Below are 57,671 nucleotides of genomic sequence, written 5' to 3' on the forward strand. Positions count from 1 at the left end.
TCCATCGTCGGGAAGCGGTGCGTCGGGTCGATGCTGAGGCCGCGGACCAGCGCGGCGTGGACCCAACCCGGGACCCCGATGTCGCGCGGCGCTTCGAGGCGCCTGTCCTCGAGGACAGCCTTCGAGATCTCCGCCGTCGTCGCGCCCTTGAACGGGCGATAGCCGTACAGCGCCTCGAACAGGGCGACGCAGAAGCTGAACTGGTCGCTGAGCGCGTCGGCCGGCTCGCGCAGCAGCTGCTCGGGGGCCATGTACGCGGGGGTGCCGATGAACGTGCCGATCTGCGTCAGCTCGACGCTGCTCGCGCTCGGCGGCGGGCCGCCGGTGAGCGTCATCGCGTTCTCGTCGTGACGGGCGAGGCCGAAGTCGACGACGCACACGCGGCCGTCGTCGCCGACGAGCACGTTGTCGGGCTTGAAGTCGCGGTGGACCAGGCCGGCGCCGTGGGCCGCGGCGAGGCCGTGGCCGGCTTGCAGGTACACGCCGACGATCGTGCGCCACGACCGGTCCTCGCGCTTGAGCCAGTCCTTGAGGTTGTCGCCGCTGACGAACTCCATGGCGATGAACACGGCGTCGCCGAACGGCCCGACGTCGTAGACCTGGGCCACGTTCGGGTGCGACAGCTTGGCCATCGCCTGCGCCTCGCGCAAAAGCCGGGCCTGGCCGACGCTCTGCTGCTGGCCGCGGAATTCGCCGCGCAACAGCTTGAGCGCGACCTTGCGCTCGAGCTGCTCGTCATACGCCGAGTAGACGACGCCCATGCCGCCCTCGCCGAGCTTGCGCAGCACGATGAACCGGCCGATCTTCGCCGGGCCCGCGTCATCGTCCGGCTCGACCCGCCGGCCGCGCTCGGGCGCCGACGCGGCCGCGTCGACGCGGGTGACGAACTGGCTCGTGCGTGTGGTGTCGACGGGCATCGGCGCCTGTTCCAGGGTCACGGATGCCGACGAAGCGTGCAAGCAGGAGCCGGGCGTTCTCGAACTTCGGTGCGCAATCGTGCGACAACCGTGTCGCCGTTGCGCTGCGCACCGCCCCGACCCGCAGGCGGCCGCGGCGCAGCCAACGGCCGGGGGGCGCCACCGGCCGATGTCCCCCGGGACATGTCCGATCGTGCTGGGCGCGCCGCGCACCGAGGCTCGGCGCAGGCAGGGCTCGGGGGTCGGGGCGCCCCGGGACGGCGGCGGGGTCACGCCGACGGCCGCGCCGCCCGAAGATCATGACCTGTCCCGAAGAGTGCGTGCGACGATTCAGACATGTCACTCCAATTGCTCGAAGCACCCGATGGTTGCAGTCTGGCAGTTCACTCCGCATGGAGAACCCAACGGTCCCCGGGGCGAGCAACGAGTCTCACCCTATCCATGAGTGGTATGATTCCCCGACATTTCCAGCATCGCTGAAGCCCACGTCTCCCGAGGTCGAGCCCCGAGGTCGTCGCGTCGGCCGGCTGCCCGGCGGCACAGGCGAGGGCGCGGCGCGAGACACGCCCGCCACGGCGTCCCCGCGGCCGAGGCGCGCAGATGCGCACGATCTCGGGATATTTCGTACATTCAGGGCCGCAGTTTCTGGCGGAGCATTCGCCGGCGATCCGTTCGCCTTTGAGTGACGCAACCACCAGCAGATGACAACTTTGCGCCGCACCTTCCGCGTCGCCGCCTCGCCGGAACAGCTCCTCCCTTTCGTCCAGTTCAAGATCGCCGGTCCGGACAGCCGCGTGGCGCGGGTCCGCTTCGACCTCGTCCATGCGCGGGGCTTTCACCTCCTGCGCGCCGCGGAGAATGTCCCGGCCCTCTCCGAATGGGTCGTGGGGGCGCGCGTACGCCTCGAGCGCACACAGGGTGGGACGGTCGTCACGGTCGCACACGCCGGGACCCTCCTGCGCCGCAATGGCCACCTGTCGGCAGCGCGGCCCCTCGTGATGGCGGTGACGTCCTTCATGATGACGGTGGCGACGTTGTGGGCAGGGCTCACTCGGAGCGACGACCCCGGCGCGCTGCTGTTCTGCCTCATGTTCCTGGTGTTGTTCGTGGCGACTTCTCGGCCGCTCGTCGCCAACTATCGCCGCCGCGACGCACACTTCGCTGAGCTCGCCGACGCGCTGCAGGAGGTCCTGGCCCCGCTCTCCGATCCCGAGCTCGCCCCGATCGCCCTGCGCATCGCGGCCGAGTTTCAAGCGCGCACCGGGGGCTGACGAGCGGCGCGTCCAGCCCCGTCCCGTACGGGGCCGCGCTCGAGCCTCGGCACCGAGTGCGTGCATTGGCGCCACGCGCGCCCGTTCGGGGTTCGTTTCGCATGAACAGTGTTGTCGCTCCGCGGGCCGCGAGGGCGGGCCGCGATGCTTGCACCTGACCGCGACGACGGCATCTTCGCCGGCTGTGTCCGACACATCCAAGCCACCAGAATGGTCCGAGCCCGCGGCGATGGCGATCCCGGAGGGCGGCTTCTTCCCCGACGACGTCGAGTACGGCCGTTACGGGCCCATCTTCCCCAAAACGCCCGCGTGCTACGGCTTCACCATCGTCGCCAAGATCATCCCCGGGCGCGAAGAGGCCTTTCGCGAGCACGGGCGCACCCTGGAAAAGGCAGTGAAGGATCAGCCCGACATCCTCGCCCCGCTCGAGCTGCACTACCTGCGCTGGGTGCTGTTCGAGATCAAAGGCGAGACGTACTTCATGTACCAGGGCATCTTCGACACCGACTTCGACAAATACACCGAGGACGCCGTCGCCCTGTTCTCGCAGTCCGGGATCAGCACCGTGTTCGAGAACCTCGAGGGCTTCCCGGCCGACTGGAAGACCAACCCGGAGGCCTTCGTCGAATTCGTGCGAGCGCACCACCGCCCCAGCTTCCTCGAGTACGGCGAATATCCGTACGTCAGCGCCGACGAGATCAAGAAGGCGCTGCGCGTGAAGCACTTGTTCTCCCAGATGCTCGATCAGATGCAGTGAGGCCCACGCCCCGATGCTCGACCTCGACGACATTCAGTACATCCTGCTGAACCGCGCGCCGGCCCGCGCCGGGCGGTACGAGTTCCTCTCGTTCGCCAGCGCGGAGGCCGGGCGGGCGTGGCTGTCCGCGCTCGTGGATCAGGTGCATTCGGTCGAGACGATGCGGGCGTCGATCGCCGACGAAAAACGGTGGGTGACGCTCGCGTTCACGTGGAACGGGCTGCGCGCCCTCGGCGTCGACGAGGCCGCGCTGGCCACCTTCCCGGAGGAGTTTCGCCAGGGCATGGCGGCGCGCGCGGAGATCCTCGGCGACACCGGCGCGAATCACCCGGACCACTGGGTGGACGGCACGACCGACCCGGACCTCCACGCCATCGTCCTCCTCTTCACCCGCACCGTCGAGGACCGAGCGCACTACCAGGAGGAGCTCGCCAGCCTGCTGGCTGCCTCTCCGGGTGCGGAGCTGCTCTCGGCGCTCGACGTCGAGGCCATCCCACCGTTCGGCTACGCCCACGACCACTTCGGCTACCGCGACCAGCTGACGAACCTGGCCATCGAGGGCTCCGGCGACGCGCCGACGCCCGGCTCCGGCGGGCTGCTGAAGCCGGGCGAGTTCATCCTCGGCTATCCCGACGAGCACGGACCGCCGGCGGGCCGACCGCAGCCGGAGGTCCTCTCGCGCAACGGCAGCTTCCTGGCGTATCGCCGGCTGCAGGAGCACGTGGGCAAGTTCCGCGAATTCCTCGCGGAGCACGGCGAGACCCCCGAGGAGCAGGAGCTCCTGGCGGCGAAGCTGATGGGTCGCTGGCGCAGCGGCGCCCCGCTGGTGCTCGCGCCCGACAAGGACGACCCGAAGCTCGCCGACGACCCGCAGCGCAACAACGACTTCAATTACAAGCAGGATGACCCGTTCGGCTACGCCGTACCGCTCGGCGCGCACATCCGCCGCGTGAACCCGCGGGACACCGCGGCCAGCATCAACCGGCACCGCATGATCCGCCGCGGCGCCACCTACGGCCCGCACCTGCCCGACGATGCGCCGGAGGACGATCAGGAGCGCGGCGTCGCGGCCTTCGTGCTCTGCGCCAGCCTGATCCGCCAGTTCGAGTTCGCCCAGAACGTGTGGATCAACGACAAGAACTTCCACGAGCTCGGCAACGAGCGCGATCCGATCATCGGCACCCAGGACGGTACGCTCGAGTTCAAGATCCCGACGCGACCGATCCGGCGAACGATCACCGGCCTGCCCGCCTTCACCACCGTACGCGGCGGCGCCTACTTCTTCATCCCCGGGATCGAGGCGCTGCGCTGGCTCGCCGCCGGCGATTGATCGCACGCGCACGAGCCTGTCCACCCCCTCCCCCGATTCATCGCCATGCCCCCCAAGAACCCCAACCTACCGCCGGCGAGGACCTACAATCAGGCCCATATCCCGCGCAAGTACACACCCGGCAAGCGGCGCATCAGCATCTACTGGGCGTGGAGCTACCCGTGGGAGGCCCAGTGCAGCCTCCTGACGCTGGACAACCGCTACTCGACCTTCACCGAGGTGCGCAGGGTGCTGTGGCCGGCCTACGAGACGCCGGAGTACAGCCCGGCGCAGTTCCTGCAAGGAATCGACGGGACGCTGGAGCTGTTCCACCGCTCCGCGCTGAGCTTTCAGACGGTCGCCGGCGAGGCCACCGGCCACCCCGTGGCGGTGTTCCAGCGCATCGATCAGGCCGGCTTCACGCAGCCGATCGACGAGCGGATCCTCGCCGACACCGACACGCTGCTGGTGTTCGGCCTCGACAGCCTGAGCTCCGACCAGGCGGCCGCGCCGGCGGAGATCGAGGCCATCCAGCACTGGCTGAAGCGGCAGGACACCTGCATCGTGATCGCCCCGCACCACGACGTGGGCGACACCCCGGATTACAAGCAGCGCCAGGAAGAATACGAGCACCACGGCGACCCGCTCGTGCCCCGGCAGCAGCGCTTCAGCGGCTACACCCGGTCGCTGTTGCAGGCGCTGGACATCCCCGTGATCAACCAATGGGGTCTGCACCCCGCGTTCGCACCGGGCACCAAGGAGATCGCTCCCCTGACGTCCTTCCACGATCTGGACAAGAAGGGGCTGCTCAAAGACGTCCCGACATTCAACTTGCATCCCCACCTCCCGCACTACGCGCTGATCGGCGACGACACGAAGTCGGTGCAGGTGCTCGCGCGCCAGCCCATCAATCTCCAACGCCCGCACCCCTTCACCGCGGCGGGCAACACCGAGTTCAACTGCCTGCTCTGGCTCCCGCCCGCCGGGCAGCGCGCCGGCGACATCCTGATGGTCGATTCGACCCACTTCACGACCCTGTTCGGCGGCACCGACAGCTTGCGGCAATTCTGGCGGAACCTCGCGCGGATGCAGTGACGCCGCGAGCCCGGACCCGATCGCGCGCGGCGTCTGCCACGGCTCCGGCCGCCGCCCGCTCGGCATGACGCGCGCCGCCTTGCGAGCGCCACGAATCCAGGGAGCCCGGAGTTCGTGCTTCGTCGCGCAAACTGCTCGGGTCACAGCGGATCGATCGTCACCTGCGCGACGCCGAGGCGGAGGAGGCCGGCGCCGAGGCGGCGCTCGACCACCCGGGCGGGGTCCGGCACGCCGGCCTGGCTGAACTGCAGGCGGATGCGGTGGATGCTCAGGTGCAGGTAGCCGGCGTCGACCTTGAGCATCTGCAGCAGGCGGTCCTGCGGCAGCCAGCCCTGCTCGCCGTCGACGACGCCGGCGGCGCGGTCGGCCAGGCGGGCGCGGGCGAGCACGAGCAGCGGATAGTGGTGCGCCCGCGCCTTGAGATCGATGCGCCGCTCGCCGACCCTGGCGACGAGCTCGACGTGCTCTTCGTCGGCGCTGACGCGGAATTGCAGATGCACGGGCGGGGCGTCGGGCTCGCTCGCGGCCTGCCAGGTCGCCGCGACGCCGTCCGTGAGGTGCACGCGCCACGGCTCGCCGCCGGCGGTCAGGACGGCGCGGTCCTCGACGCGGGTGGCCGGGCCGCCGGCGGGCTCGGCGAACCACACGCCCGCGTCCGACCGGCGCAGCCACAGCGCGGGCTCGTCGGCGTCGGGCAGCGCGAGCTCGTCGACATCGACGAGGACGACCCGACCGTCGACGAGGTTGACGGCCATCGGTCGCGGCGGAGCGTCGTCGACGAGCTGCCACGCGCCGAGCGTCTCGCCGAAGCGGATCTCCGCCCCGCGCGCGAGCGGCAGGCACTCCCGCGCGACGAGCCGGCGGCCCGCGAGCCAGGTGCCGTTGCGGCTGCCGAGGTCTTGCAGCTCCCAGACGGCGCCGGTCCAGTGGATGGCGGCGTGCTCGCGCGAGACGTCGCGGACGTCGAGCACGAGGTCGCAGGCGGGCGAGCGCCCGACCACACACCGCGCCGGGAGGGCGCCCTGCCGCCGGGCGTCGGGTCCGAGGAGCGCCGCCATCGCCTACCAGTACACGGCCTCGTTCGCGCCGATCAACCCCCGCCGCGCCGGGGCAGCGTCAGGGACACGTCAAAAGCCCGCGCGGCGTCGACGCCCTCGGCGAGCCCGGCGAGGACGCGCGCGAGCTCCCGCCCGAGGCAGTCGACGGTGCCGGGGGCCAGTCGATCGTCGGCGATCGCGGCGAGCCCCAAGAGCTTGCCGGCCTCGCCCGGGGTGACGCGCACGGCGATCTCCTCGGCGACGTACGGCGAGCCGCAGGTCGCGAGCTCGCGCTCGAGGCGGCCGCGGAGGGCCGCGCGGGTGAGCGGGCGAACCGATGCGGCTGGTTTGCTGGCGTCGCGCGCAGACCTGGCGGGCGCGGGGCGCGAGGCCGCAGGCGCGGCCTCGGGGCTGGCCGCTGGGACAGGTTCGCCAGGCGCGAGCTCGGGAACGGTCGCGAGCACAGGTTTGACGGGCGAATCATCGAGAATGTCCGAAGGGACAGGTTCGAAAGACACGAGATCGGGGCTGGTCGCAGGGACAGGTACGCCGGCGAACGGGCTGGCCGCGGGGGCGGATGCGGTCGCGGCGCCGGGCGTCGAAGTCGCCGGGGCCAGCGCGGTGGAGACCTCGCCGACAGGCCACACCTGCCAGGCGATCCCGGCGGCGAACAGAGCGACGGCGAGCCCGCCAGCGACGCGTGAGCGCGACGGAGCGGCGGGGCTGCCCGCGGGAACAGGGGGTTCAAGCGGGCGGGGCGCTGGAGGGCCGCCCGCGAGGACAGGCGCGCCCGAGGTGGCGGAAGCGCGGTCCGCAGGGACAGGTGTGGGGGGGGCGGCTGAGCTGTCCACCGGGACAGGTGGGGGGGTGGCGGCTGATATGTCCGCGGAGACAGGTGATGGGGTGACAGATGACATGTCCGCGGGGACAGGTGATGAGGTGACGGGTGACATGTCCGCGGGGACAGGTGATGAGGTGACGGGTGACATGTCCGCGGGGACAGGTGATGAGGTGACGGGTGACATGTCCGCGGGGACAGGTGATGAGGTGACGGATGACCTGTCCATCGGGACATGCGCGACAGTGACGGATGATACCTCCGCCGGGACAGGTTCGTGAGTGACGAATGATATGTCCGTCGGGACAGGTGCTCGGGCGACGGATGACATGTCCTTCAGGACATGTTTTCCAGTGCCGTGGATGTCCGCCGGCGCGTCGGTGACGGCGGCGCCGTCCCCGGACGCATGGACGCCGCCGGCGTACTCCGTGCGGCGCAGGCTCAAGGACAACAGCATGTCCTCGGGGCCAGGTATGGCGGTGACTGGCATGTCCGCGAGGACAGGAGCGCCCCCGGCCGTGGTCTCGCCCTCGGGCCGCGCGAGCGCGGAGGCGAGGCGGTCGAACGCCTGCGGCTCGGCGGTGACGGGGATCTCGGCGATCGCCGCGGCGAACGCGTCGACCGACCCGAAGCGCTCGTCGGGGTCCCGGGCGACCGCGGTGGCGAGCAATCGGTCGATCGCCGGATCGACCGCGCACACGCTGCCGAGCCGCGGCGCCGGGGCGAGCAGCATGCGGGAGAGGATCTCGAACGCGTTGCCGGCGTGGAGCGGGCGGCCGGCGAGCATCTCGAACATCATGGCGCCGAGGGAGTAGACGTCGGCGCGGCGGTCACCCTGACCCTCGAGCTGTTCGGGGGCCATGTAGCCGACCGTGCCGAGCATCTCGCCGGCGCCGGTCAGCTGCGAGGCGCCGCCGGCCTCGCGCGGGACCTTGGCGATGCCGAAGTCGAGCAGCTTGATGTGGAGGGCGCCGTCGGCCGCGTCGACGCAGAAGCAGTTCTCGGGCTTGAGATCGCGGTGGACGACGCCGCGGGCGTGGGTCAGCCGCAGCGCCGCGCACACCTGCAGGGCGATCGCCCGCGTCTGCGGCCAGCCGAGGCCGCCGAGGCGGCGCAGCCGCTGACGCAGGTCCTCGCCCGCGAGCAGCTCCATGACGTAATAAGCGGAGCCGGCGTACTCGCCCATGTCGATCACGCCGACCAGGTTGTCGTGGCGCATCGCCGAGAGGACGCGGGCCTCCTGCAGGAACCGCTGGACGGCGCCGGGCTTGCGGGCGAGGTCGGCGCGCAGGAACTTGATCGCCCGCGGCTGGCCGAGGCCGACGTGCTCGGCGACGTACACGGTGCCCATGCCGCCCTGCCCTCGCCTCGCCTGGATCCGGTAGCGCCCGTCGAGGAGGACGCCCGTATAGTCTGCCTCGACCACGCCGCATGGTACGATACGCCGGTGCTGGCGTGCCCACGTCTGGTCCTCGCCGCGGCGCTCGCGAGCGCGCCGGTGACCCCGACGCGATCGGCCGGGACGTGTGCCAACGAGCGAGCCGACGCCGACGCCGACGCGAACCTCGGCAATTGCCTCGGTGACGCGCGCGAGGCGAGGCAGGAGGGCGAGCCGCGGCTGGCGGCGGCGGCCTACGCCCGGGCGCTGATGTTCGCGCGCGAGGCCTACGCGGCCGGCAAGGTGGGGGCCGCGGCGGACTGGTACGCCGCGGCGGGCGAGCAGATCGTGCACTACGGGACGGAGGGCTGCGCGCCCGCGAACCTGACGGGCGAGGCGTCACCGGCGATGCTGACGGCGTGCGTCGAGTTGCTCGACGAGTTCCTCGCGGACCTCGAGGCGGTCGACGCCGGTGCTTCGCGGTCGGCCGCGGCCGCGCGGCAGCGACGCGCGGAGCTGGAGCCGCTGCTCGCCGGGCTGCCCGCGCCGCCCGAGCCGGAGGTGCCACCGACGGCGACGCCGGCGGAGCCGCGAGGCGACTCCACGCCGGCGCTGCCGCGGGCCGTGCCGGCGCCGCGGCGACCGACCGGGCTCGACGCGGGGCTCGGCGTCGCCGCCACGGTCGCGGGGCTGGCGATCGCGGGGCTCGTGGTCGGCGACCGGCTCGGGCGCAGCGCCCACACAGCGGCGCTGTCCGGGTCCGACGCCGTCGATGCCGCCGCCGGCGTCGACCTGTGCGAGGCGATGGCCTCGGCCGATGGATGCGACGATCTGCGATCGGCGCGGCGGCTGTTCGTCGCGAGCGGCGTCACCCTGGGCGTCGCGCTGGCGGCGACGGCGTTGCTCACCGGACTGCGCGTCCGCCATGCCCGACGCGCCCGCGTCTCTGCTTCGTGGAGCGGACCGCGTGCCGGCGTCGTGGTCCGTTTCTGAGCGCTCCGTCGCATGGGGACCGCGCGTGAAATCCCGTGAAAGTGACGCCCGGCGGCGGGCTGCTATCGTCGACGGCATGCGCATTGGACTGTGGAGCGTGATCCTGACGATGGCCGCGTGTTCGACGAACGCCGGGCTCGGTGACGAGACGGCGACGAAGACGACGGGCGTGTCCGACACCACGAGCGTGTCCGACACGGAGCCGACGGGCGGGGCCGCGCCGCTGACGCTGCACGGCGTGGCGCAGAAGGGGCCCTTCGTGCTCGGGGCCTCGATCTCGGTGTCACCCTTGACGAACACCGGGCAGCCGACGGGCCAGCAATTCGAGGTGCCGACGAGCAGCGACGGCGGCGAGTTCTCGGTCGACGGGGTGCCGCTGGGTCCCGTGGCGCTGCTGGCGAGCGGGTATCACTACGACGAGATCCGCGGCGGGCCGTCGATGGCGCCGCTGACCCTGCGCGCGCTCCACCGGGTCAGCGACGACGCGACGACGGTCAACATCCACGTGCTGAGTCACCTGAGCGAGCAGCGGGCGCGCATGCTGATCGCCGAGCAGGTGACCGTCGAGGACGCGCTGGCGCTGGCCGACGCGGAGGTCGTGGCGGCGCTGGGGATCGGCAAGCCGGGGTTCGCGCTGGCCGGGGCGGCCGCGGAGGCGAGCGTGCTCGGGCCGGACACCGACGACAACGCGTACTTGTTGGCGGTCAGCGCGGTCGTCATGCAGGCGGCGTACATGACCGATCCAGCGGCGGCCGACGCCGCGGTGCAGACGCTGCTCAACCAGCTCGCGGCGGACCTCTCCGGCGACGGCACGCTCGACGACGAGGCGCTGCTGGGCCGGCTCGAGGCGGCCGAGACGGCGCTCGCGGCCGGGCCGGTGCGGGCGGCGCTGGCGGACTACATGGCGGATCTCGGGCTGCCCGGCGCGCCCCCGGACTTCGCGCGGATCCTCGACCAGGACCACGACGGGCTGGCCAACAGCGAGGACAATTGCCCGCTCGTGGCCAACCTCGATCAGGTCGACGGCGACGGTGACGACCGCGGCGACGTGTGCGACGCGTGCCCGGACAGCGGGGTCGACATGGACGGCGACGGCTACGACGACGGCTGTGACAACTGCCCCGCGGTCGCCAACGCGGACCCGCCGCAGGCGGTGATGTCGCTGTTCGATCCGCTCAGCGACATCGACGAGGACGGCCTCGGCAACGCGTGCGACTCCTGCCCGAACTCGAAGGACCGCGGCGCCGGCCCCGACGACGTATGTTGTGACCCGCGGGTCGGCGGCTGTATCGAGGACAACGGGGCCCCGGAGATGGCGTGCCTGCCCAAGGGCGCCTCGTTCGCGTGCAAGGACGCTTTCGGCGGCTGCGGGCCCTACGAGCAGTGCTACTGCGAGGGGCTCCCGTGCATGAAGGCGGGCGCGATCCGGTCGGACCCCGAGTGCTACCATGACGGCTGCAAGTGCGACGAATTCCGCTGCATCGCCGAGTGGTGCACCGTCGGCGAGACCGTGTGCAAATTCGGGAACACGTGCGTCCCGTACTACGGCCCGGGCGAGGCGCCGGAGCCGGCGCTGGTGAACCTCGGCCTGTGCCTCGACGCCGACGCCGGCCCGTGCGTCGGCGAGACCGCGCTCGAATGCCTCGAGTGGTGATGGCAGGACGGTGGGGCACAGGGCTCGTGTTCGCGGTCGTCGTGACGGCGGGCGCGGCGTGCCCGGTGTGGTGGGAGGCGATCCCCGAGGCCGGTCCGCCGGGCTGCGGCGACGGTGAGGTCGCCGGGGGTGAAGCATGCGACGACGGCGACGTGCTCGACCACGACGCGTGCGCGGCGGACTGCTCGCGCGAGACGGTCGTCGTGGACATGTGCGCCGCCCGCTCGCACACCTGCGTGGCGCTCGCCGACGGCGCGGTGCGCTGCTGGGGCGCCGGCGCGGCGGGCCGGCTCGGCAGCGGCGACGCGGCGACGATCGGTGACGCGGCGGGAGAGCTGCCGGCGTCCGACGTGGCGGTCGGCGGCGAGGCGGCGCAGGTGGTGTGCAGCGGTGATCTTACCTGCGCGCGGCTGGTCGACGGCGACGTGCGCTGCTGGGGCGGGAACGCGTGGGGGCAGCTCGGGCGGGGCGACACGCGCGACGTCGGCGACGAGCCCGGGGCGCTGCCGGTCGCCTCGCTCGCGCTCGGCGGTCCGGCGACGCAGATCGCGGCGGGGCACGGGCACGTGTGTGCTGTCGCCGGCGGGCAGCTGCGCTGCTGGGGCTGGAACGTGCTCGGCCAGCTCGGGGTCGGCAGCACCGAGACGATCGGCGACGAGGTCGGCGAGCTGCCGCCGCCGGCCGTCGCGCTCACGGGCGTCGTCGAGGTCGTGGCCGGGGTCAGTCACACTTGCGCCCGCGTGCAGGCCGGCACGGTCCACTGCTGGGGCAGCAGCTCGCGCGGGGAGCTCGGCTACGGCGACACGCTCCGCCGCGGCGACGCGCCCGGGGACCTGCCGACCCCGGCGGTCGCGCTCGGCGGGCCGGCGGTCCAGCTGGCGGCCGGCGGCCACCACACGTGCGCGTTGCTGGCCGATGCGTCGCTGCGCTGCTGGGGAGCCAACGACGCGGGTCAGCTCGGGCAGGCGCGCGCGGGCGACGTCGGTGACCAGCCGGGCGAGATGCCGCCGCCGCCGATCGACGTGGAGGAGGTCGTCCAGGTGGTCGCGGGAGCGAATCACACGTGCACACGTCACGCCGACGGCACGGTGCGCTGCTGGGGCGCGGGCGCGGCGGGCCAGCTCGGCGACGGAGAGACCGCGGACGTCGGGGTCGACCCGCTGACGTTCCCGCCAGGGCCGGTCGACCTCGGCGGCGAGGCCGATCGGCTGGCGGCGAACGGCGGCGACACGACGTGCGCGCGGCTCACCGACGGGTCGCTGCGCTGCTGGGGAGCCAACGAGTCGGGCCAGCTCGGCCTCGGCTTCGCGCGGACCGAGCCGTCGACCGCGACGCCGGCCGTCGCAGGTCGCGTGCTGTTCTGAGTTCGAGGCCGTGCTGCAGGCGCTACGGCCGTTCCCCTGTCGTCGTCACGCCTCAGGTCCACGCGCCGGGGCGCGGTCAAATTTTTCGTCCGCGCGCTGCGACAACGGACCCGGCCGCCTGTCATGCCCGCAGGAGGCCAGAGCTTGCGAGCGTCGTGCTCGTGGCGGCCTCACGCGTGCCGCGCAGCGAATCCGCGCGGCAACAGGAATCGTTCATGTCCATCACGTTCGCGCGTCCCCACGCCTCGCTGTCCCGCTCCTTCCTCGCCGCCTCGCGCCTCGGCCCCGCGCTGCTGCTCGGCGGCTCCGTGCTGGCCCCGCTGGCCTGCGACGACGAACCGGCCGCCCGCGTCGAAGCGGTCGAGCTGCGCGCCGGCGAGTGCCCGTGCGACGGCGGCAAGAACCACCTCGGCCAGACCGTCGACACCGACGAGTGCGGCTACCAGGTCTGCGGCGAGGACTTCAAGAACTACGTCTGCGGCGCGGACGGCTGGGAGTTCCAGGGCGGCACCTGCGGCGGCGACGACGGCTGCGACTGCCCCGGCGGCAAGGACTTCCGCGGCGACACCGTGCACGCGACCGAATGCAACCACCAGGTCTGCGGCGAGAACTTCAAGTTCTACACCTGCCAGCCGAGCGGATGGGTCCAGGAGGGCGGCGCCTGCGACGGCGACGGCGGCGAGGTCGTGTGCGACTGCCCCGACGGCACCAACAACCTCGGCCAGACCGTGCACGCGACCGAATGCGGCCAGACGGTCTGCGGCCAGAATTTCGAGTACTACTCGTGCGAGCTCACCGGCTGGGTCTCGCAGGGCGGCGTCTGCGGCGGCGACGACGGCTGCGACTGCCCCGGCGGTAAGAACCATCTCGGCCAGACCGTGCACGCGACCGAATGCGACGTGCAGGTCTGCGGCGAAAACCTCCAGTACTACGTCTGTGGGCAGGATGGATGGGTCCAGCAGGGCGGCCCCTGCGACGGCTGAGTCCCGGCGAGGCAGGGCCTCCACGGCGATCGCCGCGCGCGTCTTCGCGGGCTCGATCTTCGCTGGCGACGATGGCGGACCGCATCGAGGTCGCCCGCGAACACGGACGGCTCGATCTCACGCGCCGCGCGACTTGGGCGGCTGTCGCGCCTGCAGTACGTTGGCTGCCATGTCGAGCGCGCGTCCCTGGGTCCTGCTCCTCGCCGTCGGATGTGGTCCCGGCGGCTCCGGCTCGACCGGCTCCGGGAGCGATGGCACCACCGGCAGCAGCTCCACCACGGCCGAGACCCCCACGAGCAGCGCTTCGACGGTCTCCCCCGACCTCCCGCCGCCGGTGGCGTGCGCCGGTGGCGGCGACGTCATCGAGCAGCTCACCTTCGAGGCGGCGACCTTCGTCGTCCACGGTCAGGCCGTCGATACCTCGCTCGACGCCGCGATCGCCTCTGTCGTCCATCAGCCGTGCATGGTCGTCACCCAGAGCTCGATCGAGGTGACCGTCGGCTTCGGACCGATCCTCGGCGCCGACACCGAGAGCTTGTTGCAGTTCTCCTTCATCAACCAGTCGGGCGAGGTCGACCTCGCCATGGGTGGCGACATACGGTACTTGTGGGACGATGGCCCGGTCACGCGTGTGTTCGATTTCCTGGACCCGCCGGCCAGCGGTACGGCGAGCGTGACGGCCGCGCCTGCACCCGGCGATCCCTTCAGCGTTCACCTCCAGGGCCAGGTCGGGACGCCGCCCGAGGAGTGGACGTTCGAATTCACGATCGACGCCGTGCGGCCCTGAGCCGGCGTCTGTTCGCCAGGATGAGGCGATGAATGACCTCTGGCCTTCGCTGATCGCCCTCATCGGCGCTCGCCGTCCCGACTTCCTCGCGACGGTGGAGGGTGCCGACAGGGCCGAGCTCGCGCGCTGGGAGGCGCGGTTCGGCCTCACGCTCCCCCGTCTCTACGTCGACCTGATGCGCACGATGGGCCGGAGCAGCGGGGAGTTCAACCCGCTCGGGGCCTATGAGCACAGGCTCGATCCTCTCGCGGAGCAATGGGCGTGGATGGCGGACGAGGAACCTGCCCCCTATCCACGAGACCAGTACTTCCTCGTCGGCTTCGAGCCCGACCCGAGCGCCATCTCGCCCTTCGAGCTGTTCCTCGACCTGAGCCGCGGCGACGGAGTGGACGCGGCCCTCGTCGAGATGGGCAGCAACGGCGTCTACGAGGCCGATGCCCGCCACGACGTCGGCCAGACCCTCGGGGAGCTGCTGGCCGAGCAGGCCTTGACGTGCTTCGAGTTGAGCGCCTGGCCGGAGCGCAGCCGCCTCTTGATCTTCGGAGACGAGCCGAGCCTGCCGTCGATCAAAGCGGAAGTCGTCCAGCAGCTCCGTGACATGGGCGGGAGCCTCGTCCTGCCCGACCTCGCGGGCGTCACGTGCCTCCGGCTCGCGGGCACGAGCGTCCTGGTGAGCCTCGGGGCCAGGCAGGGCCCGGTGGCGGTCGCTATCGCAGGGAACGCGCGCGAGCCCATGGTCGCGCTGCAGGACCGGCTGCGCGCGAGCTGGCCACGATCGACCCCGTGGTCGATGCCGGGGGATGACGCGCGCCGGACGGCGCGGTGAACTCGAGCGGGCCGACGACGCCACCTCTCCATGACGGTCGCGCCGGCCGGCGGCTGCAGCGGCGACCTCGTCGAACGCCAGCAGAGGCGCGACCTGCTACAGTCGATGCATGCTCGATCCTTATCGCTTGTTCCTCGGCTCGATCCTCCTCGCTCTCGGCTCCGGCTGCGGCTCCGAGGGCCAGGCCTGCATGGAGGTCGACCCGTCCGTCGAGCAGTGCCCCGCGCCCAAAGACGTCGACCGCGACGAGCTGCGGGGCAGCTGCGGCTCCAAGGTGCGCAGGATCCTCGGCGAAGGCGAGCGCGTCGAGAACATCTCCGACTGGGCCTGGGAGGAGAAGGACTACGTGCCGGGCTGCTGCTATCCGGTCAAGGAGTCCCGGGCCACTTGTGATTACGGGCGGCCGCTGCGGATCGAAGGCGAGCCGGTGCTCGCGGCCACGGTGACGGACGCGCGGTGGGCCGCGGCGCTGGCGGTGACGGCCTCGGCGCTGGCGCCGGCGGTGCGCGACGAATTGGTGGTGCGATGGACGCGGGCCGCGCTCGACGAGCACGCGTCGGTGGCGGCGTTCAGCCGGGTCGCGCTCGACCTGATGCGTCACGGGGCGCCGCCCGAGCTTATCGAGCAGGCCCACGCCGCGGCGCTCGACGAGGTGAGGCACGCGCGGCACGGCTTCGCCATCGCCTCGGCCCTCGGCGCCACCCCGGTCGGACCCGGCCCCTTCCCGCTCGGTGCGAGCGTGCCGCTGGCCCCGGACCTGGTCGCGGTCGCGGTCGAGGCCGCGCTCGACGGTTGCATCGGCGAGACCGTGGCGTCGCTGCTGGCGTGGGAGGCGGCGGCCGTGTGCGAGGAGCCGGCCATCCGCGAGGTCCTGCGCGGGATCGCCGAGGACGAACAGCGCCACGCGCTGCTCGGCTGGCGCACCGTCGCCTGGGCGCTCCGCCACGGCGGCCCCGCGGTGCGCACGGCCGTGGCCGAGGTGTTCGCCGCCGCCGCCCGCGAGGGCGTGGCGGTGCCGCTGCCGGGCACGCTCGACGATCCGATGGTGCTCGCGCGGGTCGGGCTGCTCGACCGCGCGACCTCGCTGCGGCACGCGGCACGCACGCTGCATCAGGTCATCCTGCCGGCGGCCCGCGACCTGCTCGCCGAGCGGGCGCCGCCGCAGCGGCAGGCGAGCGCGGCGCTGCACTCCGCGTAGGTGTACTTCGGGGCATGTCCTGATCGACATGTCCCTCGGGACATCATAACGTGCCGCCGCCGACCTCGCCGGGTCCCCGCGCGCGTCGAGCCGGCGCCGCGAGCCCGGCGCGCGACCTCGACCGTCGCGGCCGATCCTTTTCTCCGCGCGGTGCTGCGACATCGACCCCGGGCGCCTGTCATGTCCACAGGAGGGCGTTCGCTCGCGCGTGAGGCCCGGGCGCGACCTCCTCCGCGACCCGTCGCGCGCGCGACGACCCGAGGTCTCCCATGCCCAGAACCACCGCCCAGCACTCCCCGCCCCGCCTCCCCCGCCCGGTCTCCCGCTTCGCCGTCCTCGTCGGCGCCCTGTGTCTCTCGGCCTGCGTCGAGGCCGACGAGTTCGAAGATCTCGACGAGCTCGCCGAGGACGAGCTCGCCCTCGCCGCGGACGCCGAGGAGCCCGCCGAAGAGCCCGCTCCGGCCGCGCCCCTGGTCGGTCCCGACGACCTCCAGGTCAGCGAGGATCCGTCTCTCTACTGCATCCCCAAGGTGTGGAGCACCTGCGGCCCCTACCACACGTACGACTGCTGCCCGCCCGACGCGTCTCCCAGCGCGAACTGCCAGTGGCGCTCGTGCCAGCAGCACCTGCAGGACGAGAACTGTGTGATCCACTCGACGGGCTACACCGAGAACGTCGGGTGCGGCGTCGGCTGAGCGACGCCGCGATCACGACCCGACGCGGCCCGCCGCGCGATCACTCCGAGGGTGGGGGCGGCTGGCACACGAAGCAGCCGCCGCACTCCGCGTGCTGGGTCTTGCTGCCCCACGCGATCTTGTTGTTGCAACAATCGCGGCCGTACTGGCCCACGACCGTGGTGTGGCTGGCGTCGCCGTAGTACGTGCAGTTGCTGGCCGCGTCCGACGGGGCGGACAGCAGCGCTCCGAGGCCGAGGCAGGCCAGGAACAGGGCGGTGAGGCTGATCTTGCGCATGAGGTCGCTCCTTTCGCCGATGCCGGACATGGCGCCCGGCACCTGCATCATTTGCCGGATCGGAGAATAGCGCAACTCGCCGGCAGCCGGGGCGACTGTTCCTGGGCTCGCCGAACCCCGATCGTGGTCCCCACATCGGGCCTTTTGTCGACAGTGCGGCGAACCCGAACGGGAATCTCCCATGCGCACCGCGCCGCTCACGGCGAATCGCAGTAGCCCGGCGGCGGTTGCGGCGGGTCGCCCTCCTGGCCGTAGACGAATCGGTGGAACAGCGCCCGCACCGGTCCACCTTCGAACCTGCACTCGAGGGAGCGCTCGAATTGTTCGGTCGTCACCGCCTGGCCCGTGTTCGCCGCAAAAAACTCGCGCAGGTGCGCGCGCAGCTCGGGGAGCCCGACCTCGTTCGCAAGCGTGGTGAGCAGCGACGGCCCGAGCTTGTACGATTCGAGCGGCGTGTCGCGCGACCACAGGTTGTCCGTGGCGAGGGTGAACGGCGGAGCCTCCAGCGCCAGCGGATCGGCCTCGAACGCCTCCTCGATGGCCCACGTCGTCCAGGACTCGTCGAACCACGCGTCGCGCTGGCCCAGCGGGCGAGCCGAGCGACCGATCCAGCTGTGGAACACCTCGTGCGAGACGGCGGCCCACGTCGTCACCGTGCCGCCCGGATACTCCATGGCAGCCTCGCCGGGCGGGGCCACGACCGCGAGGAAGCGATCGCCGTGCGGATAGGGGCCGAGCTCGTCGGCCGCGAATTGCAGCGCCGGCGCCAGCGCGTCAGCCACCGCGCTCGCCTCGTCGGTCGCGCCGGGCCACAGCGTGCAGTGCCAGACCAGCGCCTCGATCGCGCCGACGTCAAGCGCCTCGCGCATGACGCTGGCGGTCGGGCACAGCTGCACCAGCGGGTCCATGCTCGTGATCGCGGGGAAATTCACCGCCCAGCGATCGTCGGCGAGCGCGGTCACCGGCGCGTTGGCGACCACCTCGTGCGGCGTGTCGCTGTCGACGACGATCTCGAGCTCGAGCGCGTGCACGTCGTATATCAGGTTGGCGGGCACCCACTTCTCGCTGAAGCGACCGCCGAAATAATCGGCGAGGTGAGTGCCCCATCCGACGGTGTCGCCCGCCCACACGAACGGCCGCGGATCGGCCTCGAACGCCGCCTCCACGTGGTACTCGAGCTCGAGCCGGTGCTCGCCGCACGGCTCCAGCATGCGGTTGACGACCAGCATCGTCGTCTGCGACGGCGGCATGAACGGGACGATCGCGCCGGCCGGCAGCTCGACCCCGTCGAGCACGGCGCGATCGATCGACTGCCGCAGATCGAAGGTCGGCAGGCCGCGCAGCGGTCCGCTGCGAAACTCGAGCGTCGCCCGCCCGAGCACCTCCTGCGCCGCCGGGTCGAAGCGCAGCTCGGCCGCGACCTTCACGACGTCGATCGGCACGACCCGCACGTCCGCGACCTCGACCGGGGGCGGCGCGCCAGGCAGCGCCTCGCAGCTCGGCGGCGGCTCGCCCGTGGTGTCGCCGTCGCTGCCGGTCGTCGGAGGCTCGCCGGTGGTCGGAGGCTCGCCGGTGGTCGTTCCGGGCTCGGAGGTTGTGGTGGTCCCGCTGGTCCCCGTCGTCGCCGACGCCTCGGTGTCGGTGACCGCGAGCTCGTCCTGGCACGCGCTCGCCAGCAACGCGGTGGCACATGCAACCGCGCGGAGGGCTGGCGGTCGCGGGGCATGGGTCGCGGGGACGATCGGCACGCCGCGATCTTCCCCGATCGCGGACGGCTTGTCGCCGCGCGCTTCGGCGCCGCTCGTGTTCGCGCCGGCCCTCTTTCCATCCGAGGATGTGTCACGAATCATGATTCGCCGCATCGCCATGATTCCCCGTCGGCGGCGAGCGACGTGGTAGGCACGACAGAGTCGCCTGAATCTCGCCGTCGGTGTCCAGGCTGCTGCCGTCATGGCCGCGGGTGCCACCTTGCCAGAAGCCGCGTCGGAGTCTCGTCGTCCTGCGCGGTCATGTCGGCCGCGACGGGTGGAGAGCACGTCGACCGGCCGTGCTTCGCTACATGGCCTTTAGACCATGTGACGGGATTCGTTCAGACGTTGAAGTCGATCGCGGCGCCGCAATCCGGGCAGACGTAATTGATCACCCCGGCGACGACCTGGGCGTCGTTGGCCGCGTCCCAGCACAGCGCGACGTGACCGGCGGGGCTGACCGCATCGTGCTGATCGTGGTGCCCCGCGTGCACCACGTTGGCCGCCGCGCGGGCGCACACGTTGCGTCGCGCGGTCCAGCCCTTGGCCTCGTAGAGCGCGATCGCGGGCGGATGGGCGTGCCCGTAGGACGCGAGGTTGTCCGAGCGATACGCGTGCTTGCCCGTCGCGGTGACCCCGTAGGAGTAGGCGATCCGCGACCCGGCCGGGAGCCCATGGACGGCGGACGCGTGGGCCCCGGTGCCCGCGAGCACCGCATCCACGCCGAGGGTGACCGCCTCGGCGTCGGCGCCCGCGGTCCAGGCGGCGACTCCCTCGGCCGTCCAGCGGGCCGCGTGGACGAGGCAGGTGGCGAGGTTCGGCTGGGCGGCGAAGCCGGCCGCGGGCCTGTGGGTCAGCGCGGTCGTGACCTCTGCGGCCCGCAGCGGGACGCCTGCGGCCGTCGCCTCGGCCCCGACACCGGCCGCCGCACCCACCCCGAGCACCGCCGCACCGGCGATCGCCCCGGCGACCGCCGCATAAGGGAGATACGTGGCCGGCATCCCGTGCGTCACGGCGGCCACGGCGGCGGCGGCGGCGTTGGCTGTGTTGAGCGCGTCGGCGAGCCCCGCCACTTGCATGACGCCGGCCGCGACCGTCGCCGCATAATTGATACCGCCGGCCTGGCCCACGCACCCTCGGGTCTCCTGGGCGACTCGAGGCCCGTTCACGCCGCCCCCGCCGGCCGCGGCCAGCAAGTTCGTCGCGGCGGTGTACACCGCGGCCAGCGGCAACGGCGGCGGGCTGGTCTTGGTCAGCCCGAACACGATCAGCATCGACACCGCGACCGCGCGGGCGCCCGTGCCCGCGGCGACGCCCCGAGCCGCCGCGTACGCCGCGGCCGCGGTCGACAGCGCGATCAGGTCGGCGGTCTGTGCGTCGAAGAGAATGTCTCCGCCGTGACCGGCGGCGTCGGCGGCGACGATCGCAGCGGCAGCCGCGGCGGCGACGTGGTCGGCCAGCGTGACCGTGGCGCCCGGCGGGGCCGCGTTGCCATGGGCGGCCGCGCAGGCGATGGTGATCGTCCGCTCGAGGGCGAGGTTCGCCAAATGGGCGTGGTGCGCGGCCACGGCCGCCGCCGAGCCGGGCGCCCACGGGATCCGGACGCGGTCGAGGTAGACGCCGGTCTCGATGAACGAGCCGTGGTGCATCGCCCCGAGCCCGACGATCACCGGCGGCTGCACGGCGGCGCAGCTCGGGATCACGTCGAAGTTGGCGTCGCCGGTCAGCAAGATGTACCGCTCGCCGAGGTCAATCGGCGCCGCGCCGGCCCGGACCTGGGGGATGTCGCCGGCCCCGGGCGCGGCCCGCAGGCCGCCGACGACCGCCTGCGGCCAGCAGTCCTGGGAGTCCTGGTCGGGCACGAAGCCGCCGGCGACGCAGTGAGCGACGTGATCCTCGGCCAGGCCGAGGTGATCGGCCATGTATCCGGCGAAGGCCGCGACCGTGAGCTCGCGGCGCGCTCGCTGGCGCCCGGTCAGCTGATTGGGCAGGTTGTTCAGCGAGTTGTTGGCGCTCGCCGCCGCCTCCAGCGTCGCCAGGTCCGGCAGCATCGCCGCGCCAGCCAGCGCCACCGCGACGGCCTCGACGGCGAGGCACGCGGCGGAGGCCGCCTGGGCGTCGGTGAGGTGGCTGCCGAACAGCGACGCGCGCAGGGCGGCGGCGACGCGCGCACAGCGAGCGGTCCGGGGCGCAGTGATCGCGTGACCGAGGTTGTTGAGCTCGCGGCGAGCCCCGGAGTGACGGCGAGGACGACGGCCGCGGGATCGGGCACCGGCGCGCCGCCGGCGACCTGCGCCACGGCGTCGGCCTCCGCCTGGGTGGCCACCAGCGTGCAATTGACGGCGGTCAAGCCATTGCCGAAGCGACTGTTGGCCAGCACCGACGCGAGGCAGCGCGCGACGGTCCCGGCGCCCGCGTTGGCGACGGCCGCTCGCGCCCGCACGGCGAAGGCCGAGGCCGCCGCCGCGACCAGCGCCCCCGGGGGTCCCGCGACCGACCACGGCTGGCCCCCCGGCGTGTCGGGGTTGGCGTTGCGATCCTTGCAGCACACGTAGACCGCGAGGCCCGAGGAGTTGCGGTCGGGGCCCGCCGGCGCGCCCTGACAGCGCTCGACGAAGCCCCACGGGAAGGCCATGTGGCTGGGGTGCCCTGCGGCCCACGTGTAGACCTGTCCGCCCGCGCGCTTGACCTTCCCGGTCACGCAGGTGCCGATATTGCCGGTCCCCTGCCGCGGCACGATCCAGGTCGCCCGGTAGCACTCGGGGATCTTGGCGTGGAGCATGTAATGGTCTTGATCCCAGTGCGAGAGGATCACGTAGGGATCGTGGCAGAAGCACAATCGCGGCAGTTCGTCGGGGCCGTCGCCGCGGACCGAGTGGCCGAAATCATAGTAGGCGAGCACCCGCCAATTGGAGTCGACGATCATGTTGCAGTTGCCCTGCCCGACGTCGACGAGGCCGATGAACGCCTGCTGGCCGCCGCCGACCATCGGGTTGGCCTGACCGGCCGCCGCCATCGGGGCCGCCTTCGGGCTGCCGACGTAGGCGCGCAGGCGCATCCGCGGGACCTCGTCGTCGTCGGACCCGCCGCCGAGGATGAAGCCGCCTGCGCCGGCGAACGCCGGCACCGGGTGCAGCCACGGGTGCTCGGCCAGCGACTCGAGCCAGCGGCGCGCCCGCTCGCGCAGGTCGTGGTACGCCTGGCGAAACAAGCCCCAGCCGCCGCCCCCGCCGCCCCCGCCGAACGTGGGCGGCTCCTCGTCGACGGGCTCCTCCTCGAACTCGATCTCGTCGCCCTCGGGCGCCGGAAAATGCAGCGCCTGGATCACCCCCTGCCACGGCTCGGGCAGCACGCGCAGCTGGCGGATCTGCATCGGCTCCGGCGGCGCGATGAACGGCTCGTGGTCGAACAGGCGCACCAGCGTCCCGTAGGCGTCGTCCCAGTCGTTCGCGTCCTCGGGCGGCCAGATCGTCAGCTCCAGCCACTGCCCGACCTCCGGCACGGCCTCGAGCGTGCGGGCGTCGACGCGCGCCTCGAACAGACTGTGGACCGGGAGCGAGCTGGTGCCGTCGATGCTGCGATCGACGAACCACCGGCGCACCGCCCCGAGCGCGTAGCGTTGCTCGACGGTGCCGTGTTCGAACGCGGTCGCGAACGGTCGCCCGGCGAGGAACCCCGCGAGGATCCCCTCCCCGGACAACGTCGGCAGGTTCGCGGTCTCCTCGAGGTCCGACAGGTCGAAGTCCGTGGTCTGCAGCTCGGCGTACACCTCCTCCATCCAGCGCTTGTCCAGGCACTCGACCTTGAGGAACCACGGCCCGCCGGGCGGGCCCTCGAGGTCGCTGACGAACCCGAGCAGGCGCTCCTGGCGGCGGAGGCGATTGATCAGCGCCCCGCGGGCCGCGGCGCGGCGCTCGGCGGCGAGCCGGAAGCGGCGCTCCCGGGCCTCGGCGAGCCAGCCGCGGGGGTCCTTGGGCGATCGGCGGTCTACCATCTTCACGATCCGTGGGCCTCGACGAGCGCGGCGGCGGTGGCGACATCGAGCTCGCCGCTGACGGGCAGGCCGAGCGCGCGCTGGAAGGCGATCAGCGCGTTCGTGAACGCCTCCTCGCGCCGATCGTGGGCGTCGAGCAGCTCGAGGTTGACGAGCCGCGCGCGCGCCCCCGCGAGGCTCGACGAGGGGCCGAGGCGCCCGAGCTCGAGCTCGTAGATCTCGGGCTCCGGCGCGAACAGCTGCTCGCGCCCAGGGTCGACGGTCAGCAGCCCGCGGCGGGCGTCGGCGGGGATCCAGTGCTCCAGATAGCCGTGCTCGTCGGTGGTCCCGCGCAGCTCGACCCCCGCGACCTCGAGCAAGTAGTCGACCTTGGCCCGCGGACCTCGCTCGTCCTCGAGGCAGATCCGGAGGCGCTCGGGCACCCCGCGGCGGCGAAACACGTGCCGGCGGTCGGTCTCGCAGGCGACCTGGCGCTCCCGCTTGAGCGGCAGCGCGACCCGGTCGCCGGGCAGCAGCAAGTACGGGCTCTCGCGCCCGGCCGCGAGCTCGGCGTTGTCGCGGTGGGCCCACAGCGTCTGCCAGAAGAACCCCTCGCGCTCGGCGATCGACGCCAGGCACTCGCCCGGCTCGACGACGCGTCGCCCTGTCCCCAGCGGCGCCCCTGCCGCTCCCTTCCCCCCGCTCACCCGGTCATCGTGCCAAGCACGCCCGCGGGCAACAAGCCGGCTCGCCCCGACTCGAGAACGCGCACGCAGGCGCAGCCTCGGTCGCAGTCGCACCCAGGATTCGCGGTGCTCGGGCCGCGACTCACGACGCGTCGCTGCCGATCACCGGCAGGATGGAAGCACGCGGTCCTCGACCTGCATCGACCTGGGCCTCGACGCGGCGAGCAGGACACCCGCGGAGCTCAGAGACCTCGCGGACGCGCTGCCACGCCCGCTGCGCGTCGCGTCCTCCCCGCAGACATCATGAGAATCCGGGACGAGGCGGACGGCGCTCCCGTGCTCAAGCGTGCGATCGGTGATACGTCGTCAGCAACACGCCCGCGACCAGGCGGACCGCGTCGCGCGGGCCTCTGGGCGAGATCGTGCTGCAGAGGCGCACGAGCGAGGGTCGGTCGAGCGCCTCGATCCAGGCGCGTGCCATCGCGCCGAGCTGGACGCGGTCGCTGGTCGGGGCGCATTCGAGGGCGGCGACGGTGACGTTGGCCACCGCCAGCTCCGTGAGCTCGGCGAGTTCGGCGGGCGTGTCGCAGGCAAGGGCGACAGCGTTCGCTTGAGACGTGTGAAAGGACGCCATAGGCCCGCCTTCTTGGGCGCGAAGCCGCCGGCCGCCAGAAACACCGCTTCGTTCGCGTCTGGAGGGACCGCGAGCGAAATCGCGCGCATCGGCCGCCGCTTTCGGCGCAAGGTGCGTACTTTTTCCGGGGTCTTCCCCCGCCCCGACGACGAGGGCCGCGGCCCGCAGCCGCAGCCTTTTTACGGCCATCGCTGCGGCACTCGCGGGAGCCCGGGTCTCGCCTCCGTCGCACCCACTTCGAGCCGCTCGAGCAGCACGACGACTCGTCCTGGTCCGCGATACCCGTGACATGTCCCAAAGCGCATGTCATGCCAATCCATTTCTCAGGACCCCACCGCACTGACGCCCTCACGGCGCGTCACCGAGGCGGGCCATCCGCGTGCCCACCGCGGGCGACGCGCCGATCAAACCGCGTCGCCATCGCCGTCTTGCAGCCCCCGGCCAGCGCCGAACTCCCGGACCTCGACCGACAGCTCGTGCCGCCGCCACCCCGCGGAACTACGAAAGCCGCTAGACTGCGGGCGTGTCGCCCGTGCATCCGACCCTCATCCCGCGACGGATCTGCGAGTTCGCGCGCGACGCCGCCGGCGAATGGATCGTCCACCTCGAATGTGGGCACCGTCGCCACGTCCGCCACCGCCCCCCGCTCTCCAACTATCCGTGGCTGGCCGACCCGGCGGAGCGAGCGGCCCGGATCGGCGCCGAGATCGAGTGTGAGCGCTGCGCTCGCGGCGAGCCGCCGGACGAGCCACCTCGCTCGTGAAGCATGCCCGCCATTCGGCTCGCCGACGCTCGCAGCCGCGTCCCCGAACTCGATTTCGTCGTCCGCGTCGTCCAAGCGCGCATCGGCGACCTCATGTGCGGCGGCACGCCGGCCTCGACATGTCCCGAAGGACATGTCCATCCGCGGCTCCAGAGCGCCCCACCGACTCACGCCTGCCCGCCGCGCAGCGGGCTGAGCCGTGCAGGACGCCGTCCGCCCACTGCATCGAGCATACGCCCGCCCGTCATCACATTTGCATACCCGCGCCGGCGGGCCCGGTGATTTGACAGTTCGGACCGCCTCGGCAATGTTCCTTGGGGCCATGCCCGAGCGCGCGCGGATCCTCGTGGTGGACGATGACCCCTGGCTGGTCAAGCTGATCTGCACCGCCCTCGGCCAGCGCTACGAGTGCATCGGCGCCGCTGACGGCATCGAGGGCCTCGCCAAGGCGCTGGTCCGGCCGCCCAAGCTCATCGTCTCCGACGTGATGATGCCGCGGATGAGCGGGTGGGAGCTGGTCAAGCAGGTGCGCAGTCACAGCCAGCTCGCGTTCGTGCCATTCATCTTCCTGACCGCGCTCGGCTCCGAAGACGACCGCCTGTACGGGTTTCGCCTCGGCGCCGACGAGTACCTGCCCAAGCCGATCGACATCGCCGAGCTCGGGCAGCGGGTCGACCACGTGCTGCAGCGGCTGGCCCAGCTCGAGCAGGCCGCGCGCGACCGGGTCCGCAAGGCCCCGCCGAAGGGCGCCCCCGGGCTCCGCGGCGACCTCGATCAGCTCGGCCTCTCGTCGCTGCTGGTGATGCTGGAGATGGAGCGCAAGAGCGGCCTGCTGGGGGTCACGCGCGACGCCCCGGCGGAGCGGGTGCGCATCTACCTCATCGAGGGCCGCATCGTCGCCGCCCAGGCCGACGACGGCCAGGCCCGCAACGCCGACGCCGTTTATCACGTGCTCGGGTGGAAGCACGGGCACTTCGAGTTCAACGCGTTCCTCGTCGAGATGCGCGACGAGGTCGAGATGTCGACGACCGGCCTGCTGCTCGAGGGGGCGCGCCGGATCGACGAGGCGGCGCGCGCATGAGCGCCCCGGAGATCCGCAAGGTCCTGCTGGTCGACGACGAGCCGGACATCCGGCGGATCGGCCAACTCAGCCTCGAGCGAGTCGGGCGCTGGCAGGTCGTGCTCGCGTCCAGCGGCGCCGAGGCGCTGACCCTCGCCGCCAGCGAGCGCCCCGACGTCATCCTGCTCGACGTGATGATGCCGGTCGACGATGGCCCGACCACCCTCGCGCGCCTGCGCCAGCAGCCGAGCACCGCCGACATCCCGGTGGTCTTCATGACCGCCAAGGTGCTCGCGCCCGAGGCCCGGCGCTGGCGCGAGCTCGGCGCGGCCGGCACGATCCCCAAACCGTTCGACCCGATGACGCTGCCCGACGACATCCGCCGCGTGCTCGCGGCCGCGGAGGAGGGCCCGTGATCGTCGCTCCGCCGCACCCGCGCGAGGAGGCGCGCCTGCACGCGCTCGCGGATGCGCAGCTGCTCGACACCCCGCCCGAGGCCATGTTCGACGACGTCGTCCGCCTCGCCTCGTACATCTGCGAGGTCCCGATCGCCCTCATCTCGCTCGTCGACCGCGACCGCCAGTGGTTCAAGGCCCGCGTCGGCATCGACGCCGACGAGAGCTCGCGCGACGTCGCCTTCTGCGCCCACGCGATCCTCGACGACTCCGGCATGATGCAGGTCGAGGACGCGCGCGACGACCCGCGCTTCGCCGACAACCCGTTCGTCACCGGCGAGCCGTGGGTGCGCTTCTACGCCGGCGTACCGCTGACGATCGGCGACGACGACCTGCCGATCGGCACGCTGTGCGCGATCGATCGCAAGCCGCGGCGGCTGACCCCCGAGCAGACCGAGGCGATGCACGCGCTCGCGCGCCAGGTCGTGCGCAACCTCGAGATCGGCAAGGCGGCGCGGCGCACGGTCGCGCTCAACGACGAGCTGCAGCGCGCCGCGACGGCCCAGCAGGCCAGCGAGGCCCGGCTGCGCGCGCTCGTGGTCGCCAACCCCGACGGCATGCTCCGCGTCGCCCGCGACGGCACCGTGCTCGACCGCAAGGTCGCGCGCGACCGGGCCATCATGCCCGACCCCCAGCACATGCTCGGCCGCCACGTCGCCGACTGCCTGCCGCCCCGGCTCGCGCGCCTGTTCGTGCAGCAGCTCGAGCGCACGCTCGCCAGCGGCGCGGTGCATACCCTGGAGATCCAGGAGCTGGTCGACGGCCAGCCGTGCGACAAGGAGCTGCGGTTCGTCGCCAGCGGCCCCGACGAGGCGCTGGCGCTGATCCGCGACGTCACCGAGCGCAAGCTCGGCGAGCGGGCCAAGGACGCGTTCATCGCCACCGTCTCGCACGAGCTGCGCACCCCGGTGACTTCGATCCGCGGCTCGCTCAGCCTGCTCGAGCACGGCATGGTCGGCCCGCTGCCGGAGGAGGCGCTCGAGATGGTACGGATCTCCCGCACCAACACCGAGCGGCTGCTGCTGGTCATCAACGACATCCTCGACCTCGAGAAGCTGTCCGCCGGGCAGCTCGACCTGTCGCTGCGGCCGGTCGAGCCGGCGCGGGTGATGAAGACCGCCGCCGAGTCGATCCGCGGCATGGCGGCCCAGGCCGGCGTCGAGGTCGTCGTCGGCGACTGCGCCGGCGCCCCGGTGCTCGCCGACGAGGCCCGGGTGATCCAGGTGCTCAACAACCTGCTCTCGAACGCGATCAAGTTCTCGCCCCGCGGCGCCCGCGTCGACCTGTCCGCAGAGCCAGGTGCGTGCGGCCGCCTCCGCCTGTGCGTCACCGACCGCGGCCCCGGCATCGCCCCCGAGCACCACGCCCGCGTGTTCGAGCGCTTCCACCAGGTCGACGCCTCCGACAGCCGCGAGCGCGGCGGCACCGGCCTCGGCCTGGCGATCGTCAAGAGCATCGTCGAGGAGCACGGCGGCGTCGTCGGCCTCGACAGCGCGCCCGGGCGCGGCAGCAAGTTCTGGTTCGAGCTGCCGTGCGCCGGCGCAGCGGTGAAGCCGTGAAGGTCGGCGTCCGCGGCCACGCGCCCGCGTCCGCGTGGCCGCTGCTGTGGGCCCGCGGCTTCGAGCTCGGCGAGCCTGCGGAGGTGCTGCTGTGCGACGCGGCCGACGACCCTCGCGCCGGCGATCCGCCGCGCGTGGTGTGGACCGCCGGACCGCTGGTCGCGCGCGCGCCGATGGCCGCGATCGTGCGCACGCCGGGCCTCGCCGCGCCGCCGCCCGAGCCCGAGCCGGCCGCCGATGCCAGCGTGGCCGACATGCTGGCCGCCATGCGCCGCGACTACGCGGGCCAGCTCCCGGGCTCGCTCGCCGCCCTGGCCCAGGTCGTCACCGCCGCCCAGCAGGGCACGGCTGCGATCGCCGACGCGCGCATGCTCGCCCACCGGCTCCGCGGCACCGCGGCCACCTACGGCCACCCCGCGTTCGGCCAGCTCGCCGGTGACCTCGAGGACCGCCTCGCCGCCGGCGACCTCTCGCCCGCCCCGCTCGGCGCCCTGCTCGTGGCCATGGCCGAGCCGGTGGTCGCCGCCCTGGCCCCGGCTTCGCAGGGCTCGCCGCTCGTGGTCGTCGGCCCCGCGCCTGCCGATCTGCCGGGCCCGTCGATCGCCGCGCCCGACCTCACCGCCGCCGCCCAGGCGATCGCCGCCGGCACCGCCCACGCGCTGTGGCTCTCCGCCGGCACACACGACAATGACTATTCGGACATGTCCCAAGAGTCACTCTCAAAAATTCTCACCACCCTCGCCGCCGATCCTGCCCTCCAACAAATCCCACTAGCGATCGGGCGACCGGGCGGCGCCGCCGCGAGCGTCGCGCTCGCTTGCCTGCTGTCGGGCGCGTGGGGCCGCCTCGCGCCTGGCTTCCCCGCCTGACGGTCCCCCATGCCGAACGGATTCCACAACGACCCCGCGATCGACCTGATCTTCCACCGGCACACCGAGCACGGTCACTATCAGTTTCACACCCACCGCAGCGCCGCCGGCCTGGTCTCGGTCCACCTCGAGCACGACCGCGGCTACGCCTACGAGCCGCGGTGGGACAGCCTCGATCTCGGCCCGTGGGTGCGGGGCCGACGGCCGCGACCGACCCGCGCGCAGATGGAGGAGCTGACCGCCGACCTCGTCCACCGCCTGGTCGCTTTGCAAGCCTCGAACCCGCGCTCCCGGGTCCGGGCCGACCGCGCCTCCGCGCTGCTCCTGCTCGACGGCTGGTGCATCCTGCTCGGCGGCTATCACACCTACCTGCGCCGGCCCGGCCAGCCGCTGACGCGGGTCGTGCCGCCGGTCGGCAGCCGCTGCGACGACACCATGCGCCAGACCATCGCCGCCGCCCCGCAGTTCGAGGACATCGCCCGCGACACCCACGTGATGGCCGATCAGGGCCTCATGTTCCACGGCCCGGGCGAATGCGTCTACGACCTCAGCGGCTTCGACGAATTGCTGGCCACCACCGTCCCGCTGCACGACCGGCCCGAATGGCCCGACATCGCCGGCGCCCCGCTCGATTCACTGGACTCGACCGGCCGCCTGGTCCTGGCCATGCGCGCCGAGGCGATCGCCCACGGCAGCGATCACCTGGCCGTCCGCTGGCGCGCGCCCGCCCTGCCGACCGCGCCGTGACCTCTCACTTCGCGCCGCTGCGGACCCACTCGATCACCGTGCACAGCTGCGCCTCGGTGAGCACCTTGCCGATCGGCATCGGATTGCCGCCGCCGCCGACCACGCTGGTCTGCTGATTCAGCAACTTGAAGAGCAGATAGCTCTGGTCGACGTCGCCGGCGGTGACGATGTCGATGTTCGCCATCAGCGACGGCACCCCCACCATGCTGTCGCGGAAGCTGCTTGCGTCCTTGAAGATCAGCGGCGTGCCGACCCCCTTGCCGTGGCAGTTGCATGTCCCGACCACCGCCTGCCACGCCTGCGCCGCGCTGACCGCCGCCGGCGCGCAGTCCGGCGGCATCAGCGGCAGCGGCGACACGCAGTGCTGCTGCTTGCACACCGAACCATCGCAGTCCTGGTTGCCGAAGCACTGGCCGCCGAGCGAACACTGCACGCAATTGGGCCCGCCGCAGTCGACGTCCGACTCGTACCCGTTGGCGGCCCCGTCCGAGCAGCTCGGCGGCACGCAGGTGCTCGTGCACAGGTCGTTGTCGTCCTCGTCGCCGTCGTCGCACTGCTCGACCCCCGCCTGGATCACGCCGTCGCCGCAGCGCGCCTCCTCGCAGGTCCCCAGGCACGCGTCCTCGTCGCTGTCGTTGCCGTCGTCGCAGGCCTCGCCCGGCTCGACGAAGCCGTTGCCGCAGCCGCCCGGGACGCAGTCGTTGGGGCAGTCGTCCGACTCGATGAGGTTGGCGTCGTCGCACACCTCGACCCCCGCGTACACCAGGCCGTCGCCGCAGCGGGCGAACTGACACGCCAGCGTGCACGGCCCGTCGTTGGCGTTGAGCGCCCCGAAATCACAGCCCTCGGGCGACTGAACGATCCCGTCGCCGCACGTCTCGGGCGGCTCCCCGGTCGCCGCCGCGGTGGTCACCGGCGCCTCCGTGCTCGTCGCCGGCGCCTCGGTGCTCGTCACCGGCTCGCCGATCCCCGTCGTCACCCCCGCCCCGGTCGTGGCGAGCCCGTCCGTCGCCGCGCCCTCGTCGATGCTGCAGGCGACCGTGGCGAGGCAGAGCGTGAGGACCAGCGTTCGCATGCGCAGCCCGAGAGTGCCGACCGGCCCGCCGTCCGCCAAGCCACATACGCCACGCGCGTCCGTTGCGCCGCGTCGCGTGCGCACGCCGCCTGCGCGCCCGCGGGCGAGGCTGACCTCCGCCATGGCCCTCGAGGGCGAGCCCCGAGGTCTCGCGCCGACACCTGTCATCCTCGACACACGGAGAGGCCCGGTCCCGGCGATCTCCGAACCTCAGGGCGTCAACCTTCGCGGACCCGCGCTCGCCGGGCGCCCCCGCTCATCCGGATGTTCCTTAAAACATGTCCTTAAAGACATGTACATTCGACCATCCTCAGGCTGCGCGAAGATCGCAGCGACGCCCCGGTCGCGGGCGCTTGCCCGCGCGCGCCCGCCGGGTAACCCTCTGCCGCGAGAGACCCATGCCCAAGCACCGCGCGCTCCTCGTCCTCGCCGGCCACCTCCTCGCCCCCGGCTGCCTGCTCGGCACCAACACCAGCGACGGCGACGCCGACGGCACCAGCACCACGACCACCACCGGCACCACGACGACGACCACGTCGACCACTACCGGTACCACCACCGACAGCACGGACGCGACCGCGACCACCGCCCCGACCACCACCTCTGCCACGACGACCTCGACCACCACCTCTGCCACGACGACGACCACCACCAGCCCCGGCAATTTCGGCCAGTGCGGCTGGGACCCCAACAACGGCTATTACGGCTGCGGCTTCCAGGGCGTCGACCCGGATGGCGACCACCCGCTCACCTGCCCCGAGACCCTGCCCGCCACCGGCGCCCCGTGCGACGGCGACTCCCCGATCAGCAACATCGGCTGCTGCCTCCCCGACGGCACCAACTACTACTGCTCGTCCGAAAGCGGCGGCATGATCGTCGTCGAAGCCTGCGGCCCGTGAGCCCTGGCTCTGACCCGAGTCCGGAGCACCGCTCGATCGGCCACGCTCGACGTGGGTATCAATCCGGATCGCCCCCATTTAAAGAACGGCGGCCGATCGCAAACGCGAATTCATCCGGGCTCGTATTGCTCGCGTTGCCGAGGACCACGATCGTCAGCTCGCGCTCGTGGTAGCGGATCAGCATCGTCTGCGCCCCCATGATCTGCCCGGGGCGGCGGAACACCCGGACCTTCTGCCCGCCCGCCGCCACCTAGGTCCCGATCGTCGCCTCGAGGTCGAGCTTGCCCTGATCGCGCAGCTGAAGGATCAGCGCCGCCGTGAACAGCTTGGTGATCGACGCGATCTTGTATTTCGTGTCGTCGCCGTGCGGCACCGCGAACTGGCGATTGGCCAGCCCGTAGCTGCGGCGATGGACCACGGCTCCCGCTTGCTGGACCGCCACCGTGCCGTGGAACTCGTGCTCGCGCGCGTACGCGTCGATGAAACCGGCCAGCGTGTCCTGCTCGGCCGGCGCCACCTCCCGAACCGGCGCCTGTAGATGCGCGGTCTCCTGGCGAGCCGCCTCGCCCGCCGGAGCGTCGCAACCGATCAGCAGCGCGCCGATCGCCAGCAACCTGCCGAGACTCGACCTGCGCAGACCCTCGCCCGGTGCGATCGCCATCTTCTCCGAACCAACCTCTCGCCGCGGGGACCCTGTGCGCGCGCGGCCCGAAGCCTCGCCGCCGCCGCATGGTGAAATGCGTGCTGCGGCCCCGTCAAGCCGCTCGCAGCCCGCCGGCCCGCGGTCACCCGACCTCGCTCGCGGCCCCCTCGGCGCGCGCCCGCTGGCGAAACGCCCGCGGCGACTCGCCCTCCTCGCGGCGGAACGCCGTGCTGAACGCGCTCTCCGACGCATAGCCCAGCGCGAACGCCAGCTCGCCCACTGCACGATCGCCGGTGCGCAGCGCGTCGCGGGCCAGCTGCATGCGCCACGCGATCGCGTACTCGAGCGGCGGCTTCCCGACCAGTCGCGTGAACCGCAGCGCGAACGCCGAGCGCGACATCCCGACCGCCTGCGCCAGCGCGTCCAGCGTCCAGCGCGTGCGCACATCGGCGTGGATCTGCCGCAGCGCCGCCCCGATCTGCGGATCGCTCAGCGCGCGCAGCCAGCTCGCGCGGCGCCGCATGTCGGCCGCCCCCAGCTGGCGCATCGCCTGCACGAGGATCACCTGCGCCAGCCGGTCCAGCACCAGCGCGCGCCCCGGCGAGCGCTCGCCCACCTCGCGCGCCAGCAGCCCCGTCAGCTCGCGCAGCGCCCCCGCCTCGCTCGCCGGCACCCGCATCATCCGCGGCAGCGCGGCCACCAGCAGGTGGGCGTTGCTCGGGTCGAACGCGAAGTGCCCACCCACGATATGCGAAGTCAACGCTGCCGGCGGCGCCCCGAGGCGGACCCTCCCGTCGACCGCCGCCGCGAACAGCGGTCCGGCCGCGCGCTGCGGGGCCGTCAGCGCGCTCGCCATCACGTACGCCGGCGGATCGCTCAGCATGAAGAAATCGCCGGCCTCGCAGCGGAGCGGGCGACGGCGGCCCGTCAGCGCGATCAGGCAGCGGCCCGCGACGACCGTGCCGAACTTCACGTGCGGGTACGCCTCCAGGCGGATCGCCCACGGCCCGCGCGCCTCGAGGCTCGCCGACACCACCGCGCGCGGGCGCAGCAGCGCGACGATGTCCGCCAGTGGGTCGCCGTGTTCCTCGCTCATGGACGCCGCATAAACTAATCGAGACGAAACATCATGGCCAGTCCCGCCGCGCCGACGTACACCGAGGGCATGACGAACGACAGGAAGCACGCAGTGGTCACGGGCGCCAACAAGGGCATCGGCCTGGCGGTGGCGCGGCAGCTGGCCGGGCTCGGCTACACGACCTGGCTCGGCAGCCGCGCCGAGGCGCGCGGGCGGGCCGCGGTCGCCGAGCTGGCCGGGCACGGGGACGTGCGCTGGTTGCCGCTCGACGTCACCGACGACGCCAACGTCGCCGCCGCGGCCGCGCTCGTCGGCGCTGCCACCGGGCGGCTCGACCTCCTCATCAACAACGCCGCCATCGGCATCAAGGACGGCGAGGGCCCGCCGACGCTGATCCGCCTCGAGGTCCTGCGCGCCACCTACGAAGTCAACCTGTTCGGCCCGCTCCGGGTCACTCGCGCCTTCTTGCCGCTGCTGCGCGCCGCCCCGGCCGCGCAGATCGTCATGGTCGGCAGCGGCCTCGGCTCGCTCGCCCTCCAGTCGGACCCCGCGAGCGGCCTCTCGCGCTGGCCGGTGTTCGGCTACAACTCCTCCAAGACCGCCCTCAACGCGCTCACCGTGGCCCTCGCCAACGAGCTGCGCCCCGAGGGCATCGCCGTGCGCGTCGTCAACCCCGGCTTCATCGCCACCGACCTCAATGACCACAGCGGCACCGGCACCCCCGACGAGGGCGCCCGCATGGTGCTCAAGGCGACGACGACGCAGGCGCCGAGCGGCAGCTTCGTCGACGGCGACGGCACCCTCCCCTGGTGAGCGCGCGCCCCGCTCGGGCCCGTGCGGTGGGTCATGGCCCCGCCGCGGGCCCCTCGCCGCCAACACCGGCGTACAAAAAAATCCGCGCCCGTGTCACAACCGTCGGGCCCTGTCTCGTCTTGTCCTCGAGCGTGCAGAAGCCACGCAGGAGACGAACATGACCCCACGACTGCAGAGCAACCCGTTCAAACTCGCCCCCGAAAGCACCAAGGCGCTGATGGCCCTCGAGGCGAGCTTCAAGGCGAGCGGCCTCGAGCACAGCCTGATGGAGCTGGTGAGGATGCGCGCCTCGCAGATCAACGGCTGCGCCTACTGCATCCACCTGCACGCCACCGACGCCCGCAAGTCCGGCGAGACCGAGATGCGGCTCTACATGCTCAACGCGTGGCGCGAGTCGTCCCTCTACACCCCGCGCGAGCGCGCCGCCCTGGCCTGGACCGAGGCCCTCACGCGCGTCGCCGACACCGGCGCCCCCGACAGCGACTACGAGTTGGTCAAGGCCCAGTTCAACGAGGCCGAGCAGGTCCACCTGACGCTCCTGATCGGCTCGATCAACACGTGGAACCGCTTGCAGGTCGGCTTCCGCGCGGCGCACCCCGCGGAGCCTGCGAGTGCAGCCGGCTGACGACGCCACCATCGATCCCTTCGAGGCGCAGCGGCCCCGCCTGCTGCGCCTCGCCTATCGCATGCTCGGCTCGCTCGCCGAGGCCGAGGACATCGTCCAGGACGCCTGGCTGCGGTGGCGCAAGGTCGAGGCCCCCGTCGACGCTCCCGCCGCCTACCTCAAGCAGATCGTCGCGCGCCTGTGCCTCGATCGCATGAAGTCCGCGCGAGCGCGGCGCGAGGAGTACGTCGGCGCCTGGCTGCCCGAGCCGCTGCTCGCCCCCGAGTCGAGCGACGCCGACGACGACCTGACGCTCACCCTGATGCTCGCGCTCGAGCGCCTCTCGCCGCTCGAGCGCGCCGCCTTCCTGCTCCACGACGTGTTCGGCGTCGCCCTCGGCGAGGTCGCCAGCACCCTCGACCGCGACGCCGCCGCCGTCCGCCAGCTGGCCGCCCGCGCGCGCAAGCACGTGCAGACGGCCCGCCCGCGCTACCGCGTCGAGCCGGCCGAGGCCGACCGGATCGCCCGCGCCTTCTTCGTCGCCTCGCGCGACGGCGACGTGCAGGCCCTGCAGGCGATGCTCGCCGAGGACGTCGTGATCCACGCCGACGGCGGCGGCCGGGTGGTCGCCTTCCGCAACCCGATCCGCGGGCTCCAGCGGGTGCTCCGCCTGTTCGCCGGCCTTTACCGCAAGTTCAAGTCCCCGCCCGTGCTGCTGCGCCCGCTCGTCATCGACGGCCTGCCCGGCTACGCCAGCTTCGACCGCGGCGACGTGCTGCAGACCACCGCGCTCGAGCTCGTGGACGGTCGAATCACCGCGATCTACATCGTCCGCAACCCGGACAAGCTGCGCCACGTCGCCGCCGCGCTGGCCGCCGCCGACGAGTTATAGCGACTGTCCATAAGGACATGTCCTCCACGACTTGTCCACTCGGACATTCTCTAAGCGACATGCTCTATAGAACATGTCCTCTCGACCATCCCGGATAGCGCGCCGCCGGCACGACCGCAGCCCCTCCGCGACCGAGTCGAAGCGATACGTCCCGGCTCTGCGCCGTCAGTGCCCGCCCGCGGCGTACAGCGGCAGCAGCGCGATCGTGCGGGCGAAGCCTGCTGGATCGGCGACCAGCGCCCGGCCGAGCTCCAGCGCCACCTGCGAGCCCTCCTTGACGATCGACTTGGCGAGCTCGAGCGACGCCGCCCCGCGATCGAAGCACCGCTCGGCCCGCAGCTCGCCGACCACCACCACGTCCGCCTCGCCGTCCCGCGTGAACCTGCAATCGACGGTGAACGAGAAGAACCGCGCCTCGTAGTCCCATTCGTCGAGCTCGAGCTGGCAATCCTCGGCGGGTCTCCACCCGTCGAAACCCGCGGCGTACAGCCCGATATCGGCCTGCCACACCCCGCGCTCGTTCAGTTCGAGGGCGACGCCGAAGGCCAGCGGATCGCCGGCGTCGGCCGCCATCGCCAGCGCGAAGCTGCGATTGAACGCCCCCGTGTGCTCGTTGTCGGTCCCGTCCATCTCGCACGACGCTGTCGGGTCGTCGGCCCACGCCTCGCGCTCGCCGCCGAACTCGCGCTCCTGCCCGCCGGCGCCGATCACCAGCGAGGCGGTGACGATCGCGGGCTCGCGCTCATGCCCCAGATCCGCCACGAGCCCGCAAGCGACGAGACAACAACCGAGCGGCAAGATCACGGGCTTCATGACGGTCGCGGCCAGCATAGGCGAGGCGCTCCGCAGTGTCATCGGCCGCCCGCGAACCTCGCGCACGTCGCGCTGTACGGGCCCGCGGAGCCCGCCCGCCGCGCCCGGGGCCCCCGCCGCCGCCTCGAGTTGCTCGCGCGCCCGCTCGCGCCCACACACCCGGGACAAACCCCGCGCCGCGTCGGCCCGCTCTCGTCATCGGCTGTCCTTCAAGACATGTCCATGAAGCCATCCCACGATTCCGCCCGCGAGCCCCTCCCGGGCGCGATTTCGCCGACAGCCGCGAGCGCCCCCACATCGTCGCGGCGGCTCCGCACCGACCCCTCCCCCACCGCGGCACCCATCAAGACGATCGCCGACATTCCCCCCGCCGGCCGCGATCCTGCCCCCATGCGGGCCTCAGGGCGATCCTGCGCCCGCGCGCGCCCCAGTCGCCGCCGCATCTTGATTCGCCGGAGGCAGCCATGAGCATTTCCAATTACATCGGACGAGTCCTCGGCGTGGCGCTGGCCCCGGCCGCGTTCGTCGCCAGCGCGCTCCGCCGCGACCGGATCTTCCACCCCGACGGCGTGCTCTACCGGGCCGAGGTCGAGCCCGCCGCGCAGCACGCCGCCCTCAGGCCGCTGGCCAAGCGGCTCGCCGGGGTCGCGCTCGTGCGCCTCTCGGGCGCGCTGTGGCGCTGGCCGCAAGGCCGCCGCCGGCCCGACCTGCTGGGCGTCAGCGTGCGGGTCCGCGGCAACGACGAGACCACCCTGCGCCGCCTGCCCGGCGACCAGGACCTCTCGTTCGTCACCGCGACCTCGCTCCTGCGCATGCCGATCGCCGCGCTCGCCACCGACACCGGTGATTACCTCGACAACTCCTATTATTCGCTCCTGCCCTACCGCCTCGAGGGGCTCGGCCAGGTCCGCCTGCGCCTCGTCTCGCTCCAGCCCGCCCCCGCGGGCGCCGACCGCAACCGGCGGCTCGAGCTCGCGGTCGCCAAGCGCAAGGCGATCTTCTGCCTGGAGCTGCAGGGCGAGGCGCTCGGCGACGACTGGCACCCGCTGGCGACCGTCGACCTGCGCGACCGCCTCGAGGTCGACGAGGACGCGTTCGAGCTCGACCCCGGCTCCTCGGCGATGGGCCTCGTGCCCGACGGTCTGCTGCAGTCCGTGCGCGTCGAGGTCTACGCCGCCAGCCAGGCCGGCCGCCGCCTCACCGACGGCTGAGCCCACGTCCGCGAACGCTACCCGCGTCGCCGCCGGCGCAGCAGGGTCAGCACGGCACATAGCCCGAGGGACATGCCCCATGCGCCATGTCCCTCGGGACTCACGGCGCAGAAGCCCATGAACCCTTCGGTGTCGTCCAGCTCGGCGGGCTCGTACGGATCGACGGTCGCCAGCTGCCCGAGCGCGCGGGCGTTGCCGGCGGCGTCGTGGGCGACCAGCGCGAACACGTGACCGGAGCCGGGGTCGAGCCCGGTGACGAGCACCGAGGTCTGGTCGGGCGCGATGAAGCCGCTGCACACCCGGCTCCAGTCGAGCCGCTGCATCTCCCGGCTGACGCACAGCTGACAGGTGTCGCTGCACAGCCCGGCGTCGGAGTTCTGCGTGCCCTCGTCGCACTCCTCGCCCGCGTCGACGCGGCCGTCGCCGCAGAACGCCGGCATATCGCGGTCGACCTTGACCAGCGCCTGCGGCTCGCCCCCGCACACGCTGGCGACTGTGTACCAGCCCGTCCCGTCGGCCACCGCGTCGCGCGCGGGCGCGGGAAATTCAAGCTCCGCCGAGTACTGCCAGTCGGTCTCGCACAGCACACGAAAGCCGGCGATGTCACGCGCATCGGGCAGCTCCCACCGCAGCAGCACGCCGTCGGCCCGCGGCTCGGCCCGCAGCCCGTGCGGCAGCTGGTGCGGCGGCTCGAAGTCGTAGCGCAGCACCCCGGACTCCGCCGTCTCCGGATCGTACACAAAATCCTCCGCCTGACAGCCGGTGACCCCATTCGCCGCCGGGTCGCACAGCCACACCCCGCCCTCGCCCTCGCCCTCGCAGCCGCGCGCCAGCGTGGTGTACGGCGAGTCCGCGCGGCGCTGCGCCGATTCGACGTAGCTGCCCAGGAACGCCGGATGAAACAGCGCCGTGAAGCCGGTCCGGAACTTCGCCACCGGCTCCTCGAGCAGGATACTACACAGCCCGTTGCGCCCCTCCGCGGCCTCGCGGCTGTCGCAGCGATTGCCGACAAACCCGAAGATCGTCCGCGTCGGATCGCCCGCCCCGCCGACGGTCGAGACTTCGGCCTGGATCGGCGCACCGCACTCGCAGCGGGCCCGATTGAGCAGGCCCTGGCGGTCGGCGTCGTCGAGGGTCCTCAGGGCCGCGCCGTCCTCGTCGAGGATCGCGTAGCGCACGCGAGCGTCGAACGACACCTCGCTGGCCCCGGCGGAGCCGGTCGCCCCGAACACACAGATGCACGCCACCAGCGACGCGCCCGAGCGGCGCGCCCCACCACGAGGTTTTCGAAGCATGGCCCCTCCAACCACCCCGCTCCTGCGAATATTTCCCGCGCCGTCGCACCGACGTGCCGACGTCGCCAAGTCGCGCGCTTTCGTACCGATCGGCGCTCCGCCAATGATCGGTGTAACGATCGCCTCGAGGCACGTCTTCTATCTGCGAACCGGCCGCGCCGACGCCTGCATCGCGTACGCGATCCCGTGCTCGAGGCTCGGCAGCGTGCGCACGCCGCCGAACTCGACCCCGAGCTCGACGAGCGCGCTCGCTACCTCCGGCCCGATGCCCGTGAGCACCAGCTCCGCGCCGAGCAGCCGCACCGCGCGGCCGACGTCCGCCAGGGCCCGCGCCGCGACCTCGTCGACCTGCGGCACCCCGGTGACGTCGAGCAACACGAACCCGGCCCGCCGCGCCTGCACGCCCTCGAGGATCGCCTCCAACAATCGACCGGCCCGGTCGCCGTCGAAATCACCGACCAGCGGGACCGCCACCACGCGCTCCGCGATCGGCACCAGCGGGGTCGAGAGCGCCAGCAGCGTCGCCCGCTGGGCCTCGATCACCTGCTGCTGCAGCGCCACGTGTTCGGCCGTCGCCACCTCGAGCTCGGCCGTCCGCTGGCGCACCCGCTCCTCGAGCTCGACGTTGAGGCGCAGCACCGCCTCGCGGTCGCGCCGCTGCTCGCTGATGCAGCGGACCACCTTGATGAGCCCGTCCTCGCCGACCCGGATCACCCGCGCCTCGTACCACTCGGTCGCGCCGTCCAGCTCGAGCGCGTACTCGAGGCGGGCCTTGCCCGCCGGCCCCGCCGCCTCCGCGAACGTCGCCTCGAACTGTGCCCCGATCTCCGCCGGCAGCACGTCCTGCATGCGCCTGCCGAGGAACGCCTCCGGCCCCACGTACATCGGCGTCGACGGGCTTGCCAGATAATGGGTGATCGTGCCGTCGAGGCGCATCTGGAAGAACAGGTCGGGCACCCCGCGGTAGATGTTCTCGAGCGCCGTCGCCAGCTTCAGCCGCTCCGCGTGCGCGCGCTGCACCTCTTGCGCCGCGCGCTCGAGCCGGGCGACCCGGCCGCGGAGCTCCTCGTTCTCGGCCCGCAGGTCGGCGTCGGTCGGTGCCTCTTCCATGGTTGCACCGCGACGATAACCGACCCCCCGGTCCGCCGTTGCGACCCCCCGTTGCGCGAAGTCACCCCCCGCGCGGGCCCTCCCGAGCCTGCACCCGCAGGCACGCCCGCGCCCGCCCGGGAATGCGAGCAATCCGGGCCAAGGGGACCTCCAGGCCGGCTTCACGGGCGTCCCCACCGCCGCCGCGCACCCGTCTCCGCGGGATCACGGCGCGACTGGCCGCTGCGACTCCTATCATCACACTCCTGGGACTGACTCGATTGGCGAGCGCGCCAGCGCGCCGGCAATGTCAGCACCACCGCGCGCGGAATTCATCGTCCACCATGCAGCGCGCGCAGATGCCCTCGGCATCTCGCCCACGGGCCTGCCGGCCCTCGGCAAAACTCCCGACCCGCCGCCGCGCGCGTCCCGACCTGCGCACATGCGCGTGATAGCGTCGTCCGGTGCCACGCCTGTCGCCGCTCCAGCGCTCGCTCCTCTTGCCGGTGCTCGTCGCGCTCGGCTGCCCGCAGGGCGGCGACGTCGCCACCGACGCCGACCCTGGCGCCACCGCCGACGCCAGCACCGGCGCCACCGCCGGCACCGGCGCCCCGACCACCGGCGACACCGGCCCGGGCCCCACCTCGAGCGGCACCGATCCCACCGGTGACACCGGCGACACCGGCGACACCGGCGAGCCTCCTGGCGAGCCGTCCGGCAACGCGCTCGACCAGAACCTCCTGTTCACCTGCGACGATCGCCCTGCCTTGCCGCCGGCCGACCTGCGGCTGCTCGACCGCCAGGAGTGGACCCGCAGCGTCGGCAGCTGGACCGGCACCAACCTCGCCAACAATCCGCTGTATCCGCGGGCCTCCCACCGCTATTCGACCTACAGCGACGGCGAGGCGCTCGACCCCAGCGTGCTCTCGCTCTACCTCGACGTCGTCGGCGGCGCCGGCACCGCGTGGGCCATCGGCAAGTGGGATGCCGGCCGCGTGCGCACGGTGATCGAGGACCCCGAGTGTCAGTGCTTCCTCAACGACGCCGCCCCCTCGCCCGAGTGCGTCGATTACTTCGTCCGCCGCTACCTCGAATACGGAGCGGTGTACCGCCCCGCCGGTGACGAGCAGGCGGCCGCGCTGCGCGAGTTCGCCGACACCGTGCTCGCGGGCGAGGCCGACGTCGCCCAGCGGCCGGCCACCATCAAGCGGATCGCCGCCGCCGCGTGGATGACCACCGCCGCGCTGTATCGGCCCGAGCTCGGCGCCGGCGAGCCCGACGAGCACGGGCGCCTGCGGCTCGGCGACTGGGAGCTCGCGCAGGCGATCGCCTACGCCCTCACGCGGGCGCCCGCCGGGACCCCGAGCGTCAATCGCTACTACGAGGCCGGCTACACCAAGGGCGACGTCGATGGTGACCTCGGCGACTTCCTCGACGCCGCCGCCGACGGCACGATCCAGGACCCCGAGGTCGTCGCCGCGCTGGTCCGCGCCCACTTCGGCGGCCTCGACGAGGAGCGCCGCGACCTCCTGTTCGAGGACCGCGACGCCCGGTGGTGGGAGAACCAGGGCGAGTACTGGATGGCCACCGGCGTGCGCGCCTTCTTCCGCGAATGGCTCGACTACGCCGGCCTCGCCGACAAGCCGCCGAAGGTCGAGACCGCCAAGACCTCCGCCTGGTGGGAGGTCGGCACCACCGAGCTCAGTTACCAAAACACCGTCTCCGGCATCTACGGCACCGAGAACACCCTCGTCACCCAGCTCGACGACATGATCGCCCGCATCGTCGCCGCCGACCAGGACGTGTTCGCCCAGCTGCTGACCTCGCGCCTGTTCTACACCCCCGCCAACGCCGGCTATCAGGAGGGCGAGAGCTCCATCTCCAATTCGACCGCCGACTCGCCCCGCGTCTACGGCGTCGCGGGCATCACCGCGCAGACCCGCGAGGCCCGCTGGAAGCAGCTGCCCGAGAACGAGCGCGCCGGCGTGCTCACCCACCCGGCGTGGCTCGGCGCGCACTCGCTGTCGTTCGAGAACGACCCCAACCTGGTCCATCGCGGCAAGTGGATCCGCGAAGAGCTGCTGTGCCAGAACATCCCCGACCTGCCGCTCAACGTCGACGCCATGCTGTCCGAGGCGTCGCGCGAGCAGTCGGCGCGCCAGCGGATCTCCGAGCAGATCGACGCGGACCCGTACTGCGCCGGTTGCCACCAGATGATGAACCCGCTCGGCTATCCGTTCGAGATCTACAACCACGCCGGCTTCCTCCGCATCGAGGATCACGGCGCCGCGCCGAACGGCACCAGCGTGCTCGCCAACATGCCCGCGCCCGAGCTCGACGGCCCGGTGACCAGCGCGATCGACATGAGCGTGCGCTTCGCCGGCTCCAAGTACGCCAAGCGCTGCTTCGTGCGCCAGGCCTTCCGCTTCTTCGCCGGCCGCGAGGAGACGATGCACGACGGCTGCACCCTCGTGGCCATGGAGACCGCCTACGACGACAGCGACGGCTCGTTCGCCGAATTGCTGATCGCCCTCTTCAACAGCGACAGCTTCCAGACCCGCGTGCCCGAGTGAGCGGCGACGCCGACCGGAGACCCATCATGTTCACGCGTCGTAATTTCCTCACCACCGCGGGCCTCTTGACCGGCGCCGGCCTGTTCGGCGGCGCCGCCCTGACCGGCCGCCCCACCCGCGCCGCCGACGGCGACCCGCGCCGGATCGTCATCTTCCTCGAGGGCAACGGCATCCGCCCCGAGTGCGTGCGCGACCCACTGACGCTCGAGACCCTCGAGGGTTACGCCGGCAAGCCGATCGAGAGCAACCGCGACTACGGCCACGACGATCCGGTCCTCGTGTCCGCGGCCCCGCTCGCCGAGGCGCGCTCGCTCGCCGCGCTGGCCGCCAAGGACGACGACATCTCGCTGGTCGAGCGCGCCTGCCTGGTGCTCGGATTGTCGGGCACCTACCTGGGCGGCGGCCACTCCACCGATTTCGGGGCCCTGAGCGCCTCGCAGGCCGCCGGCGGACCCGCCGGGCCGACCATCGAGACCGTGCTCTCGGCCATCCCCGAGGTCCGCGGCAACACCCCGTTCGACGCCATTCGCATCGGCGTCGGCGCCGCCACGACCCCGCTCAATTATTCCAGCTGCGCCTTCGATGCCGGCAAGCCGGCCCCGCTGCTGCTCAGTCCCGCCGCCTCGTTCGCCTCGCTGTTCGGCTCGGTCGCCTCCGGCGAGGCCGGCGAGGAGTTCGAGAGCCGCAAGCAGCTGCTGGAGTTCGCGCTCGAGGACGTCATGCGCGAGCTCAAAGGCTTCGGCGGCTCGAAGCGCGGGCGCGACAAGCTCGAGACCTACGAGGCCTCGCTGCTGACGATGCTGGCCCGCAACGACCAGATCCTCGGCATGAAGGGCGCGCTGCAGGCCAACAAGCCGCTCGGTCCCGGCGAGTCCGACCCCGACCCCTACGCCTCGGGCGACCCGCTCGAGCAGCTGCGCCTGCAAGCCGACATCGCCACCGCCTCGCTGCTGTCCGGTCTCACCAATGTCGCAGTGGTCTCGTTCGGCGCCGGCAGCTACTACTGGTCGCTGGAATACCCCAGCCTGTCCGATTTCTACCCCTCCAAACAAGTGATCGGCGGCCACGACCTGCGCCACGGCGAGAGCCCCGCGTTCTACGAGACCCTGCACGAGGTCACCAGCCGCGGGATCGGCGAGATGGCGCGCATGGCTCGGGCCCTCGCCGCCCGCCCCGAGCAGGGCGGCACCATGCTCGACAACACCCTGCTCCTCTACATGTCCGACAACGGCGAGAAGCACCACTCGAACGCCGAGGAGTGGGCCATGCTCATGCTCGGCGGCAACAACATGGGCTTCAAGACCGACGGCCGCAGCGTCACCTATCCGAAGAGCGGCCACGAGAACAATCGTCAGACCTCCAACCTCTTCAACTCGCTGCTCCACGGCGCCGGCCTGCCCACCGACGATTTCGGCCACAGCAACCCGGTCACGCGCATCGCCGAGGGCCCGCTCGCCGAGGTGTGGAGCTGACCCCGCGCGCCGTCCGTCATCGCGCGCGATCCCGGCGGCGTCGCCCGCTTGTCCGCCGCCGGAGCTTCCGCCACCATCGCCCGCGGTGCCACGGATCCTCCACGACCTCGCTTGCCTCGACGACCGCCGCCTGAGCCCGTACTGCTGGCGCAGCAAGTACGCGCTGGCCCACAAGGGCCTCGAGTTCGAGGCGCGCCCCCACGGCTTCCTCGACATCCAGCAGCTCTACGGCGGCGCGCACCGGACCTTGCCGATCCTCGACGACGACGGCCGCGTCGTGCACGACTCGTGGGCCATCGCCGACTTCCTCGACACCCACTACCCCGATCGCCCGCCCCTGTTCTCCGGGCCAGCCGAGCGCGCCCTGTGTCGATTCACCGAGGCGTGGCTGTTCGGCGCCCTCGCGCCGCTGCTGCTGCCGATGCTCGCGCTCGACATCCACGACCACGCGCACCCGAGCGATCGCGCGTACTTCCGCGAGAGCCGCGAGAAGCGGCTCGGTCGTAGCCTCGAGGCCGCAGCTGCGGGCCGCGAGGAGCAGCTGAGTGAGCTGCGCGCGGCCCTGAGCCCGCTGCGCCTCACCTTCACCGCCCAGGGCCAACAATTTCTCTCGGGCGATCGGGCGGGGTACGCCGACTACATCGCCGCCGGCATCTTCTTGTGGGCAGCGTCGGTGACCACGCTGCCGCTGCTCGAGCGCGACGATCCCGTCGTCGCATGGTTCGAGCGCATGCGCGACCTGCACGACGGACTCGGCCGCACCGCGCCGATGTATGCAATTGCGGCGTGACGATCGCACTGCGAAGAGCTCGGTGAGACCACGACGATCCGCGCGCGCGCCCGTGCCCGATCGTCTCTGGCATATTCGCCGCATGCCAGGCACGCGATCGATCTGCGCGGCGTTGGTGCTCGCCGCGTGCAGCAGTGAGCCCGTCGACACCGCCACCGACACGACCTCGACCACGTCGACCACCTCGACCACGGCGGACACCGCCGACACCACGTCGACCACGGCCACGGACGACACCACCTCCACCTCGTCTTCGACCTCGACCTCGACCGGGCCGACGACCACCGTCGAGCCGACGACCACCGGCACCACCACCGTCGACGACACCACGACGACCACCGGCACCACCACCGAGGCCATGCCGAGCGGGCCCGACGTCGACGTGTCCGACCCGAAGCTCCACGAGTTCTCGTTCAAGGCCGACGAGGCCGACCCCGCGGCCGCGCTGGCGCTCGGCAACCAGCTGGCCCAGCTCGACACCAGCGCGCCGCTGCAGGGCCGCCTGGTCGTCTACCTCCACGGCGCCGATCAGCCGAGCACCTGCGGCTCGCAGGCCCACGGGGTCGAGCTCGCGCGCATGGGCTTCCACGTGATCCACCCGTGCTACGTCGCCAACTACGGCGTCGGCAACTGCGGCGACGACATCGGCGGCTGCCGGCTCGAGGCGTTCGAGGGCGTCGATCACCACCCGTTCATCGACATCCCGCCGGCCGACAGCATCGAGACGCGCGTGGTCAAGATGCTGGAGCACCTGCAAGCATTGCACCCGGGCGGCGATTGGCAGTACTTCATCGAGGACGGCCTGCCGCGCTGGTCGGAGATCGTGATCTCGGGGATCTCCCACGGCGCGAGCAGCTCGGGGGTGATCGGGATGAACCGCACGGTCGAGCGCGTGGTGATGCTCTCGGGCCCGCTCGACAGCAATCAGGCGTGGCTGAAGGCTGACCCGCTGACCCCGATCGACCGCTTCTGGGGCTTCACCCACACCGGCGACGACCAGCACCCCGGCCATTTGAAGAGCTTCGCCGACATGCTGGTGCCCGGCGAACCATTCGTCGTCGACGGCGCCGAGCCGCCCTACATGGATTCGCACCGCCTCGTCACCTCGGCCCCGACCGACAACGGCCACGTCTCGACCCAGGCCGGCAGCGCCTCGCCCAAGGAGGCCGACGCCTACGTGTTCACGCCGGTGTGGCGCGCCATGTACGGCGCCGAGTGAGCCCGCCCGCGTCCGCCTATCATCCTGACCATGATCCCGCGGACCTGCGCAGCCGGGCTCCGCGAAGCGGTCGCTCCCGAGGTCGAAGCTGCGCGACGCCTTTCGCAGGTGCATCGCCCTCGCACGCGCGAAGCTCTCGCCCGCCGCGCGACCCTCGCCCGTGCGCGGCCCTCGCTGGTCGCGAGGCCCGACTCGACGCCGAAGATCTCGACTCGCGCGCGTCATCGACCCCGCGACGTCCACCGCGAGCCGTGCACGCCCGAGCTCGCTCTCATCTGCCTGTCCCCGAGGACATGTTATCTGTTCTTCAGGACATCTCACGCGCGCGGACCCCGTCCTGCGCGCTCGGCACAGGGGGCCGCGAGCGCCTCGGCCGCGGCCTCCAGGACCCGTTTCGTCGACTCTCACGAATGGCGACGTCCTTGACGTCGGCGCCGCGGACGGGCACACGAACGGGCCGGAGATTCTTGGCATGCGGACCTCGTTCAAATACGCTCACCTCTCCAACTCTGTCCTCCTCGGCGCGCTCGTCGGCCTGCTCGCCCCGTCGCTGGCGCAGGCGGCCACCCTGTCGGTCGGCGCCGGCAAGCAATACAAGACCGTCAAGGAGGCGGTCGCGGCGGCCAAGAGCGGCGACGTCATCGAGATCGATCCCGGCGAATACGTCGACGACATCTCGTCGATCAAGACCGGCGATCTGACGATCCGCGGCGTCGGCGACTCCCGCCCGCACCTGCGCGCCACCGTCCCGCCGCCCAACAAGAAGGGCATCTTCGTCGTCGAGGCCGGCGTCGGCCCCGTCACCGTCGAGAACATCGAGTTCTCCGGCTCGAAGATCAGCCAGGGCGACGGCAACAACGGCGCCGGCATCCGCGCCCAGGGCACCGACCTCACCGTCCGCAACTGCTACTTCCACGACAACCAGAACGGCATCCTCGCCGGCGACGGGGCGATGACCGTCGAATACTCCGAGTTCGCCTTCAACGGCGAGGCCGGCTACGAGCACAACATCTACATCGGCACCGCGCCGAAGTTCGTGTTCCGCGGCAACTACTCGCACCACGTCAAGTCGGGCCACGCCGTCAAGTCGCGCGCGCTCGAGAACCACATCGTCTACAACCGCCTGATGGAGGAGGCCGACGGCAACGGCTCGGCGCTGATCGACCTGCCGCAGGGCGGCCTCTCGTACGTGATCGGCAACCTGATCCAGAAGGGCCCGAAGGCGGAGAACAAGAACCGCATCATCTTCTACAAGGGCGAGGGCGGCACCAACCCCGACCTGCGGCTGTTCGTCAGCCACAACACCTTCGTCAACGACGGCTCGCCCAACGCGGTGTTCGTCGACGCCCCGGCCGGCACCGAGGTCCACGTCCTCAACAACCTGTTCGTCGGCCCCGGCACCCCGATCAAGACCGGCGACCCCAACGCGATGGTCGTCGACCTCGGCAACCTGAAGCTCGACGACGCCGGCCTCGTCGACCGCTCCGGCTACGATTATCGCCTGCTGGACGGCGCGCCCGGGATCGACGCCGGCGAGGCCCTCGACGCCGCGCTGATCCCCGATTCGCAGTACCTGCACCCGAGCCAGACCGAGTCGCGCCCGGTCGTCGGCGCGCCGGACGTCGGCGCCTACGAGTTCGGCGTCGACGAGGGCACCACCGGCGAGACGTCGACCGGCACCGATTCGACCGGCGACGATTCGACCGGCGACGATTCGACCGGCGGCGATCCGACCGGCGAGCCGGGCACCAGCTCCGAGGGCCCGACCACCGACGGCCCGACCACCGGCGGCCCGACCACGAATGACCCCACCACCGACGGCGCCACCAGCGACGGCGAGACCACCGCGGCCCCGAGCACCGAGGGCAGCATCGGCACGACCGACGCCACCGGCGGCGCCTCCGACACCGACCCCGGCACCGACACCGACACCGGCTCGGCCGGCGACGACGACGGCGGCTGCGGCTGCCGCAACGACGCCGGCGGCGGCCCCGGGGCCCTGCTGACGGTCCTCGCGGTCCTGGGCTTTACGGCCCGCCGCCGCCGTCGCTAGCCTCGCCAGGCCCGAAGCCGGGCCCCCGGCGCGTACCGGGGGCCTGCGCTTCGAAGCCCCCGAGCTCGCGCGCATGGCCGCCACCCCGAACCGCCGACTGCTGCGCGCTCGGCTGGCGGCGCTCCGACGATTGCTGGCACCGCGAGATCGGCTCGTGCGCGGCGAGGCGGGCGGCGATCGCCCGCTTTCGAGCCCCGGGGCGTCGCCCCGACTCCGCGGCTACTCCTCGTCCTCGAGGCTCATGCGCACGTGCCTGCGCCCGTCGTCGACCGGCGCGCTGGCCCGCGCCGCCAGGGCCTTGGCCGCGCCGTCGGGATCGCCGAGCAGCAGCACCGCCGAGCACGTGCCCGAGTGCGAGAACTTGGCCTTCTTGCGCAGCACGTAGGCCACGCACTCCTTCAACGGCTTCGGCGCCTTGCCGACCACCTTGGCCTGCAGCAGCTTGCCGTCCTCGAACTCCCACTTGACCGCCAGCGCCGCGCCTTCCTTCGCGCACGAGTCGAGCGAGGGCTTGCCCTTCGCCACCCCCGCGACCACCTTCGCCAGCGCCGGCTCGCCCTGCGCGACCATGCGGCACGCCAGGTCGCGCGTCTGCAGCCCGCCCGCGTCCAGCTCGGCCGCCTTGGTCGTCAGCTCGAGCTCGACCGGCTTGCCCCCCGACGCGCTCAGCTGCTTGGCCACGTGGCACGCGTCGTCGTTCTGCCACTCGCACGCCTTGGCGAAGTGCTGCTCGGCCCGCGCCACGTCGCGCCGGGTCCCGGTGCCGTCGTGGAACGCGATGCCGGCCTTGAAGCAGCCGTACGCGCTGTGACCGACGCACGCGTTGATGTACGCGTTCACCCCGCGCATCTTGGCGTCGGCCGAGCTCTGCGCGAACAGCAGGTCGCCGACCCCGGTGCAGCCGTCGATGTCGCCGAGCTTGCAGCCGCTCTGATACATCTCGATCGCCTGCGCCACGTCGGCCTCGACCCCGCGGCCGGTGTGAAGCTGCTGGGCCGCCCGCGTACACGCCGCCGGCCGCCCGCCCGTGCACGCCTTGGTCGCGTACTCGAGCTCGATCTGCGGCGTGCCCGTGCCCTCGCGCGCCAGGTCCGAGCGGCGCTCGCACGCCTCCGGGTAGTCGTTCGCGCACGACTTCTCGTACACCTCCGCCGCCTTGACCAGGTCGACCGGCCCGCCGCGCCCCGTCTGGTACAGCTCCGCCAGGCGGAAGCACTGGAACCCGTCGTTCTTCTCGCAAACCGCCGTCAACGGCTCGCGCGCGTTGTCGTAATCCTTGTAGAACATGGCCGCCTCGGCCTGCTCGACGCATTGCGCGCCGAAGCACGAGTCGTCGGCCGGAGCCGCCGAGGACGACTCCTTGTGACAGCCCGCCAGCGCGAGCGAGAGCATGGCGGCGAAACGAAAACAGCGACCCCTGCGGCGCACCCCGCCATGAAAAGACCAGGTCCGCGGCCACGTCAACGAAAATCTGGCCGCGGGCCTTGTATGGCGCTCGGCGCCCTGCGGATACCGGCGACGCAGCGATGAATCTCTCTGCCCGCATATCGCACGTGCGCGTGCGCGTACGCTCGCCGCGCCCTCGCGCGCAGGCTCGCCTCGCGCGGCTGCCCGGCGCGCGGAGCGTCGAGCTCGCCCGGCCATTCGTCCGGGGCTTGCGGCGATGAAAGCAAGCTCGGTCGCGCGACCCGCGATCCCCGGCGCGCAGCGACCTCACCCGGCGAGCGTCGTCGCATTCGCAGCAAGCGAATGTCCACACCCCGCGACCTCGGGGCCGGCGCGCGCAAGCGATGATGCGATCCCCGACGGCCCCGCGCACGACCTGGGGGCCCAGAACCTCAACCCGCCCTTGTGCCGTGAATCTCGCGCCAGAGCGCGAATGGGCGGCCCTGGGCGCGGACCGGCGTAGAATCGCGGCGATGCAGCGGCTCACGACGATCGCAGTGGTGGTGACGGGGTTCGCCGTCGCGGCCTGTCCCGGCAATCAGGGCACGATGACGACCGACACCAGCGACCCGACCGGCGATCCGTCCGGCGGCACCGCCGTCGATCCGACCGGCACGAGCGCGACCGGCTCGACCACCGAAGGCGACCCGCCGACCACCGCCAGCGCCACCTCGTTGCCCGCCAGCGCCACCGACCCCGCGACCTCGACGACCACCACCGGCGAGCCCGGCACCACCACCGTCTTCACCACCGACGATTCGACGACCACCGTCAATCCCGGCACCACCACCACCACCACGACCACCACCGGCGAGCCTGCGTGCGGCGACCAGCCGCCGACCCCTGCCGGGCCCGACGTCGTGCTCGCGCCCGAGTTCGCCGGGCTCTACACCACCTACGAGCTCGGCCAGGTCCCCGGCATCCCCGTCGATTCGCGCCTCGGCGGCTGCGTCATCTCCAACGAGGATCCCAACCTCCTGCTCGTCGCCGGCGACTCCGAGACCGCCACCGGCAAGGTGTGGGCGATCGAGGTCGTGCGCGGCGACTGCGACCACATCGTCGGCTTCAACGGCGTCGCCCAGGTCGTCGCCGACACCCCCTACGTCGACGCCAACCTCGCGCTCGTCGACTCCGGCCTGATGTTCTACACCGCCTGGCCGATCAACCAGATCGGTCAATTGCTGCCCGGCCAGATGGCCCCCGCCGTCACCACCGACATGGCCTCGCTCGGCGTCGTCAACTCGGTCAGCGGCCTCGGCTTCGTGCCCCCGGGCTTCGCCGACGCCGGCGGCATGCGCACGATCACCTGGCCCGGCGGCAATTGGTATCACCTCGACCGCACCGCCAATGGCAACACCTTCACCCTCGCCAACGCCCAGCAGACCGCCACCCTGCAATTCGGCCCCGGCGGCTTCGCCTACGTGCCCAAGGGCTCGCCCGGGTTCGACGTCGACCACCTGATCGTCTCCGAGTGGTCGGCCGGGACTGTCGGCGTCTACCAGGTCGACGCCCAGGGCGACCCGCTGGCCGAGTCGCGCAAGGACTTCTACCTCGACTTCCCGAGCCCCTGGGGCGCCTATTTCGAGCCGCTCACCGGCGACTTCATGTTCCTGACCTGGGGCGCCGGGCAGGACCGGATCTACATCGTCCAGGGCTTCGAGGCCCCGCCGCCCATCCCGCAATGACGGCACCGCCGCGCCGCTGCCACGATTGCCGCGGTCACCTCCGCGCGCCCGGGCGCGGACCCGCGACTTGACGCCCCCGGCCCCGCTCGTCGCATCATGGCGACCAGGGGAAAAGCGTTCATGAGTGATCGATACGGGAAGGTCGCGGGCGCCGCGGCGGCGCGGGGCTTCGACACCAACGTCGTGGTCGCCGCCGACGTGGCGCGCAAGTTCGTCGCCGACGGCTACAGGTTCTGCGTCCGTTACGTCAGCCACAGCGAGAGCGAGGGCGACAGCGACATCTCGCGCGCCGAGGTCGAGGCGATCCTCGGCGCCGGCCTGGCGCTGATGATCGTCCAGCACGTGCGCCGCTCCGGCTGGTCGCCGACCGCGGCGCTCGGCAGCAGCGACGGCGCGCTCGCAGTGCGCCACCTGCAGGAGATCGGCGCGCCGCCGCAGCTCACGGTGTGGACCGACGTCGAGGGCGTCGACCCCAGCGCGCCGGCCAACAACATCCTCACTTACGGCAACGCCTGGTACAAGGCCGTCGCCGCCGCCGGCTTCACGCCCGGCCTCTACGTCGGCCGCTTGCCGCTGACCAGCGCGCAGCTGTACCGCGGCCTCAAGTTCCGCAACTACTGGAAATCGGGCATCACCACCGTCGAAGTCCAGACCCGCGGCTATCAGATGCTGCAGCTGCCGCCCGCCAACGACCTCGTGCACGGCATCCACATCGATCACGACGCGACCCAGCCCGACGACCTCGGCGACCTGCCCACCTGGTGGGTCGGCCCCGGCGACCTGCCCGTCAGCTGAGCGCTCACTCCTTGTCGGGCCGCAGCGGCGCCTCCACGCGCGCGTGCGGCCCCGTGCGCGCCGCCGGCGTGGTCCAGCCGAGGCGATGCGACACCACCCGCAGCAAGAACGTCACCGCGATCGCCAGCGCCGCCGCGCGCGGCGGCGGCAGCTCGAGCGCCACGGTGAGCCCGCAGAACAGCGAAGCGCCGGCGCCGGCGACCAGCGCGTAGTACTCGCCCGGCTTGAACAAGAACGGCTCCTCGCGCACCAGCACGTCGCGCAGCAGCCCGCCGCCGACGGCATTGATCACCCCGATGAAGCACGCCGCGCCGATCCCGAGCCCGATCGCCAGCGATTTCTGCACCCCGACCACCGCGTACGTGCCGAGCCCGATCGCGTCGACCACGAACAACATCCCGCGGATCCGGTCGAGCGCCGCCGCGAAGAAATAGCCGCACACGCTGGCGATCAGCACCACCAGCAGATAGCGCCCGTCCTGCACGCACACCGGCGGCCCCTGCTGCAAGAACAGCCCGTCGCGCAGCAGCCCGCCGCCGACCCCGGTCGCCAGCGCCACCACGAACAATCCGACCGGGTCATAGCCGCGACGCGCGGCCAGCAGCGCGCCGCTGAGCCCGAACAGCAGCGTCGCGCCGAGGTCGAAGTAGAGCGGCAGCTGAAAGAACTCCTCCGGGTGGACGGCGACCACGCGCCGAGTTTAGCCCCCGCCAGGCGCGCGCGGATCTGCCGAACCCCCGCCGCTGCCAGCGGCCGCAGGACCCCCCGGGCGCCGCCCTCTCGCCGTCCTCGCCGCAGATCGTCCGCAGGCACGCGCGCCACGTCGAGGTCGGCCCGCGCCTGCAGCGAGCAGCCCCCGCGATCGCCGCGAATCGACCCGAAGCATCGGCGGCCGCGCCGCGCAGTGTGATCTGGTCGGCAACGCCGCGCGCGCCCGGCCTCTAGACTCCGCCGCCCATGTCCACGCCCGACAAAATGTCCATGAGCGACCGCGTCATCATCGGCCTGCTGGCGTTCTTCCTCTGCATCGCCTTCTCGCTCGAGCTCTACTGGATCGTCTTCAACGACAGCCTGGTCGCTCGCGCCGACCACGAGCTGTTCGCTCGGCTGTTCCAGATCTACGGCGACGCCGACCGGGCGTACTTCGACAAGGTCACGCCGATGGCGATCGGCCTCGAGCAGATCAACGTGTTCGTCACCCAGATCGTCAACGTCTGGCTGCTGTGGGCGATCGTCCAGCGCGTGTACTACCGCCACATCCTCCAGCTCGTGGTCGGCTCGTACCTCGCCTACTCGGTGGTGCTCTACTTCTGGGCCGCGCACGTCACCGGCTACCCGGACATGCGGTACCAGTCGCCCTACACGTTCTTCCTGTTCTACGCGCCCAACCTGCCGTGGCTGCTCGGCTACGCCTACATGGCCTGGGACTCGATCCGCCAGCTCGGCGCGCGCCTGCGCCACGACGCCTGAGCGCAGCGGCCCCGCCGGCTGGCGACTTCGCCCGCCGCGGCGCTCCCCGGCCGCGTGCTAACGTCGGCCGCGGAGCACCCGCGTGACCACGTTGAAGCCCTTCCGTTACGGCGCCAGCCGCGAGCTGGCGACCACGCCGATCTTCCGCCTGCAGGAGATCGAGGCCGAGCACCCGCGCACCGGCAGCCTGCGGCCCTACGTCACCCTCGACACGCCCGATTGGGTCAACCTGATCGCGCTGACGCCGGAGCGGCAGCTGGTCCTGGTCCGTCAGTGGCGCCACGGCACCCGCCGCTTCGAGCTCGAGCTGCCGGCCGGCGCGATCGAGCCGGGCGAGACGCCCGAACAGGCGGCCGCGCGTGAGCTGCTCGAAGAGACAGGTTACTCCGCCGCCTCGATCGTCCGCCTCGGCGAGGTCGCCCCCAACGCCGCCTACCAGACCAACCGCTGCTTCACCGTGCTCGCCGAGGGCTGCCGCCGCACCGGCGAGACCGCCTTCGACGAGGGCGAGGACATCGAGGTCGTCCTCTGCGACCCCGCCGAGCTGCGCCCGCAGATCGGCGACACCGTGATCAACTCGATGGTCATCTGCGGCCTCTATTGGTGGCTGTCGTACGAGGGCCGAGTCACCTGGCCCTGAGGACAGCTCAACGATCCAGCCCGGCTCGCCGCTCCTCCACCGCTCCACCCGTGCGCCGCCCCGCCCGCTCGCGCAGCGTCGCCAGCCCGGCCAGCACGCAGTCGAGGTCTTGCTCGGCCGTCCCGCCGCTGGCCCCGATCGCCCCGACGGCCCGGCCTGCCAGCACGATCGGCGACCCCGCCCCGATCGACACCACCCGCGGCAGCCGGGACCCACCGGCGGGCAGCGCCTCGCGCCTGGTCGGCGCCCCGAACAGCGCCGCGAAGGCCCTGCTCTGCGCCACCTCGGTGCTGACGAGCGGCGCCCCGGCCATGCGACACAGCGCCATCACCAGCCCGTTGGCGTCGACCACCGCCACCGAATGCGGCACCCCGAGCGAACGCGCCCGCTCGACCACGGCGAACACGATCGCCTGGGCCGTGAGGTGCGAGACGCTGAACTTGACGTGACTCGATTTCATGGTGGTCCTCCCGCTGTGCCGCGCCATCGATTCGTAACGCCCATTCGCCGCATGTCCGCGACCGACCTGCCAAACGTCCCGGGCGACCTGCCGGCACACCGCCGACGCGATCGCCGAGCATCATACTCGCGTCGTGCGGGGCCGGCGCGGCCGTCGAAGCCGTCCTGAAGGCCCGCAACAGCGCGAGCGCGACCGGACCGCGGCGCCGCCGGGCTCGCGCCCGCGCCCCGGCGAATGCTTTGACTCGCCCTGCGTGGGTGCCCGCCGCCCGTGCCCACAACCGTCCGCGACGGTGACGCCTCGGCGCGTGTGGACCGACACGGGCGCACGCCAGCGGCTGCCAACGGATTCGCCGGCGACCCAGCCGCCTGAGCCGCACCGCAGATCTGCCTGCGCAGCCGCTTGCACGCCCGCCCCGGCGCGCCCGCGAGGCCCCGTTTCACCGCCCAACGACGTACTCACAGCATTCGCCGCCAATGCGAGCACCGCCGACCCGTCGCGCCGGGCGGGCGCGGGCCCCCACGCCCGACCCACACCGCCCGCATGTGCGCCGCGTGTGTCGCCTCATTCGTCGCACTGCGCCCCCATCAATCGCGCCACCCCACGGCCGAGCCCGCCGCCGCGGATTCGAGGTACGCCCAACCATTGTCGACACTGGACCCAGCTCCCCGCACCGCCGGCCGCCCGGAGAGATCTGCCTCGACCGCGTCCTCCCCGTGACAGCCCAGCAAGCTTTTCGATGGACCGCGGACTGCTCTCGCGGACCTGCCCCGTCCTCGCACCCGCGTCTGGCTCCACGCCGACAGTCCTCGCGAACGCCTCGCTACCGCCGCGTATCACCGCCATGCTCCACGTGCCCACGATGCCCGGCGAACGGCGTCACCGCGCGCTGTGGTAGGGTCCGCCCGATGCAGCGCATGCGAATCATAGATCGTCCCGTTACCCTCGCTCTGGTCGGCTGCCTGTGGCTGACGGCCTGCCCCAATACTCCGCCCACCAACGAGACCGACGCGACCAGCGGCAGCAGCGGCACCGACACCACCACCGATTCCCAGACCACGACGCCGACGACGACGACGATCCCCACGACCTCGACCACCGACGTCACCACCACCACCGACACCGCGACCACGACGACCACCACCGGCGATACCGAGACCACCGGCGGCGACGGTGTGTGCGGCGACGGCATGCTCGACGACGGCGAGGCGTGCGACGACGGGGCCGACAACGGCGCCGGCAAGAGCTGCAACGCCGCCTGCGTCCTCAACGTCTGCGGCGACGGCGACGCCGGCCCTGACGAGGCCTGCGACGACGGGGCCGACAACGCCGACGGCAACAGCTGCAAAGCCGACTGTACCGACAACGTCTGCGGCGACGGGGCCAAGGGCCCCGGCGAGGGCTGCGACGACGGCAACGACGTCGACGACGACGACTGCAGCAATATGTGCGCCCTGGCCTCGTGCGGCGACGGGGTGGTCGGCCCGGCCGAGCAGTGCGACGACGCCAACATGGACAGCACCGACGAATGCACGGAGGCCTGCACCCTGCCCGCGTGCAGCGACGGCCACCTGCAGACCGGCGCCGGCGAACAGTGCGACGAGGGCCCGGCCAACGCCGACGCGGCCGCCTGCACCGGCGATTGCAAGCTCGCGGTGTGCGGCGACGGCCACGTGTTCTCGACCGGCGACGGCCTCGAGCAGTGCGACAACGGCGGCGACAACGGCCCCGGCAAGGCGTGCAAGGCCGACTGCACGCTCAACCTCTGCGGCGACGGCGACGCCGGCCCCGAGGAGGCCTGCGACGACGGCAACCAGGACCCCGGCGACGGCTGCTCGGCGACGTGCAAGCTCGAGGGCTGCGGCAACGGCGAGCTCGACCCCGGCGAGGCCTGCGACGACGCCCAGAACGGCGACAACGACGACGGCTGCACCGACCTCTGCAAGCTGCCCGCCTGCGGCGACGGCTTCGAGCAGACCAATGAGGGCGAGGGCTGCGACCTCGGGCCGCAGAACAGCGACACCGGCGCCTGCACCCTGCTCTGCGCCGACGCGACCTGCGGCGACGGCCTCGTCCACGGCGGCGTCGAGCAGTGCGACGACGGCCCCAACAACGGCCCCGGCAAGGCGTGCAAGGCCGGCTGCATGGCCAACATCTGCGGCGACGGCGACCTCGGCCCCGGCGAGGGCTGCGACGACGGCAACCTGAATGACGACGACGCCTGCACCTCCGCGTGCAAGCCGGCCGCCTGCGGCGACGGCGTCAAGCAGCCCGGCGAGCAGTGCGACCTCGGCGGCGCCAACGACAACACCGGCGCCTGCACCTCGATGTGCACCCTGCCCGTCTGCGGCGACAACTTCGTCCAGCCCGGAGCCGGCGAGACCTGCGACGACGGCAACCTCTCCAACAGCGACGCCTGCCTCGCCACCTGCAAGCTCGCCGCCTGCCATGACACCTTCCTCCACGTCGGCGTCGAGCAGTGCGACGACGGCAACATGGTCGACACCGACGCCTGCGTGCTGGGGTGCCTCGACGCCAAGTGCGGCGACGGCCTCCTGCACGCCGGCGTCGAGCAGTGCGACGACGCCAACACCGTCGCCACCGACGCCTGCACCGACAGTTGCAAGCCCGCGACCTGCGGCGACGGCATCGTCTGGGCCGGCCAGGAGCAGTGCGACGACGCCAACGCCAACGACAACGACGCCTGCACCAACGCCTGCACCGTCGGCCTGTGCGCCAACGGGACCCAAAACGCCGGCGAGCTCGGCGTCGACTGCGGCGGC

Annotated in this window: 52 protein-coding genes (2 of these 52 running past the window's edge); 33 read left to right on the plus strand and 19 right to left on the minus strand. The window is 72.2% G+C overall.

The features are described from left to right. Positions 1–938 carry the beginning of a serine/threonine-protein kinase gene (locus POL25_RS30050; protein WP_272089686.1) on the minus strand. The gene continues 1,978 nt to the left of window position 1, outside the view, so the window shows 938 of its 2,916 coding nt (coding positions 1–938); it begins with the start codon at positions 936–938; its stop codon lies off the left edge, out of view. A gap of 680 nt (positions 939–1,618) precedes the next feature. Here POL25_RS30050 and POL25_RS30055 point away from each other — a divergent pair. The 4 genes from POL25_RS30055 to POL25_RS30070 all read left to right on the plus strand — a co-directional run bounded on the left by POL25_RS30055 (position 1,619) and on the right by POL25_RS30070 (position 5,349). After that, a complete protein-coding gene (locus POL25_RS30055) occupies positions 1,619–2,188 on the plus strand; it encodes a hypothetical protein (protein ID WP_272089687.1) in 570 nt (189 codons plus the stop codon). A gap of 229 nt (positions 2,189–2,417) precedes the next feature. Then, positions 2,418–2,945: a hypothetical protein gene (locus POL25_RS30060; protein WP_373372135.1), complete on the plus strand. Its 528-nt coding sequence runs from the start codon at positions 2,418–2,420 to the stop codon at positions 2,943–2,945. A 13-nt stretch (positions 2,946–2,958) separates the two neighbouring features. Further along, the gene (locus POL25_RS30065) at positions 2,959–4,275 is read left to right on the plus strand and encodes a Dyp-type peroxidase (RefSeq protein ID WP_272089689.1); all 1,317 of its coding nucleotides are present in this window, start codon (positions 2,959–2,961) and stop codon (positions 4,273–4,275) included. A 45-nt stretch (positions 4,276–4,320) separates the two neighbouring features. Next, positions 4,321–5,349, plus strand: coding sequence for a hypothetical protein (locus POL25_RS30070; RefSeq protein ID WP_272089690.1), 1,029 nt, complete (start codon positions 4,321–4,323; stop codon positions 5,347–5,349). A gap of 140 nt (positions 5,350–5,489) precedes the next feature. On the opposite strand, the gene POL25_RS30075 is transcribed toward POL25_RS30070, so the two are convergent. Further along, positions 5,490–6,407 carry an FHA domain-containing protein gene (locus POL25_RS30075; protein WP_272089691.1) on the minus strand — a complete coding sequence of 306 codons (918 nt, stop codon included), beginning with the start codon at positions 6,405–6,407 and terminating at the stop codon, positions 5,490–5,492. 32 nt (positions 6,408–6,439) lie between these two features. Further along, positions 6,440–8,575, minus strand: a complete 2,136-nt coding sequence (locus POL25_RS30080) for a protein kinase domain-containing protein (protein ID WP_272089692.1) — start codon at positions 8,573–8,575, stop codon at positions 6,440–6,442. Here POL25_RS30080 and POL25_RS30085 point away from each other — a divergent pair. The 8 genes from POL25_RS30085 to POL25_RS30120 all read left to right on the plus strand — a co-directional run bounded on the left by POL25_RS30085 (position 8,549) and on the right by POL25_RS30120 (position 17,102). Continuing rightward, the gene (locus POL25_RS30085; RefSeq protein WP_272089693.1) at positions 8,549–9,595 is read left to right on the plus strand and encodes a serine/threonine-protein kinase; all 1,047 of its coding nucleotides are present in this window, start codon (positions 8,549–8,551) and stop codon (positions 9,593–9,595) included. The two genes, POL25_RS30080 and POL25_RS30085, sit on opposite strands and share 27 nt — an antisense overlap. Positions 9,596–9,671: 76 nt before the next feature. Then, positions 9,672–11,249 carry a thrombospondin type 3 repeat-containing protein gene (locus POL25_RS30090; protein WP_272089694.1) on the plus strand — a complete coding sequence of 526 codons (1,578 nt, stop codon included), beginning with the start codon at positions 9,672–9,674 and terminating at the stop codon, positions 11,247–11,249. 26 nt (positions 11,250–11,275) lie between these two features. After that, entirely contained in the window at positions 11,276–12,613 is a 1,338-nt protein-coding gene (locus POL25_RS30095) for an RCC1 domain-containing protein (protein WP_272089695.1), read from the plus strand. A gap of 215 nt (positions 12,614–12,828) precedes the next feature. Next, complete coding sequence (locus POL25_RS30100; protein ID WP_272089696.1) at positions 12,829–13,596, plus strand: hypothetical protein; 768 nt, start codon at positions 12,829–12,831, stop codon at positions 13,594–13,596. 169 nt (positions 13,597–13,765) lie between these two features. Further along, positions 13,766–14,383 carry a hypothetical protein gene (locus tag POL25_RS30105; RefSeq protein WP_272089697.1) on the plus strand — a complete coding sequence of 206 codons (618 nt, stop codon included), beginning with the start codon at positions 13,766–13,768 and terminating at the stop codon, positions 14,381–14,383. 28 nt (positions 14,384–14,411) lie between these two features. Next, entirely contained in the window at positions 14,412–15,209 is a 798-nt protein-coding gene (locus tag POL25_RS30110) for an SMI1/KNR4 family protein (RefSeq protein WP_272089698.1), read from the plus strand. Between the two features lie 109 nt (positions 15,210–15,318). Beyond that, positions 15,319–16,407 carry a ferritin-like domain-containing protein gene (locus POL25_RS30115; RefSeq protein ID WP_272089699.1) on the plus strand — a complete coding sequence of 363 codons (1,089 nt, stop codon included), beginning with the start codon at positions 15,319–15,321 and terminating at the stop codon, positions 16,405–16,407. A gap of 269 nt (positions 16,408–16,676) precedes the next feature. Next, entirely contained in the window at positions 16,677–17,102 is a 426-nt protein-coding gene (locus POL25_RS30120) for a hypothetical protein (RefSeq protein ID WP_272089700.1), read from the plus strand. Positions 17,103–17,142: 40 nt separating this feature from the next. On the opposite strand, the gene POL25_RS30125 is transcribed toward POL25_RS30120, so the two are convergent. From POL25_RS30125 to POL25_RS30150, 6 genes are all read right to left on the minus strand, one after another. Next, positions 17,143–17,379, minus strand: a complete 237-nt coding sequence (locus POL25_RS30125; RefSeq protein WP_272089701.1) for a DUF6289 family protein — start codon at positions 17,377–17,379, stop codon at positions 17,143–17,145. A 197-nt stretch (positions 17,380–17,576) separates the two neighbouring features. After that, positions 17,577–19,127 (minus strand): gluzincin family metallopeptidase, encoded by a 1,551-nt coding sequence (locus POL25_RS30130; protein WP_272089702.1) that lies wholly within the window; start codon positions 19,125–19,127, stop codon positions 17,577–17,579. A gap of 341 nt (positions 19,128–19,468) precedes the next feature. Continuing rightward, positions 19,469–21,178 (minus strand): hypothetical protein, encoded by a 1,710-nt coding sequence (locus POL25_RS30135; RefSeq protein WP_272089703.1) that lies wholly within the window; start codon positions 21,176–21,178, stop codon positions 19,469–19,471. After that, a complete protein-coding gene (locus POL25_RS30140) occupies positions 21,124–23,121 on the minus strand; it encodes a hypothetical protein (protein WP_272089704.1) in 1,998 nt (665 codons plus the stop codon). Before POL25_RS30140 ends, POL25_RS30135 begins: the two co-directional genes overlap by 55 nt. Positions 23,122–23,123: 2 nt before the next feature. Beyond that, a complete protein-coding gene (locus POL25_RS44595; protein ID WP_272089705.1) occupies positions 23,124–23,807 on the minus strand; it encodes a peptidoglycan-binding domain-containing protein in 684 nt (227 codons plus the stop codon). A gap of 319 nt (positions 23,808–24,126) precedes the next feature. Beyond that, positions 24,127–24,420: a hypothetical protein gene (locus POL25_RS30150; protein ID WP_272089706.1), complete on the minus strand. Its 294-nt coding sequence runs from the start codon at positions 24,418–24,420 to the stop codon at positions 24,127–24,129. 523 nt (positions 24,421–24,943) lie between these two features. Here POL25_RS30150 and POL25_RS30155 point away from each other — a divergent pair. From POL25_RS30155 to POL25_RS30180, 6 genes are all read left to right on the plus strand, one after another. Further along, on the plus strand, positions 24,944–25,183 hold the full coding sequence (locus POL25_RS30155) for a DUF3565 domain-containing protein (protein WP_272089707.1): 240 nt from the start codon (positions 24,944–24,946) through the stop codon (positions 25,181–25,183). A gap of 322 nt (positions 25,184–25,505) precedes the next feature. Further along, on the plus strand, positions 25,506–26,264 hold the full coding sequence (locus tag POL25_RS30160) for a response regulator (protein ID WP_272089708.1): 759 nt from the start codon (positions 25,506–25,508) through the stop codon (positions 26,262–26,264). After that, entirely contained in the window at positions 26,261–26,659 is a 399-nt protein-coding gene (locus tag POL25_RS30165; protein ID WP_272089709.1) for a response regulator, read from the plus strand. The genes POL25_RS30160 and POL25_RS30165 overlap by 4 nt, the downstream gene beginning before the upstream one ends. Further along, complete coding sequence (locus tag POL25_RS44600) at positions 26,656–28,257, plus strand: GAF domain-containing sensor histidine kinase (RefSeq protein WP_272089710.1); 1,602 nt, start codon at positions 26,656–26,658, stop codon at positions 28,255–28,257. Before POL25_RS30165 ends, POL25_RS44600 begins: the two co-directional genes overlap by 4 nt. Continuing rightward, positions 28,230–29,126, plus strand: coding sequence for an Hpt domain-containing protein (locus tag POL25_RS30175; RefSeq protein WP_272089711.1), 897 nt, complete (start codon positions 28,230–28,232; stop codon positions 29,124–29,126). Before POL25_RS44600 ends, POL25_RS30175 begins: the two co-directional genes overlap by 28 nt. A 9-nt stretch (positions 29,127–29,135) precedes the next feature. Beyond that, entirely contained in the window at positions 29,136–29,873 is a 738-nt protein-coding gene (locus POL25_RS30180; RefSeq protein ID WP_272089712.1) for a hypothetical protein, read from the plus strand. Positions 29,874–29,877: 4 nt separating this feature from the next. On the opposite strand, the gene POL25_RS30185 is transcribed toward POL25_RS30180, so the two are convergent. After that, the gene (locus tag POL25_RS30185) at positions 29,878–30,948 is read right to left on the minus strand and encodes a DUF4215 domain-containing protein (protein ID WP_272089713.1); all 1,071 of its coding nucleotides are present in this window, start codon (positions 30,946–30,948) and stop codon (positions 29,878–29,880) included. A 398-nt stretch (positions 30,949–31,346) separates the two neighbouring features. Here POL25_RS30185 and POL25_RS30190 point away from each other — a divergent pair, with 398 nt between their 5' ends. Next, on the plus strand, positions 31,347–31,847 hold the full coding sequence (locus tag POL25_RS30190) for a hypothetical protein (protein WP_272089714.1): 501 nt from the start codon (positions 31,347–31,349) through the stop codon (positions 31,845–31,847). A gap of 58 nt (positions 31,848–31,905) precedes the next feature. On the opposite strand, the gene POL25_RS30195 is transcribed toward POL25_RS30190, so the two are convergent. The 3 genes from POL25_RS30195 to POL25_RS30205 form a co-directional block, all read right to left on the minus strand. After that, positions 31,906–32,097 carry a hypothetical protein gene (locus POL25_RS30195; RefSeq protein ID WP_272089716.1) on the minus strand — a complete coding sequence of 64 codons (192 nt, stop codon included), beginning with the start codon at positions 32,095–32,097 and terminating at the stop codon, positions 31,906–31,908. Next, positions 32,098–32,508, minus strand: a complete 411-nt coding sequence (locus POL25_RS30200; protein ID WP_272089717.1) for a serine hydrolase domain-containing protein — start codon at positions 32,506–32,508, stop codon at positions 32,098–32,100. It lies immediately after the preceding gene. A 124-nt stretch (positions 32,509–32,632) separates the two neighbouring features. Then, positions 32,633–33,586, minus strand: coding sequence for an AraC family transcriptional regulator (locus tag POL25_RS30205; protein WP_272089718.1), 954 nt, complete (start codon positions 33,584–33,586; stop codon positions 32,633–32,635). 33 nt (positions 33,587–33,619) lie between these two features. Between POL25_RS30205 and POL25_RS30210 the strand changes: the two genes are divergently transcribed. The 3 genes from POL25_RS30210 (at position 33,620) to POL25_RS30220 (ending at position 35,877) form a co-directional block, all read left to right on the plus strand. Next, positions 33,620–34,381, plus strand: coding sequence for an SDR family NAD(P)-dependent oxidoreductase (locus tag POL25_RS30210; protein WP_272089719.1), 762 nt, complete (start codon positions 33,620–33,622; stop codon positions 34,379–34,381). Positions 34,382–34,538: 157 nt separating this feature from the next. Beyond that, positions 34,539–35,006, plus strand: coding sequence for a carboxymuconolactone decarboxylase family protein (locus tag POL25_RS30215; RefSeq protein WP_272089720.1), 468 nt, complete (start codon positions 34,539–34,541; stop codon positions 35,004–35,006). Next, positions 34,993–35,877: a sigma-70 family RNA polymerase sigma factor gene (locus tag POL25_RS30220; protein ID WP_272089721.1), complete on the plus strand. Its 885-nt coding sequence runs from the start codon at positions 34,993–34,995 to the stop codon at positions 35,875–35,877. Before POL25_RS30215 ends, POL25_RS30220 begins: the two co-directional genes overlap by 14 nt. Before the next feature lie 165 nt (positions 35,878–36,042). On the opposite strand, the gene POL25_RS30225 is transcribed toward POL25_RS30220, so the two are convergent. Continuing rightward, positions 36,043–36,690, minus strand: a complete 648-nt coding sequence (locus tag POL25_RS30225; RefSeq protein ID WP_272089722.1) for a hypothetical protein — start codon at positions 36,688–36,690, stop codon at positions 36,043–36,045. A 464-nt stretch (positions 36,691–37,154) separates the two neighbouring features. Here POL25_RS30225 and POL25_RS30230 point away from each other — a divergent pair, with 464 nt between their 5' ends. Continuing rightward, positions 37,155–37,901, plus strand: a complete 747-nt coding sequence (locus POL25_RS30230; protein WP_272089723.1) for a hypothetical protein — start codon at positions 37,155–37,157, stop codon at positions 37,899–37,901. Between the two features lie 17 nt (positions 37,902–37,918). On the opposite strand, the gene POL25_RS30235 is transcribed toward POL25_RS30230, so the two are convergent. Further along, positions 37,919–39,196, minus strand: a complete 1,278-nt coding sequence (locus POL25_RS30235; RefSeq protein WP_272089724.1) for a hypothetical protein — start codon at positions 39,194–39,196, stop codon at positions 37,919–37,921. Between the two features lie 138 nt (positions 39,197–39,334). Continuing rightward, complete coding sequence (locus POL25_RS30240) at positions 39,335–40,306, minus strand: STAS domain-containing protein (protein ID WP_272089725.1); 972 nt, start codon at positions 40,304–40,306, stop codon at positions 39,335–39,337. A 443-nt stretch (positions 40,307–40,749) separates the two neighbouring features. On the opposite strand from POL25_RS30240, the gene POL25_RS30245 reads away from it, so the two are divergent. The 5 genes from POL25_RS30245 to POL25_RS30265 all read left to right on the plus strand — a co-directional run bounded on the left by POL25_RS30245 (position 40,750) and on the right by POL25_RS30265 (position 48,392). Beyond that, on the plus strand, positions 40,750–42,858 hold the full coding sequence (locus POL25_RS30245) for a DUF1588 domain-containing protein (RefSeq protein WP_272089726.1): 2,109 nt from the start codon (positions 40,750–40,752) through the stop codon (positions 42,856–42,858). A gap of 26 nt (positions 42,859–42,884) precedes the next feature. Continuing rightward, a complete protein-coding gene (locus POL25_RS30250; protein WP_272089727.1) occupies positions 42,885–44,330 on the plus strand; it encodes a DUF1552 domain-containing protein in 1,446 nt (481 codons plus the stop codon). A gap of 85 nt (positions 44,331–44,415) precedes the next feature. After that, positions 44,416–45,120, plus strand: coding sequence for a glutathione S-transferase N-terminal domain-containing protein (locus POL25_RS30255; protein ID WP_272089728.1), 705 nt, complete (start codon positions 44,416–44,418; stop codon positions 45,118–45,120). A gap of 82 nt (positions 45,121–45,202) precedes the next feature. After that, complete coding sequence (locus POL25_RS30260; RefSeq protein WP_272089729.1) at positions 45,203–46,339, plus strand: BPSS1187 family protein; 1,137 nt, start codon at positions 45,203–45,205, stop codon at positions 46,337–46,339. A gap of 472 nt (positions 46,340–46,811) precedes the next feature. Then, complete coding sequence (locus POL25_RS30265) at positions 46,812–48,392, plus strand: right-handed parallel beta-helix repeat-containing protein (protein ID WP_272089730.1); 1,581 nt, start codon at positions 46,812–46,814, stop codon at positions 48,390–48,392. Positions 48,393–48,611: 219 nt separating this feature from the next. Here POL25_RS30265 and POL25_RS30270 read toward each other — a convergent pair whose 3' ends face one another. Next, positions 48,612–49,784: a tetratricopeptide repeat protein gene (locus tag POL25_RS30270; protein WP_272089731.1), complete on the minus strand. Its 1,173-nt coding sequence runs from the start codon at positions 49,782–49,784 to the stop codon at positions 48,612–48,614. A 527-nt stretch (positions 49,785–50,311) separates the two neighbouring features. On the opposite strand from POL25_RS30270, the gene POL25_RS30275 reads away from it, so the two are divergent. Together POL25_RS30275 and POL25_RS30280 are read left to right on the plus strand one after the other, a co-directional pair. Further along, positions 50,312–51,523, plus strand: a complete 1,212-nt coding sequence (locus POL25_RS30275) for a hypothetical protein (protein WP_272089732.1) — start codon at positions 50,312–50,314, stop codon at positions 51,521–51,523. Between the two features lie 120 nt (positions 51,524–51,643). After that, complete coding sequence (locus tag POL25_RS30280) at positions 51,644–52,318, plus strand: glycoside hydrolase domain-containing protein (protein WP_272089733.1); 675 nt, start codon at positions 51,644–51,646, stop codon at positions 52,316–52,318. Positions 52,319–52,322: 4 nt separating this feature from the next. On the opposite strand, the gene POL25_RS30285 is transcribed toward POL25_RS30280, so the two are convergent. Beyond that, a complete protein-coding gene (locus POL25_RS30285; RefSeq protein ID WP_272089734.1) occupies positions 52,323–53,009 on the minus strand; it encodes a trimeric intracellular cation channel family protein in 687 nt (228 codons plus the stop codon). A gap of 266 nt (positions 53,010–53,275) precedes the next feature. On the opposite strand from POL25_RS30285, the gene POL25_RS30290 reads away from it, so the two are divergent. Both POL25_RS30290 and POL25_RS30295 read left to right on the plus strand, forming a co-directional pair. Beyond that, the gene (locus POL25_RS30290) at positions 53,276–53,788 is read left to right on the plus strand and encodes an EXPERA domain-containing protein (protein WP_272089735.1); all 513 of its coding nucleotides are present in this window, start codon (positions 53,276–53,278) and stop codon (positions 53,786–53,788) included. A gap of 82 nt (positions 53,789–53,870) precedes the next feature. Then, complete coding sequence (locus POL25_RS30295) at positions 53,871–54,428, plus strand: NUDIX hydrolase (protein ID WP_272089736.1); 558 nt, start codon at positions 53,871–53,873, stop codon at positions 54,426–54,428. A gap of 7 nt (positions 54,429–54,435) precedes the next feature. Here POL25_RS30295 and POL25_RS30300 read toward each other — a convergent pair whose 3' ends face one another. After that, on the minus strand, positions 54,436–54,888 hold the full coding sequence (locus POL25_RS30300; protein ID WP_272089737.1) for a GlcG/HbpS family heme-binding protein: 453 nt from the start codon (positions 54,886–54,888) through the stop codon (positions 54,436–54,438). A gap of 908 nt (positions 54,889–55,796) precedes the next feature. On the opposite strand from POL25_RS30300, the gene POL25_RS30305 reads away from it, so the two are divergent. Further along, a protein-coding gene (locus tag POL25_RS30305; RefSeq protein WP_272089738.1) for a DUF4215 domain-containing protein crosses the window boundary here: on the plus strand, positions 55,797–57,671 show its 5' portion. It continues 558 nt past the right edge of the window; only the first 1,875 of its 2,433 coding nucleotides appear in the window; the start codon lies at positions 55,797–55,799; the stop codon falls past the right edge of the window.

Source organism: Nannocystis bainbridge, assembly GCF_028368995.1.
GTDB classification, from domain to species: Bacteria; Myxococcota_A; Polyangia; order Nannocystales; family Nannocystaceae; genus Nannocystis; species Nannocystis bainbridge.

Bases quoted from the DNA above. Each gene is read 5' to 3' on its own strand.
- POL25_RS30055 (WP_272089687.1), top strand. From the start codon at position 1,619: ATGACAACTTTGCGCCGCACCTTCCGCGTCGCCGCCTCGCCGGAACAG.
- POL25_RS30060 (WP_373372135.1), top strand. From the start codon at position 2,418: ATGGCGATCCCGGAGGGCGGCTTCTTCCCCGACGACGTCGAGTACGGC.
- POL25_RS30065 (WP_272089689.1), top strand. From the start codon at position 2,959: ATGCTCGACCTCGACGACATTCAGTACATCCTGCTGAACCGCGCGCCG.
- POL25_RS30070 (WP_272089690.1), top strand. From the start codon at position 4,321: ATGCCCCCCAAGAACCCCAACCTACCGCCGGCGAGGACCTACAATCAG.
- POL25_RS30075 (WP_272089691.1), bottom strand. From the start codon at position 6,407: ATGGCGGCGCTCCTCGGACCCGACGCCCGGCGGCAGGGCGCCCTCCCG.
- POL25_RS30080 (WP_272089692.1), bottom strand. From the start codon at position 8,575: ATGGGCACCGTGTACGTCGCCGAGCACGTCGGCCTCGGCCAGCCGCGG.
- POL25_RS30090 (WP_272089694.1), top strand. From the start codon at position 9,672: ATGCGCATTGGACTGTGGAGCGTGATCCTGACGATGGCCGCGTGTTCG.
- POL25_RS30100 (WP_272089696.1), top strand. From the start codon at position 12,829: ATGTCCATCACGTTCGCGCGTCCCCACGCCTCGCTGTCCCGCTCCTTC.
- POL25_RS30105 (WP_272089697.1), top strand. From the start codon at position 13,766: ATGTCGAGCGCGCGTCCCTGGGTCCTGCTCCTCGCCGTCGGATGTGGT.
- POL25_RS30110 (WP_272089698.1), top strand. From the start codon at position 14,412: ATGAATGACCTCTGGCCTTCGCTGATCGCCCTCATCGGCGCTCGCCGT.
- POL25_RS30115 (WP_272089699.1), top strand. From the start codon at position 15,319: ATGCTCGATCCTTATCGCTTGTTCCTCGGCTCGATCCTCCTCGCTCTC.
- POL25_RS30120 (WP_272089700.1), top strand. From the start codon at position 16,677: ATGCCCAGAACCACCGCCCAGCACTCCCCGCCCCGCCTCCCCCGCCCG.
- POL25_RS30125 (WP_272089701.1), bottom strand. From the start codon at position 17,379: ATGCGCAAGATCAGCCTCACCGCCCTGTTCCTGGCCTGCCTCGGCCTC.
- POL25_RS30135 (WP_272089703.1), bottom strand. From the start codon at position 21,178: ATGCTGCCGGACCTGGCGACGCTGGAGGCGGCGGCGAGCGCCAACAAC.
- POL25_RS30140 (WP_272089704.1), bottom strand. From the start codon at position 23,121: ATGGTAGACCGCCGATCGCCCAAGGACCCCCGCGGCTGGCTCGCCGAG.
- POL25_RS30150 (WP_272089706.1), bottom strand. From the start codon at position 24,420: ATGGCGTCCTTTCACACGTCTCAAGCGAACGCTGTCGCCCTTGCCTGC.
- POL25_RS30160 (WP_272089708.1), top strand. From the start codon at position 25,506: ATGCCCGAGCGCGCGCGGATCCTCGTGGTGGACGATGACCCCTGGCTG.
- POL25_RS30165 (WP_272089709.1), top strand. From the start codon at position 26,261: ATGAGCGCCCCGGAGATCCGCAAGGTCCTGCTGGTCGACGACGAGCCG.
- POL25_RS30180 (WP_272089712.1), top strand. From the start codon at position 29,136: ATGCCGAACGGATTCCACAACGACCCCGCGATCGACCTGATCTTCCAC.
- POL25_RS30185 (WP_272089713.1), bottom strand. From the start codon at position 30,948: ATGCGAACGCTGGTCCTCACGCTCTGCCTCGCCACGGTCGCCTGCAGC.
- POL25_RS30190 (WP_272089714.1), top strand. From the start codon at position 31,347: ATGCCCAAGCACCGCGCGCTCCTCGTCCTCGCCGGCCACCTCCTCGCC.
- POL25_RS30200 (WP_272089717.1), bottom strand. From the start codon at position 32,508: ATGGCGATCGCACCGGGCGAGGGTCTGCGCAGGTCGAGTCTCGGCAGG.
- POL25_RS30205 (WP_272089718.1), bottom strand. From the start codon at position 33,586: ATGAGCGAGGAACACGGCGACCCACTGGCGGACATCGTCGCGCTGCTG.
- POL25_RS30210 (WP_272089719.1), top strand. From the start codon at position 33,620: ATGGCCAGTCCCGCCGCGCCGACGTACACCGAGGGCATGACGAACGAC.
- POL25_RS30215 (WP_272089720.1), top strand. From the start codon at position 34,539: ATGACCCCACGACTGCAGAGCAACCCGTTCAAACTCGCCCCCGAAAGC.
- POL25_RS30225 (WP_272089722.1), bottom strand. From the start codon at position 36,690: ATGAAGCCCGTGATCTTGCCGCTCGGTTGTTGTCTCGTCGCTTGCGGG.
- POL25_RS30230 (WP_272089723.1), top strand. From the start codon at position 37,155: ATGAGCATTTCCAATTACATCGGACGAGTCCTCGGCGTGGCGCTGGCC.
- POL25_RS30235 (WP_272089724.1), bottom strand. From the start codon at position 39,196: ATGCTTCGAAAACCTCGTGGTGGGGCGCGCCGCTCGGGCGCGTCGCTG.
- POL25_RS30240 (WP_272089725.1), bottom strand. From the start codon at position 40,306: ATGGAAGAGGCACCGACCGACGCCGACCTGCGGGCCGAGAACGAGGAG.
- POL25_RS30250 (WP_272089727.1), top strand. From the start codon at position 42,885: ATGTTCACGCGTCGTAATTTCCTCACCACCGCGGGCCTCTTGACCGGC.
- POL25_RS30260 (WP_272089729.1), top strand. From the start codon at position 45,203: ATGCCAGGCACGCGATCGATCTGCGCGGCGTTGGTGCTCGCCGCGTGC.
- POL25_RS30265 (WP_272089730.1), top strand. From the start codon at position 46,812: ATGCGGACCTCGTTCAAATACGCTCACCTCTCCAACTCTGTCCTCCTC.
- POL25_RS30270 (WP_272089731.1), bottom strand. From the start codon at position 49,784: ATGCTCTCGCTCGCGCTGGCGGGCTGTCACAAGGAGTCGTCCTCGGCG.
- POL25_RS30275 (WP_272089732.1), top strand. From the start codon at position 50,312: ATGCAGCGGCTCACGACGATCGCAGTGGTGGTGACGGGGTTCGCCGTC.
- POL25_RS30280 (WP_272089733.1), top strand. From the start codon at position 51,644: ATGAGTGATCGATACGGGAAGGTCGCGGGCGCCGCGGCGGCGCGGGGC.
- POL25_RS30290 (WP_272089735.1), top strand. From the start codon at position 53,276: ATGTCCACGCCCGACAAAATGTCCATGAGCGACCGCGTCATCATCGGC.
- POL25_RS30300 (WP_272089737.1), bottom strand. From the start codon at position 54,888: ATGAAATCGAGTCACGTCAAGTTCAGCGTCTCGCACCTCACGGCCCAG.